Below are 57671 nucleotides of genomic sequence, written 5' to 3' on the forward strand. Positions count from 1 at the left end.
CACGAACTGCTGGGCGGCACCGGCGTACACGCGCCGATGCCGTCGATCGTGCCGGTCGACGATCTCGACGGCGGGCCGTCGTACCCGGTGTTGACCGGCGACTACACGGTCGGGGCGAAGTGGAAGTCGGTACCGGTCGAGGCGGGGCGGGCACTGGCCACCCCGAAGCCGGTCTTCCGCAAGCTCGATCCGTCGATCGTGGACGAGGAACTCGCCCGGCTGGGCCAGCCCGGCGGGTAGGGCCCGTCGGGAAACCGGCGACATCGGCCCGGGGCGTGCTGGCCGATCCGTTCTCAGAGCGCGTACGGGACGTCGAGCACCTGATCCTCGGTGACCTCGACGGCAGGTGCCCAGGACTCGTAGACACCGCGTTCGTAGCACTGGGCACCGAGCGCCGCGACGTTGTCCGGGTCGGGTTGGCAGAGCCGGACCCGCAGCCAGCCGCCCTCCTCGCGGAGCACCAGGCACCGGGTGTCGCGCCAGTGGACGTACCTGGCCCGGCGGGTGAGCGTCTCCACCGGATAGCGGGCCGCCCGGGTCATCGCCAGCACCCGGAACTCGCCGGGCGGGTCGGCGACCGCCTCGTGCTCCTGTCCCCGGTAACCGCCGATCAGCAGGGTGGACCGGATCGCGTCGCTGGTCGAGACGTACTCCTGGTCGGGCGATACGCCGGGCACCGTGGCGAGCAGGTGCCGCCAGCGCGGGCCGGCCATCCGCAGCCAGCCGCGCTGCTCCGGCTGGTACGTGTAGAGCACCACCTCGTCCCCGTCCGAGGTGTGCGCCAGCAGGGCGGCGTTCGCCGGCAGCGGCAGGTCGGCGAAGTCCCGGGTGACGAACTCCGGGATGAGGTGCCGCCCACTCGGGGTGAACCCGGTGCCGAGTACCGGCGGCCCGACCCGGTCGTGCGGCGGCATCGACATCAGCCCCTGGTACTCGGCGGCCAGCGGTGCCACGTAGTCGACCGGGTCGATCGCCCGCCAGCGCAGCAGGTACGCGACCTCGGGCACCGCCCGTCCCGCGTCGGAGTCGGTACGCAGCAGCATCTGGTCGGCCGGCATCCGCAGGTGGGCCACGTCGTACTCGCGGTAGCAGAAGCCGTACGGCAGCCAGCCACGGAGCAGGAACCCGGCGAACTGCTGGGCGGAGAGGGCCTTGACCATCTGGCTGCCCCGCCGCACGGTCGCCGACTCGCGTACCGAGACCAGCACCGGATCCTCGGCGGCGCCCGGGCTCTGGCTGAGGCCGTGGATGTCCGACCAGCCCCAGACCCGGTGCAGCGGCGCCGTCAGCGGCGTGTCCGGAGTACCGCGCCCGTTCGCCGGGTCGCCCGTACCGGCACCGCTGCTCACCGGCCGGACGTCGGGCAGTACGCCGACCTCGCTGGCGTGGGCGTACCGGTGGAACGGGTAGCGCGCGTCCGGGCGTCGGTCCCGCTCGAACCCCGGCGCGGAATCGGTGCTGAACAACTCGTACGCGGCGCCCCGGGCGAGTTCGTCGGCCGGGTGCACCGCACCGCCGTACCGGACCCGCAGCCCGGTCGGCGTCTCGGGGACCGCGCTGGCCGGCGGAGACACGCTCACCGCGCCGACGCTAAGACCGGTCAGCACCGGCCCGGTGAACATCGGGTTACCGACCGGGGTTGGCCGGGCCCCGCCGAGCGCGAACTGACGGTTCGGCTGGCCGCCCGGCGCCGGTTCGGCCCCCGCATCCGCCGGTTCGGCCGATCCGATCGCCCGCCCCGCAGGACGCCCTGGTCCAGACTCCCCGCCCCGCCGACTGACTCCGCCCCGCCGACTGACTCCGGCCCGCCGACCGACTCCGGCCCGCTGGCGGCGACCTCCGGCCCGCTGGCGGCGACCTCCGGCCCGCTGGCGGCGACCTCCGGCCCGAGCCGGTCCACCAGGCCCATCTGGTACGCCCGAGCCCGCTTCGCCGGACCGATATGTGATGCTGGCGGCGATGAGTGAGCCAACCGAGAGCCGCCGTCAGCGGGCCGCCCGCCGGGCGGGGGAGTTTCCGCCAGCGCCGGAGCGACTGCCCGCGCCGGTGGTCGACAGTCACACCCACCTGGACATCACCGTCGCCGAGGCCGGCACGCCGCCGGGGGACGGACGGTCGGAGGATCCGGTGGTGGCGGCGGTCGAGGTGGCCGCCGAGGTCGGAGTCGACCGGTTGGTGCAGGTCGGGGTCGACGTGGCCTCGTCGCGCTGGGGCGCCGAGCTGGCCCGGCGGCAGCCGGCGGTGGTGGCCACGGTGGCGCTGCACCCGAACGAGGCGCCCCGGCTGGCCGATCTCGACGAGGCGCTGCGGGAGATCGAGTCGCTCGCCGCCGAGGACCGGGTACGCGGCATCGGTGAGACCGGGATGGACTTCTTCCGGACCGGGGACGACGGTCGGGCGGCCCAGGAGGTCAGCTTCCGGGCCCACGTCGCGATCGCGAAGCGGTACGCCAAGCCGCTGGTCATCCACGACCGGGACGCGCACGCCGACGTGCTGCGGATCCTGGACTCCGAGGGCGCGCCGGAGACCGTGGTGCTGCACTGCTTCTCCGGCGACGCCGAGTTCGCCGCCGAGTGTGTCCGGCGCGGCTACGTGTTGAGCTTCGCCGGAACCGTCACCTTCGGCAACGCCGCCGGACTGCGCGAGGCGGCCCGGGTTACCCCGCTCGACCAGATCCTGGTGGAGACCGACGCGCCGTACCTGACTCCGATGCCGCACCGGGGCCGGCCGAACGCGTCGTACCTGATTCCGCTGACGGTCCGGTCGCTGGCCGAGACCACCGGCGCCGACCTCGGCGACCTCTGCGCGGCGATCTCGGCGAACGGGGAGCGGATCTTCGGCCCCTGGTGACCGCCCGCCTCCGGGGACCCGCCCCGTCCCAGGGCCGGGCGGCGCTGGAGCCGGTGAGGTGGGCCGTACGCTGTCTCAGCATGGCCGCAGACCTGCTCGGCCCGGCGGAGATCCGGGAACTCGCCGCCCGGCTGGGCGTCGCGCCGACCAAGCGGCTCGGCCAGAACTTCGTACACGATCCCAACACGGTGCGCCGGATCGCCGCCGCCGCCGGGCTGAGCACGGCGGACGTCGCCCTGGAGGTCGGCCCGGGGCTGGGCTCGCTCACCCTCGGCCTGCTGGCGGTCGCCGGGCATGTGCACGCCGTCGAGATCGATCCGGTGCTGGCCGGGGCCCTGCCGGAGACGGTCACCCGGCACGCCGGGGCGCCGGCTGCCGAGCGGTTGACCGTGCACCTGGCCGACGCGCTGCGGATCACCGCCGACGACCTGGGCGACCCGGCCCCGACCGCACTGGTCGCGAACCTGCCGTACAACGTCGCGGTGCCGGTGGTGCTGCACCTGCTCGCCGAGCTGCCGAGCCTGCGCCAGGGACTGGTGATGGTGCAGAAGGAGGTGGCCGACCGCCTCGTCGCCGGCCCCGGCTCCCGGACGTACGGCATCCCGTCGGTGAAACTCGCCTGGTACGCGGACGCGCGGAGCGCCGGTCGGGTACCACCGAACGTGTTCTGGCCGGTACCGAACGTCGACTCCGGTCTGGTCGCCTTCACCCGGCGGGAGCCGCCCCGGACCGACGTACCCCGCAAGCGGGTGTTCGCGGTGGTCGACGCGGCGTTCGCGCAGCGCCGCAAGACCCTGCGGGCCGCCCTGGCCGGCTGGGCCGGTGGCCCGGACCGGGCCGCCGAGGCGCTGGTCGCGGCCGGTGTCGATCCGGGTGCCCGGGGCGAGTCGCTGACCGTCGGGCAGTTCGCCGCGATCGCCGCGTCGGCCCCGGTGACCGCATCGACCGCCGAGTAGGCTGACCGCGTGTGTGGCAGGAGGTGTCCGAGGTGACGGCGCAGCCCGTCGATTCCGCGTCCCGGCGGCCGTGGTCACCCGACCCGCTCCGACAGCTGGTGCTGGCGAAGCCGTTCGAGGTCCGACTCCGCGTTCGGGACGTCGCTCCGTGACCGAGGCGTGGCGACCGGACGACGACGAGGACCGTCCGCGCCGGGGCCTGCCGGGCCCGGTGAAGGTCCGGGTGCCGGCGAAGGTGAACCTCCATCTCGGGGTCGGGCCGCTGCGTCCGGACGGCTTCCACGAGCTGAACACCGTCTACCAGGCGATCTCGATCCACGACGAGTTGACCGCCCGGCGCGGCGACACCCTGACCCTGACCATGGAGGGTGAGGGCACCGGCGAACTGGCGCTGGACGAGTCCAACCTGGTGATCCGGGCGGCGCGGGCGCTCGCCGAGCACACCGGGATGCCGGCGCACGCCCGGCTGCACCTGCGCAAGCAGATCCCGCTCGCCGGCGGCCTGGCCGGCGGCAGCGCCGACGCCGCCGCCGCGCTCGTCGCCTGCGACGCGCTCTGGGGGACCGAGCTGTCCCGGGACGAGCTTGCCGGGATCGCCGCCGGGCTCGGCTCCGACGTCCCCTTCCTGGTGTACGGCGGTACCGCGCTCGGCACCGGGCACGGCGAGACGATCAGCCCGATCCTGGCCCGTCCAGTCACCTGGCACTGGGTGGTGGCGATCGCCGACAGTGGTCTCTCCACCCCGGCCGCCTACCGGGAGCTGGACCGGCTCCGGGCCGAGTACGCGGCCCCACCGCCGCTGCGCAGCGCCGACGCCCTGCTCGCCGCGCTGCGTGGCCGGGACCCGGCGCGGCTCGGCCGGGCGCTCGGCAACGATCTGCAGGCCGCCGCGCTGACGTTGCGCCCGGCGTTGGCGGAGACGCTGAAGGCCGGCGAGGCGGCAGGTGCGCTCGCCGGCATCGTCTCCGGCTCCGGGCCGACCTGCGTCTTCCTGGCCACCGACGCGACCCAGGCGGAGGGGATCGCGACCGAGTTGCGGGCGTCCGGACTGTGTCGGACGGCACGTACCGCGTACGGGCCGGTCCCCGGCGCCAGGGTCTGCTGATCCCCTGACTACGGTGGCGAGCATGGCCAATATCGTCAACCTGGATCGGGTCTCCAAGGGGTACGGCGCGGCGGGGCAACTGCTCACCGACGTCTCGCTCGGCCTCGACGACTCAGACCGGATCGGGGTTGTCGGGCTGAACGGCGCCGGCAAGTCCACCCTGCTCCGGCTGCTCACCAAAATCGAGGATCCGGACAGCGGCCGGGTGACGCACCGGCGTGACCTGCGAGTCGCCTCGCTGCCGCAGACTCTGACCCTGGATCCCGAGGCGCGGGTCCGGGACGTGGTGCTGGGCACCGCCTGGCTCGACGAGGGGTTCGGCGCCGAACACGAGTGGGCCGGTGACGCGGGCGTACGGGCGATCCTCGACGGCCTCGGCATGCCGTACCTGGGGCTGGACCAGCCGGTCGGACCGATGTCCGGTGGCGAGCGCCGCCGGGTGGCCCTGGCCGCGTTGCTGGTCCGCACCGCCGACCTGCTGGTGCTGGACGAGCCGACCAACCACCTGGACGTGGCCGGGGTGGACTGGCTGGCCCGGCACCTGATCGGCAAGCGGGGCACGCTGGTGGTGGTCACTCACGACCGGTGGTTCCTGGACGCCGTCTGCACCAGCACCTGGGAGGTCGGCGACCAGGCGGTACGCGCCTACGAGGGCGGGTTCGCCGCCTGGACGCTGGCTCGGGCGGAACGGGAGCGGGTGGCCGCCACGACCGAGGCACGCCGGCAGAACCTGCTGCGCAAGGAGATCGCCTGGCTGCGCCGGGGACCGCCGGCCCGTACCTCCAAGCCGAGGTTCCGGATCGATGCGGCGAACGCGCTGATCGCCGACGTACCGCCGCCGCGGGACACCGTGTCGCTGCAACGGCTGGCCACCGCCCGACTGGGCCGGCAGGTGTACGACCTGGAGAACGTCACCCTGCGGGCCGGCACGAAACTGATCCTCGACGACCTGACCTGGCAGGTCGGCCCGGGTGACCGGATCGCCATCGTCGGGGCGAACGGCGCCGGCAAGACCACCCTGCTCCGGCTGCTCGCCGGCACCCGGGAGCCCGAGAAGGGGCGACTGCGGACCGGTTCGACGGTCAAGCCGGCGTACCTCTCCCAGGAGTTGGCGGAACTGCCTGGCCGGCTGCGGGTGTTGGAGGCGGTCGAGGAGGTGGCCCGCCGGGTCGTCTTCGGGGACCGCGAGATCAACGCGTCCCAGCTCGCCGAGATGTTCGGCTTCGACGACCGTCGGCTCTGGACGCCGGTCTCGGACCTGTCCGGCGGTGAACGGCGGCGGCTGCAACTGCTCCGGCTGCTCGCCGCCGAGCCGAACGTGCTGCTCTTCGACGAGCCCACGAACGACCTGGACACCGACACCCTGGCGGCGCTGGAGGACCTGCTCGACTCGTGGCCGGGAACGCTGGTCGTCGCCAGCCACGACCGCTACCTGGTCGAACGGGTCACCGACGTGGTGTACGGGATGTTCGGTGACGGGCGCCTGGTCCATCTTCCCGGCGGCATCGACGAGTATCTCGCCCGGGTACCCACCTCCGGTGGGCTCCGGACCGGTGGGTTCGGCACCGCCGGCCCGGAGCCCGGTACGGCGGCCGGTACGGCGCCGGAGCGGACCGAGAACGGTCTGTCCGGAGGGGAACTCCGGGCGGCCCGCAAGGAGCTGACCCGGCTGGAGCGGCAGGTCCGCAAGCTGGAGCAGCGCGAGTCGGCGCTGCACGGCGAGCTTGCCGAGCATGCCACCGACTACGGCCGGGTCGCCGAGCTGGACGGCCAGCTCCGGGCCGTCCGGGCCGAGCGGGAACAGACCGAGGAGGCGTGGTTGGCGCTGGCCGAAGAGGTGCCGGAGAGCTGACCCCGGCGTGGCGGCCCGGGGGTGTGCGGCGTCGTCCGGGTGGCATGCGGGAGAATCGGCTTCGACCCCCCACTGGAACGGCGTTGGAGACTTCGAGCATGGGCCACAATCCCGTCAACCACCCCGCGCGGCCGATCTACCGGGCGATCGGCGGCCTGACCGGCGTCTACCTGGTGCTCTTCGGCGTGCTCGGCATCGTCGAGACCAGCGGCGGCGAGTTCTTCGCCCAGGACGAGACCGCGGTGCTCGGTCAGGGCACCAATCTCGGCAACTCGGTGATCTCGGCCGTGCTCGGCGTGATCATCCTGGCTGTGGCCCTGATCGGCCGGAACGTCGACGCGGCAGTCAACAAGGTGCTCGGGTACGCCCTGATGGCGTTCGGCCTGGCCGGTCTCGCGGTGTTGCGTACCGACGCCAACTACCTCAACTTCACCATCGCCACGACGATCGTGCTCATGATCATCGGTCAGGTGCTGCTGGTGGCCGGGATGTACGGCAAGGTCGGCTCCGAAGACGACGCCAAGGCCTTCGAGAGCGCGCGTCTGGTGTCCTGAACTGCGGGTACGCCCTCGGCCGGTGATTGCCGGTTTGCCGGGCAGCCTCCTCCGTCCTGGGTGACAATCCGGTAGGAAAGTCATCCATTGGTACGGAGGAGGGCCCATGGCGCATATCCCGGTCAATCACCCGGCGCGGCCGGTCTACCGGGTCATCGCCGGGCTCATCGCGCTCTACATCCTGATCTTCGGCATCTTCGGCCTGTTCGAGACCGCCGACGACGACCTGTTCAGCCGGAACAGTCACTGGGTGCTGGGGCTGCGGACCAACCTGGCCTTCGCGCTGGTCTCCGTGGTCTTCGGGATCATCGTCCTCTTCGGGGCGATACACCGGGGCAACCTCGGGCACCTGATGAACCTGACCGCCGGGGTGGTCTTCCTGGTCGTCGGACTGGTGATGCTGTCCGTGTTGCAGACCGAGGCCAACATCCTCAACTTCTCGATCTCGACCGTCGTCGTGTCGATGCTGTTCGGCCTGCTGTTCCTGGCCACCGGCCTGTACGACAAGGTGGGTCCGCCGGAGCACGCCGAGGAGGAGGCCGAGTGGCGGCGTAGTTCGTCCGCCCGACCCGGCCGCTGAGCGCCCCGCCGAGGTCGCCGAACGCCGCACCAATGTTGTCGAGCGCCCCGCCGAGGTCGCCGAGCACGGCCCGCCGCCGGAGCCCTCAGCGGGCCCGGCGGGTGAGCAGGGTGGGCTTGGCCTCCAGGTGGGACAGGCCGTTCCAGGCCAGGTTGACCAGGTGCGCGGCCACGGTCTCCTTGCGCGGCTTGCGCACCTCCAGCCACCAGCGCCCGCTCAGCGCCACCATGCCGACCAGCGACTGCGAATAGAGTTCCGCGAGCTTCGGGTCGTACCCCCGGCTCTTGAACTCGGCCCCCAGGATGTGCTCCACCTGGTGCGCCACGTCGTTCATCACGCTGCTGAAGTTGCCGGTCGCGGAGAGCACCGGTGACTCCCGGACCAGTACCCGGAAGCCGTCGGTCTCCTCTTCGATGTAGTCGAGCAGGGCCAGTGCCGCCTGCTCCAACAGCTCGCGGGGATGCCCGGCGGTCAGTGCGGTGGCGACCCGGTCGAGCAGGGCCCGTACCTCCCGGTCGACGACGACCGCGTAGAGGCCCTCCTTGCCACCGAAGTGCTCGTAGACGACCGGCTTGGAGACCTTGGCGCGGGCCGCGACGTCCTCGATCGAGGCCGCGTCGAATCCGCGCTCGGCAAAGGCCTGCCGGCCGATGGCGATGAGTTGTTCGCGTCGCTGTGCGGCGGACATCCGTACCCGGGATCCGGGCTTGGGTATCGGCGGCGTGGCGGCCGGGACCTGTCGGCGGCCGGCGCCCCGACCGGTGGTACTCGCGCCGTCTGTCACCTCGTTATCCCGCTGTCCCGCCGTGCCGCCATGTCGACTCGTGCCGTTCCCGGTGGTGCCCCCGCTTCGCTCGGTCACCTGGCCATCCTGCCAGCCAGATACGCATGGCAGGATGCCCGGTCGCGTCGCGGATCACTGCGAGGGTGTTGTTTTGAGTAGTTTCGCGCTGATCCGCTCCGGCTTCGGCCACCGTACGTCGTAGGCCGCACCGACCTTCTCGAACACCCAGATCGTCCGGGCCGTGATGTCCACCTGACCCCGCAGCACCCCGTGCCGGGCACAGGTCGGGTCGGCGTGGTGCAGATTGTGCCAACTCTCCCCGAAGGACAGGATGGCCAGCGGCCAGAAGTTCGTCGCCTTGTCACCCTGGCGCACCTCGAACGGACGCTCACCGTAGACGTGACAGACCGAGTTGATCGACCAGGTGATGTGGTGCAGCAGCGACACCCGGACCAGGCCGGCCCAGAAGAACGCGGTCAGCGCGCCCTGCCAGGACCAGGTGACCAGGCCGCCGATCGCCGCCGGACCGAGCAGTGAGACCACTACCAGGACCGGGAAGAGCGCGGTCACCCGCCGGATGTCCTTGTCCGCCAACAGGTCCGGGGCGAACCGCTCGCGGTTGGACAGCTCCCGGTGGAACAGCCAGCCGACGTGCGCGTGGAACAGGCCCTTGGTCAGTCCCCACACGCTGTTGCCGAACCGCCATGGCGAGTGTGGGTCGCCCTCGAGGTCGGAGAAGGCGTGGTGACGACGGTGGTCGGCGACCCACTGGGTGATGTCACCCTGGATCGCCAGGGAGCCGGCGACCGCCAGGGTCACCCGCAGCCAGCGCTTCGCCTTGAACGACCCGTGCGTGAAGTAGCGGTGGAACCCGGCGGTGATGCCGACCCCGGCCACCACGTACCAGACGCTGGCGATCGCGATGTCTGTCCAGCTCAGCCAGCCACCCCAGGCCACCGGTACGGCGATGAGCAGGGCGAGGAAGGGGACGGTCACGAAGGCCCAGAGCGCGATCAGGATGCCCTTGGGCTGGACGCCGACGGTGAGCGGCTTGGGTCCACTCTTCGCGCCGGAGGCCGGTGGTTCGAGCAGGACGGAGGACATGGCACCTCACACGGAGCGTAGGGGAAGGATCGGTAACTTACGCCTACGTCACCGTAACCTACGCTGCCGTAGTCTGCCATGGACGCGAACCTGAAAGTCCGCTGGCAGGTATCGACCGATCCTGTCGTACATTCGGTTGAATTCGCTGGTCAGAGCCGGTCTGCTACGCCGTCGTGGCGCACTGTCCACGGATCGGCTGAGCCGCCTGCCGCGCGGGAGATCCAGCACCGCGTGGCGCCGGCAGGGGCCGGTGGTACGCGCCGCTGCGGGATGTTCCCCGACCGGACCGGATGAAACGGCCGAACCACGGAGACCGCCGGCGGATCGAGGGGGTGGGACCGGCCGAGGGCGAGGCGCTAGGCTAACCACGCACACCTTCGGCCGTGGTGTAATTGGCAACACCCAAGATTTTGGTTCTTGTGTTTCAGGTTCGAGTCCTGGCGGCCGAGCTCCCACGTCAGCCCCTTTCCGGGCTGTTCGTCCGGCCGGGAACGCGGGAACCTCCCCTCGTGGTGCGACTAGCATGAGGCCGCATACTGCCGGCCGTTCTGAGGGAGCTACCTCGTGTCCCAGCCCCGCCTCCGTACCGTCGTCGTCCTCGCCGCCGGTGAGGGCAAGCGGATGAAGTCGGCGATACCCAAGGTGCTGCACCCGATCCTCGGCCGTACCCTGCTGGGCCATGTCCTGGCGGCGGCCGCGCCGCTGGCGGCGGAGCGCACCCTGGTCGTGGTCGGCCACGGCGCGGACCGGGTGTCCGCCCACCTCGCCGAGGTCGCTGCCTCGGCCGAGCCGGTGCTCCAGGCCGAGCAGCACGGCACCGGACATGCGGTCCGGATCGCGCTGGACAGCGCGCCGGACGCGACCGGCACCGTGGTGGTACTCAACGGCGACGTGCCGCTGCTCCGGCCGGAGACGGTCACCGCGCTGGTGGCCGCGCACGAGGCGGCGGGCGCCGCGGCCACGGTGCTGGCGGCCGAGGTAGCCGACCCGGCCGGCCTCGGCCGGATCGTCCGCAGCGGCAACGGTGGGCTGGAGCAGATCGTCGAGGAGCGGGACGCGAACCCCGCCCAGCGCGCGATCCGGGAGATCAACGCCGGCATCTACGCCTTTGACGCGGCACTGCTCCGGGACGCGCTGAGCAAGCTCTCTACCGACAACGACCAGGGTGAGGAGTACCTCACCGACGTCTTCGGCCTGCTCGTGGCGACCGGCGAGACGGTTGCCGTGCACGTCGCCCCGGACGCGACCGAGACCCTCGGCTGCAACGACCGCGTCGAACTGGCCGCGCTGCGCCGGTTGCTCCGTGACCGGATCAACGAGGGCTGGATGCGGACCGGCGTCACCCTGCTCGACCCGGCGACGACCTGGATCGACGTCACGGTCACCCTGGACCGGGACGCGATCGTCGACCAGAACACCCAGTTGCGCGGGGCCACCACGGTCGGCTCGGGCGCGACGGTCGGACCGGACACCACCCTGATCGACACGACGGTCGCGGCCGACGCCACCGTACTGCGGGCGCACGCGGTCGGCGCCGCCATCGGCGCGGGGGCGAGCGTCGGGCCGTACGCGTACCTGCGGCCGGAGGCGGTGCTGCGGGACAGGGCGAAGATCGGCACCTTTGTCGAGGTCAAGAAGTCCGAGATCGGCGAGGGCGCGAAGGTGCCCCACCTCAGCTACGTGGGCGACGCCACCATCGGCGCCCAGGCCAACATCGGGGCGGCGACGATCTTCGTCAACTACGACGGCGTGAACAAGCACCACACCACGATCGGGGAGGCGGCCTTCATCGGCTGCGACACCAACCTGGTCGCACCGGTCGAGGTGGGCGCGGGCGCCTACGTCGCGGCCGGCAGCGCCATCACCGCGGACGTACCGCCGGGAGCGCTCGGCGTCACCCGGGCGGAGCAGCGCAACATCGAGGGCTGGGTGGCACGCCGCCGGCCCGGTACGAAGTCGGCGGCGGCTGCGGAGCGTGCCGGACGGACGGCTACCGGCGCAAGCGAAGGTGAGGCAATCCACGGGGCGCCCGATGCGGGTGGCCGTGGCCCGGCCTCGGGGGATACTGCAACCGAATAGTCTCTGGCCCAACACCGGGTGACCCACCGACAAACGGGAGCAGACGAGCCGATGGGCAGCATCGTCGCCGAAAATCGCAAGAGCCTGATGCTCTTCTCCGGAAGCGGATTTCCGGAGCTGGCAAAGGAAATCGGTGAGGTGCTCGGGGTGGCGCCGACACCGTCCGACTCGTACCAGTTCGCCAACGGAGAGATCTTCGTCCGCTTCAATGAATCGGTGCGTGGTTCGGACGCCTTCGTGGTGCAGTCCGTCACGCACGGTGTGAACAAGTGGGTCATGGAGACCCTTATCATGGTCGACGCGCTCAAGCGCGGCTCGGCCAAGCGGATCACCGTCGTCCTGCCGTTCTATCCGTACTCCCGGCAGGACAAGAAGCACCGGGGTCGGGAGCCGATCTCGGCCCGGCTGGTGGCCGACCTGCTCAAGACGGCGGGCGCCAACCGGATCCTCACCGTCGACCTGCACACCGCGCAGATCCAGGGCTTCTTCGACGGGCCGGTGGACCACCTGTTCGCGATGGACATCCTGGCCGAGTACGTCCAGCGCAAGTACGCCGGCCGGCCAATGACGGTGGTGGCGCCGGATTCCGGTCGGGTCCGGGTGGCGGAGCGCTGGACGGACCGGCTCGGCGGCTGTCCGCTGGCCTTCATCCACAAGACCCGGGACCCGTTGAAGCCGAACCAGGTGGTCGCGAACCGGGTCGTCGGAGACGTCGAGGGTCGGGTCTGCCTGATCGTCGACGACATGATCGACACGGGTGGCACCATCTGCAAGGCGGCCGAGATCCTGCACGAGTCGAAGGCCGCGGACGTCGTGGTCGCGTCGACCCACGCCCTGCTCTCCGACCCGGCCACCGAGCGGCTGAAGAACAGCCGGATCAGCGAGGTGGTGGTGACCAACACCCTGCCGCTGCCGCCGGAGAAGCAGCTCGACAAGCTCACCGTGCTGTCGATCGCGCCGCTGCTGGCCAGGGCGATCCGCGAGGTGTTCGACGACGGTTCCGTGACCACCCTGTTCGGCGGGCTGAGCTAGACCCCGCGAGCGTCGTACCGGGGCGTCCCACAGGCAGCCGTGCCGGGGGGCGCCCCGGTACGACCTCCGGACGTCGTCGCCCGCGTCCGGAAGATCGGCGGGCGGGGGCGTGAGCCGGTTCGTGGGGTCCCCGGCCGGCTGGCCGGGGACCGCCGAAACTCCGGATCGGGGCTCGGGTAGACTGGTGCGGTTGCCACGGCGAGGGTGCCCTGCGGGCCGCTGAGCAAGCGCCGCACGGACGCACCGTCATCGACGCGGTGCTCCGGGCTGTGTTCACGACGCAAGCGCCCCAGCGAGCCCCTCGCCCTAGCACCGCAACCGCCAGCCGACGTAGCGACGCAGTGACCGTATCAGGAGTCTTCCCGTGTCCGAGGTAAAGATCAGCGCCGAGCCCCGCACCGAGTTCGGCAAGGGTGGTGCCCGTCGTACCCGCCGGGCCGGTAAGGTGCCTGCCGTGCTGTATGGGCACGGCGAGAAGCCCAAGCACATCGCGCTGCCCGCGCGCGAGTTCGCCGCCGCCATTCGGCACGGTGGCGCCAACCAGTTGTTCGTGATCGAGGTCAGTGACGGCACCCAGGCGCTCGCGCTGCCGAAGGCCATCCAGCGTGATCCGATCAAGGACACCTTCGAGCACATCGACCTGCTGCTGGTCCGACGGGGCGAGAAGGTCACCGTCGACGTGCCGGTGCACCTCACCGGCGAGGCGGCCCGCGACACCCTGGTCATGCACGAGCAGAACACGCTCTCGGTGAGCGCGGACGCCACCCGGCTGCCGGAGAGCCTCGAGGTCTCGATCGAGGGCCTCGAGGTCGGCTCGCAGGTGACCGCGGCGGACGTACGGCTGCCGGAGGGCGTCGAGCTGGTCGCCGACCCGGAGCAGCTTCTCGCGCTCGTCACCCAGGCACCCTCGGCCGAGCAGATGGCCGCGGAGGGCGAGGGCGAGCCGACCGAGGCCGAGGAAGAGGAAGCCGGTGCCGAGGGCCCCGGCGCCGAGGCAGAGCAGGCGGAGGGCGAGGCCGTACCGGCCCAGGCTTCCAACGAGTCCTGACCGAATCTGTAGAACAGGCGCCCCCGGACCGATCGGGGGCGCCTGTTTTCGTAGGACTGACACCAGTGGCAGCAACAGGACCACCAGCGGTACAGGGAGAAGGGCGTGGCGGAAGAGCTTCAGCCGTGGCTGCTGGTCGGACTCGGCAACCCCGGCAAGGAGTACGCCAGGAACCGGCACAACGTCGGGTTCATGGTGGCCGAGTTGGTCGCCGAGCGGATCGGTGCCAAGTTCGGCCGGCATCGCCGTGCCCACGCCGAGGTCGCCGAGGGGCGGCTCGGCTTCGGTGGGCCGAAGCTGGTGCTGGCCAAGCCGCTGACGTACATGAACCTGTCGGGTGGGCCGGTGGCGGCGCTGGCGCAGTTCTACAAGGTGCCGGTCGGTCAGGTGATCGCCGTACACGACGAGTTGGACATTCCGTACGGGCAGCTCCGGATGAAGTGCGGTGGCGGCGAGGGCGGCCACAACGGGCTGCGGTCGATGTCCAAGTCGTTGGGCAGCAAGGACTACGTGCGGGTTCGGTTCGGCATCGGGCGGCCACCGGGGCGGCAGGACCCGGCCGACTACGTACTCTCCGATTTCTCGGCGGTGGAGCGCAAGGAGCTGGAGTTCCTGGTGGACCGGTCGGCCGACGTGGTGGAGGCGGTCGTCACCCGGGGCCTGGAGTGGGCGCAGAACGCGTACCACGGCGGCTGACGCCGGACGGCCTGCCGGTGTGGCGGATCGGTGGATTTGCCTGTTGGATGGCCCTCGCCCGGTAGTCTTCTCGCCGCGAATGAGGAGGCAATCCATGATCCTGGTCTATTCGACGGTCGGCGACGCCGGCTCCTCGGAGGTGTGCTGATGGCCGCGCCACCGGTGATCGACGGAGCCTTCGCCCGCTGGCTGGCCAGCCGCGCCGGCCAGGCCCTGCTGGAGCTGCGCGCGGAGCTGGGGCACGCGGATCCGGGTGCGCTGAAGGCGGCCGGGGACAAGGTGTCGCACGAGCTTCTCCGCTCCGAACTGGCCCGCTGGCGGCCGGCCGACGCGGTGCTGTCGGAGGAGGACGAGGGCTCCCGGCTGGCCTGGGCCGCCGGTGCCGAGCCGGAGGTGGCGCCACGGCTGCGTGCCGACCGGGTCTGGATCATCGATCCGCTGGACGGCACCCGGGAGTTCTCCGAGGAGGGCCGGACGGACTGGGCGGTGCACGTCGCGCTCTGGGCCCGGCGGTCGGGCGCCCCGCACGGGCTGGTCGGTGGGGCGATCGGGCTGCCCGCGCAGCACCGGGTGCTCGGCACGGACCAGCCGCCGGCGTACCCGCCGATGACGTTGCCGGCGGCGACCGGCGGTGCCGGGGCGCCGGACCCGGTGGGGCCGGGCCGGAAGATCCGGCTCGCGGCGAGCCGCAGCCGTCCGCCGGTCTTCCTCGCCGAACTGGCCGACGAACTCGGCGCCGAGTTGGTGCCGATGGGTTCGGCCGGCGCGAAGATCGCCGCGGTGATAACCGGCGAGGTCGACGGGTACGTGCACGCCGGCGGCCAGTACGAGTGGGACTCGGCCGCGCCGGTCGCTGTGGCGACGGCCACCGGACTTTTCGCTTCCCGAATCGACGGATCCGCGCTGAGATACAACCAGGCCGATCCTCGGCTGCCCGATCTCGTGGTGTGCCGTAAGGATCTTGCGCCCCGGTTGCTTGCAGCGTTGCAGCACCATCTCCGGGTACCCTAGCCAAGGTCTACTTGACTTAACCGGCCGGAAAGGTCTGAAATGCGCCAGCCTGCGGCGTACCGGGTGTCGCATCTGGACGCCCTCGAAGCCGAGAGCGTGTTCGTCATCCGCGAGGTGGTGGCCGAGTTGGAGCGGCCGGTGCTGCTCTTCTCCGGCGGCAAGGACTCGATCGTCATGCTCCGGCTGGCCGAGAAGGCGTTCGCACCGGCCAGGATCCCGTTTCCGGTGATGCACGTCGACACCGGCCACAACTTTCCCGAGGTGCTCGACTACCGCGACCAGCGGGTCACCGAGATGGGCCTGCACCTGGTCGTCGCCAGCGTTCCGGAGGCACTCGAATCCGGGCTGGTCCAGGAGTCGGCCGACGGGATGCGCAACCGGATCCAGACCCCGGTGCTGCTCGACGCGGTGGAGAAGTACCGGTTCGACGCGCTGTTCGGCGGCGCCCGCCGGGACGAGGAGAAGGCCCGGGCCAAGGAGCGGATGTTCAGCTTCCGGGACGACTTCGGGCAGTGGGATCCGAAGAACCAGCGCCCCGAACTCTGGTCGCTGTACAACGGCCGGCACCATCCCGGAGAGTCGATCCGGGTCTTCCCGCTCTCCAACTGGACCGAGCTCGACGTCTGGCACTACATCGCCCGGGAGAAGCTGTCGCTGCCGTCGATCTACTACGCGCACCAGCGCGAGGTGATCGAGCGCGACGGCATGCTGTACGCGGTCAACGAGTTCATTTCCCCGCGCGGCACCGAGACACCCTTCCCCGCCCAGGTCCGGTACCGCACCGTCGGCGACGCCTCCTGCACCGCCGCGGTCCGCTCCGAGGCGGACACGGTGGAGAAGGTGATCGAGGAGGTCGCCGCGACCCGGATCACCGAACGCGGCGCCACCCGGGGCGACGACCGGGTCAGCGAGGCGGCCATGGAAGACCGCAAACGGGAAGGCTACTTCTGATGACGGCCACCGCGATCCCCACCGAGACCCGGGGCATGGACCTGCTCCGGTTCGCCACCGCCGGCAGCGTCGACGACGGCAAGTCCACCCTGATCGGCCGGCTGCTCTACGACACCAAGTCGCTCTTCACCGACCAGCTCGAAGCGGTCGAGGCGGTCAGCCAGGCCCGGGGCGACGAGTACACCAACCTGGCGCTGCTCACCGACGGCCTGCGGGCCGAGCGGGAACAGGGCATCACCATCGACGTCGCCTACCGGTACTTCGCCACCCCCCGGCGGAAGTTCATCATCGCCGACACCCCCGGGCACACCCAGTACACCCGGAACATGGTCACCGGAGCGTCCACCGCCGACCTGGCGCTGATCCTCGTCGACGCCCGGAAGGGCCTGGTCGAGCAGTCCCGCCGGCACGCCTTCCTCTGCTCCCTGCTCCGGGTGCCGCACCTGGTGCTCTGCGTCAACAAGATGGACCTGGTCGACTGGTCCCAGGAGGTCTTCGAGCGGATCGCCGACGAGTTCACCGCGTTCGCCGCCAAGCTGGAGGCGCCGGACCTGACCGTGGTGCCGATCTCGGCGCTGCGCGGCGACAACATCGTCAGCCGCTCCGAGAACACCCCCTGGTACGAGGGCCCGTCGCTGCTGCACCACCTCGAACACGTACACATCGCCTCGGACCGGAACCTGGTCGACGTACGGTTCCCGGTGCAGTACGTGATCCGTCCCCAGTCGACCACGGTCACCGACTATCGGGGGTACGCCGGACAGGTCGCCTCCGGCGTACTCAAGCCGGGCGACGAGGTGATGGTGCTGCCCTCCGGGTTCACCAGCCGGATCGCCGGGATCGAGACCGCCGACGGCCCGGTCGAGCAGGCGTTCCCGCCGATGTCGGTGACCGTCCGGCTGGCCGACGAGATCGACATCTCCCGGGGTGACCTGATCTGCCGTCCGAGCAACGCCCCGGCGGTGGCCCAGGACATCGAGGCGATGATCTGCTGGATGGACGAGACCCGGCCGTTGCGGGTCGGCGGCAAGTACGCCATCAAGCACACCACCCGGTCCGCGCGGGCGGTCATCCGCAGTCTCCGGTACCGGCTCGACGTCAACTCGCTGCACCGCGACGAGTCGGCCGCCGAGCTGAACCTCAACGAGATCGGCCGGGTACGCCTGCGTACCACCGTGCCGTTGCTCGCCGACGAGTACCGCCGGAACCGTACGACCGGCGGGTTCATCATCATCGACGAGACGACGAATCGTACGGTCGGCGCCGGCATGATCGTCGAGACCGGCTGACGGCAGTACGCGCGTTGATGTCACAGCCACTGCCTAGGCTGACCGGGTGATCAAGCCAGCAGCGCAAGCGGATCTGTGGCGGCCACCGGCGCTCGACGACGCGGTCGTCACCGCGTACCTGGATCGGCTGGGTCTCGACTCGGCGGCCGAGCGGGCCGACCCGCCCTCGGTGGCGCAGCTGCACCGCCTGCACGCGGCGCATGTCGAGCGGGTGCCGTACGAGACCGTCTGGATCGCCCTGGGTGAAACGCGGGGGATGGACCCGGTCGAGGCGGCCGGTTACCTCGTGGCCGGGCGGGGTGGCTACTGCTACCAGCTCAACGGGGCCTTCTCGGCGTTGCTGAGCACGCTTGGCTACCGGGTCAGCTGGCATCGGGCCGGCGTGCAGGGCCAGGCCGACGACCCGGCGGGGGACAACGGCAACCATCTCGCGCTGACCACGGTCGTCGACGGCCGGGCCTGGTGGTTGGACACCGGCCTGGGCGACGGCCCGCTCGACCCGGTGCCGCTGGTGGCCGGCGCGTTCGGCCCCGACGACCGGTTCCGGTTACGACCGTCGGACGCCGTGCCGAACGGCTGGCGGTTCGACCACGAGCCCGGTGGCGCGTTCGTCGGGATGGATTTCCCCACCACGGCGACCGGGCCGGCCGCGCTGGTGGAGAAGAACATCGAGATCTCGACCTCGCCGACCTCCGGAATGGTTCGGGTGGTGACGGTGCAGCACCGGACCCCGGCCGGCGTCCGGATCATCCGTGGTCGGATGCTGACCGAGCGGCCGGTAGCCGGGTCCGCGACGGTCCAGGAGCTGTCCGGGTACGCGCACTGGCGGGACGTGCTGCGGGAGGTGTTCCGGCTACCGCTCGACGACGTACCGGACGGGCGGCTGCGGGCTGTGTGGCAACGGATCGAGGCGGACCACGCCGCATGGCAGCGAAACGACGCCTCCTGACCTCGAATTCCGGTTCCGGAGTCCCGTAGAGGCTCGGAGTGCTCAGGACAGGCGCCGGGCGCCCGGCCCGGGAACGGCGGTGAAGCTCGTCGGAGCCCGGAAACCCCGCTCGGCGTACGCCTTGGCCACCGCTGACGCCACCGGTTCGGCGGCGGCCCGGTCGACCAGGGCGAGTACGCAGCCGCCGAAGCCGCCGCCGGTCATCCGTGCTCCGTACGCCCCGGCGGCCAGCGCGGCCTCGACCGCGGTGTCCACCTCCGGCACGGTGATCTCGAAGTCGTCCCGCATCGACTGGTGGGAGGCGGTCAGCAGCGGCCCGATCTCGGGCAGCCGGCCGGCGCGGAGCAGTTCCACGGTTTCCCGTACCCGCTGGTTCTCGGTCACCACGTGCCGGACCCGGCGGCGTACCACGGGGTCGTCGAGCCGGGCCAGCGCGGTGTCGAGCTGGTCGGTGCCGACGTCCCGCAGCGCCGGCACCCCGAGGGCGGCGGCGGCCGATTCGCAGGCGGTACGGCGGGCGGCGTACTCGCCGCCGACGTGCCGGTGCGGCGCGTGGCTGTCGACGACGAGGAGGGCGAGCCCGGCGGCGCCGAGGTCGAACGGGACCTGCTCGACCTCCAGGGTGCGGCAGTCCAGGAACAGCGCGTGGTCGGGCCGGCAGCGGATGGACGCCGACTGGTCCATGATCCCGCACGGCATCCCGACGTAGCCGTTCTCGGCCCGCTGCGCCAGCGCGGGGCGGTCGGCCACCGGCACGTCCAGCTTGCCCAGGTCGAGCAGGGCGGTGAGCACCGCCGCCTCCAGTGCCGCCGACGAGGAGAGTCCGGCCCCCAGCGGTACGTCGGAGGCGATCGCCAGCCGGGCGACCGGTACGTCGAGTCCGGCCTCGTAGAGGGCCCAGACGACCCCGGCCACGTACGCCGCCCAGCCGCCGACCCGGCCAGGTTCGGCGGCCTGGGCCCGGCCGAACGAGACCTGCTCGCCGGCCTGTTCCGACCAGACCGTCCAGCGTCGACCGGAGTCGGGCGCGGCGGCGACGACGGTACGCCGGGGCAGCGCGAACGGCAGTACGAAGCCGTCGTTGTAGTCGGTGTGCTCGCCGATCAGGTTGACCCGGCCGGGTGCCGCCCACAGCCCGGCGGGCTGGCTGCCGTACGCCCTCGTGAAGCCCGCGGTGGCCCGTTCGGTGACCGGTTCGTCCGGTTGGCCGGTCACGCCTGGCCGTCCTGGAGCCGTGCCTGGTAGAAGGTCCAGGCGTCGGAGACGATCTCGGGCAGGCCGGGCTTGGCCGGGGTCCAGCCGAGTTCGGTGCGGGCCCGGTCGGCGGAGGCGACCAGTTCGGCCGGATCACCCTCGCGGCGGGGGGCCGTCTCCGTCGGCACCGGATGGCCGGTCACCTCGCGAACCGCCTCCACCACCTGGCGGTTGGTGAAGCCGTTGCCGTTGCCGAGGTTGAAGACCCGGTGTTCGCCGGGCCGGGCCGCCTCCAGCGCGAGCAGGTGGGCCCGGGCCAGGTCCTCGACGTGGATGTAGTCCCGCACGCAGGTGCCGTCGAGGGTCGGGTAGTCGTCGCCGAAGAGTTGCAGCTTCTCGCGCTGGCCGGCGGCGACCTGGAGGGCGATCGGAATCAGGTGGGTCTCCGGCTCGTGCCGTTCGCCGAGCGCGACCCCGTCCCGCAGGTACGCCCCGGCGACGTTGAAGTAGCGCAGCGAGACGGCGGCGAGTCCGTGCGCGGTGGCCATCGAGGCGAGCGCGAAGTCGACGGCGAGCTTGGTGGCGCCGTACGTGTTGGTCGGCAGCGTGTTGGCGGTCTCCGCGATCGGCAGGCTGGTCGGGTTGCCGTACACGGCCGCGGTGGAGGAGAAGACGAACCGGGGTACCCCGGCGGTCCGGGCCGCGTCGAGCAGGGCGAGGGAGCCGACCGTGTTGTTCGCCCAGTAGATCTCCGGTTTGACCATCGACTCGCCGGCCGCGATCAGCGCGGCGAGGTGCAGCACGCCGTCGAAACCGGCGTCCGGGGTGAGTACCTCGGCGGCGTCATGGATGGACGATCGGACGAAGGTGGCCTCCGGGGCGACCGCCTCGGGATATCCGGTGCGAAGGTCGTCGAGGACCACCACCTGGTGCCCGGCGTCGAGCAGCATCCGGGTGACCACGCTGCCGATGTAACCGGCACCCCCGGTGACGAGGAGTTTCACGCCTGTGCCCTTCCTGACTGGTGCGATGGGATCGGTACTGGTGTGATGAGCGGAATTCAGTTGACCAACGCCCGGAGCATTCCACCACGTTCGGTCAATTCTGCACAGAGCCGAACACGGCCGGGAGGATGAACCGGGTCCAGGGTGCCCACGTCGGGCGCCTCTGGTGTCTACCATTTCTGGCATGCGGGAGTCCGGCAGTACCGGGCCCCGGCGACGATCGCCGGGGCATCCTCGAAGAGATCCGGGCCCGCTCGCCCGGGCGCTGGCCCGAATCGTCGTACGTGCGGCGGACGGGGCGACCCGACTGGTCACCGCACTGCTGGGGGCGAGTCCGACGGCGGGCCGGGAGCAGATCAGCGAGGCCGAACTCCGCGACCTGGTCGCCGTGAACACCCGGCTCGACCCGGTGGAGCGGGGCATCATCGACGAGGTCCTGGAGGCCGGTGCCAGCCTGGTCCGCGAGGTGATGATGCCCCGGACCGAGGTGGTCTTCCTGGCGGCCGGGCTGACCCTGAGACAGGCGGCCCAACTGGTACGGGCGGAGACCCACACCCGGTACCCGGTGGTCGACGGCACCCACGACGACGTGATCGGCTTCGTGCACCTGCGCGACGTACTGCTCCGACCGGACGGCGACGCCTGCACCACGATCGGTGAACTCACCCGCGAGGTGAAGAAGGTGCCCGGCAGCAAGCGGGTACTCGCGGCGCTCACCGAGATGCGCCGCGAACGCCACCACCTCGCCGTCGTGGTCGACGAGTACGGCGGTACGGCCGGGATCGTCACCCTCGAGGACCTGATCGAGGAGCTGGTCGGCGAGATCCACGACGAGTACGACACCGACCCCGACCCGGTGCTGACCGGTGGCCCGATCGAGGTGGACGGCCGGCTCAACCTGGCCGACTTCGCCGAACGGGCCGGCTTCGCACTGCCCCCCGGCCCGTACGAGACGGTCGGCGGGTTCGTGATGGCGGCCCTGGGCCGGTTGCCGGTCCGGGGCGACGAGGTCGCGGTGCCCGGGATGGAGGATCCGACCGCCTCCGGGGCGGCTCGGGGCGGTGCCGGACCGGACGACCCACTTCCCCCGGGTGGCTGGCTGCTGCGGGTGCTGGCGGTGCAGGGGCGGCGGGTGGCCCGGGTCGGCATCTCGGTGGGCCGGCTGCCGGAGCAGCGTACGAGCGTGTCGGTCGGAGACACCGGCCGAGCGGACCGGGGTGCCGCCCGGGTGGCGGCGGAACCGGAGGGCGGACCGGCCGGCCAGGTCAGTTGATCTGGAGTTTGCGCCAGGTGGCACCGTCGGCGGAATAGGCCGCCCAGCCGGAGCCGAACAGGTCGTAGGCGACGTATCCGGCGAGGGTCCGGGTCAGCCGGCCGACCACCGGCAGGTTGCCCTCGGCCCGGCTGAAGGTCGCCCCCTGGTCGGCGCTGACGTGGAAGCGCCGATCGGTGCCGGCCACCAGCAGCCGCCCGTCGAGCAGGGGCACCAGCGCGCCGCTCACCCCCTGCGGTGCCGCCGGGCCACCGGACAGGGTGCGGGTGAAGCTCTGCCCGCCGTCGGAGGAGTGGAACAGCGCCCGCACCGTCCGGTCGGTGCCGAGCACGGCCGCGTACGCCTGACTGCCCAGGCTGGTCACCTCCACCGACCCGGCCGGTACGCCGGTTCCGGGTAGCTCGACCGTTCGCCAGTGCGTACCCCGGTCCCGGGTCATCGCCACGGCGGCGTTGCCGTCGCGGGTACCGCCGACCCACCAGGCGCCGTCGGCGGTGGTCGCCGGTGCCACCCAGCAGACGTCGAGGTCGGGGGCGGTCGCGGGAACGCCGGCCCGGGGCAGCGCCGGCTGCCAGACCTCGACGTCGAGCCCGCACCGGCCGCCGCCCGGTCCGGCCCGCAGCAGGTCGTCGGCGGTCGCCGGTACGCGTCCGGTGCCGCCGCCCGCCCCGACCGGCCGCCAGTTCCGTCCCTGGTCCGTCGAGACGTGGGTCCGCGGCCCCGAGGTGATCATCAATTGGCCGTCGGGAAAGCCGGTCAGTTCCGCGCCCTCCGAGCCGACGACGGCTCGGGGCAGTTCGCTGTACTGCCAGGTCAGGCCGCCGTCGTCGGTCCGGCCGACGTTGGTCGGACACGGGGCCACGGCCGGGCAGCCGGCCAGCAGGTAGCCGTGGTCCGGGTCGACGAACTCGACATCGGTGATCGTGCCCGGGACCTGTGTGACGGCCGACTCGGTGAGCCCGTTGATGGTGATCCCGGCGTCGGTGTAGACCGGGCCACCGCCAGGTGCCTCGGCCACCGGCGGCGGCAGCGGATCCCTGCCCTGGGCATTCCAGGGCTGGAGCAGGGTCGCCGCGACCGCGACACAGAGCAGGCCCGCGCTGCCGCTGCCGACCGCGCGTCGGCGCCGTCGCCGGACCGCCGCCCGCTCCCGGATCCGGGCCATCGGTGGCTGGTCGATGCTGTCCAGCAGGTCGGTCCGGCCGTGTGCCAGCCGTACGTCGAGACCGGCACCGGGCATCTCTCGATCACGCATGCTTCACCCCGCTGGAACCGCTGGCCCGGGCGGTCCGGGCCGGCGGTTCCGTTCTGGCGGCGGGCGCCGGGGCACCGCCGCCCTGGTAGTCGCCGAGTTCGGCGGCGAGTGCGGCGCGGCCCCGGGACAGCCGGGACTTCACCGTGCCACCCGGTACGCCGAGCAGTCCGGCGATCTCCTCGACCGGTAGGTCGGCGAAGTAGTGCAGCACGATCACCTCCCGATAGCCGACCGGCAGGCCGGCCAGTGCCTCCCGCAGATCCGTCCGTTCGGGCCCGGGAGCGGGCTCGACCAGCCGGGTGACCGGACGGTCCCGCAGCAGGATGGTGTTCAGCAGTTGGCGTCGTCGCCATCGGCGCCGGACCACGTTGACCGCGACCGTCCGCAGCCACGCCTCCGGGTTGTCCACGTCGGCGAGCCCCTGCGGCCGGGCGATCGCCCGGGCGAAGGCCTCCTGCACCACGTCCTGTGCCTCGGTCAGATCGGTGGTGAAGGCGTAGACCTGTGCGACCAGTCGCCGGTAACAGGCGTGGTACAGCTCGCCCATCGCCTCGTCCACCGTCGCCCGCCCACGGCCCGTCCCGCGTCCGCCCCGATTCCGTACCAAGTGCTGTCCCTCCGGCCAGGCCGTGCGGCGCGCGGATGCGGCGACGCCGACCGACTCCGGTTTCAGGGTACGAGTCGCCGCCGGGGCACCCGGTTCCACCGAGTTGGGGGCCGGGGGGATTTGGCACAGGGCCGTCGGGACACGCTCCCAGGGATGCTGTCAGAATTGCCGGCATGTCCGACGTTCCTGCCCGGCCTCGGGTGCTCTCCGGCATCCAGCCGACCGCCGACTCCTTCCACGTGGGCAACTACCTGGGCGCGGTACGCAACTGGGTGGCGATGCAGGAGACGCACGACACCTTCTACAGCGTCGTCGACCTGCACGCGATCACCGCCGGGCATGATCCGGTCGCGTTGCGGAACCAGACCCGGGTCGCGGCGGCACAGCTCTTCGCCGTCGGGTTGGACCCCGAGCGGTGCACCCTGTTCGTCCAGTCGCAGGTGCCCGAGCACGCACAGCTCGCCTGGGTGCTGAGCTGCATAACCGGGTTCGGCGAGGCGAGTCGGATGACCCAGTTCAAGGACAAGTCCGTGAAGCAGGGCGCCGACCGGTCCAGCGTCGGCCTCTTCACGTACCCGATCCTTCAGGCCGCCGACATCCTGCTCTACCAGGCCGACGCGGTACCGGTCGGCGAGGACCAGCGCCAGCACCTGGAGCTGACCCGCGACCTGGCGCAGCGCTTCAACACCCGGTTCGGCCGTACCTTCACCGTGCCGGCCCCGTACATCGTCCGGGACACCGCGAAGATCACCGACCTCCAGGACCCCACGGCGAAGATGTCCAAGTCGGCGTCGTCGCCGGCCGGGATCATCATGCTGCTGGACGACCCGGCCCGGTCGGCCAAGAAGATCAGGTCCGCGGTCACCGACACCGGCCGGGAGATTATCTTCGAGCCGGAGCAGAAGCCCGGGATCGCCAACCTGCTGACCATCTACGCCGCCGTCACCGGCCGGACCATCGAGGACCTGGTCGCGGCGTACGAGGGTAAGGGTTACGGCGACCTGAAGAAGGACCTGGCCGAGGTGGTGACGGAGTTCGTCCGGCCGATCCAGCAGCGGACCCAGGCCTACCTGGACGACCCGGCGCAGCTGGACAAGCTGCTGGCGCTCGGTGCCGAGAAGGCCCGTACGGTCGCCTCGGCCACCCTGCGCGAGGCGTACGACCGGGTCGGGTTCCTGCCGGGGGCGAGGAACGGTTAGTTCTGGTGAGGGCGGTGACGGTGCGGGGCAACCCGCCGGTCACCAGGGACGTGCTCGTCGGTCCGGGGTGCCGGCCGAGGGGTGAAGTGGAGCGGAGTGTGGTTGTCACGGACGGATCGCAGGATCCCGAGGCCCCGGTGACCCGGGTCGGGATCGCCGTGGACGTCCCGGAGCCGTGGTGCGAGTTCCTCACCCGCCGACGGGCGGAGGCGGGCGACCCGCAGGCCGCGTACGTTCCGGCGCATCTGACGTTGCTCGGGCCGACCGACATCTCGCTGGCGAGCCTGCCGGCGGTGGAGCGGCACCTGGCCGAGGTGGCCGCCGCGCACCGACCGTATCTGCTGCACCTGCGGGGTACCGGCACCTTCCGGCCGCTCACCGAGGTGGTCTTCGTGGTGGTCGCCGCCGGGATCAGCGAGTGCGAGCTGCTCGCCGGGGCGATCGGTACGGCGCCTGAACTGCGTCGGGAGAGCCGCTTCCCGTACCACCCGCACGTCACGGTGGCCCAGGACGTCGCGCCCGAGGCGCTGGACCGGGTCTACGAGGACCTCGCCGACTTCTCCGCGTTGTTCAAGGTGGAGAAGTTCACCCTGTTCTCGCACAACGGCGGGATGCACTGGCAGCCCCGACGGGACTTCGTGCTCGGCGGTTGACCCGCAAAACCGGCGCGCCGGGTTGACCGGCCCCCGAGCGGCGTGGCGATGGGCAAGGATGGCGGCGTGAACGCCTTTGAACGGGTGTTGTCCTGGATCGACCGGCGGCTGACGGCGCACCGTCGGCGATCGCCCTGGTTCGATCACTTCGCCCGGGCGGTGGGCCGCTACACCGATGTGCTCGGCGGGCGGCTGGCGGCGGCCATCGCGTACTACGGCTTCTTCGCGGTCTTCGCTCTCGGCCTGGTGGCGTACGCGGTCCTGGGTGCGCTGCTCGGGGACAGTGTCGAGAGCGGCCGGGTGATCGTCGGCTTCCTCCAGCGGAATCTGCCGTTCGTCGACCCCGAACAGATCCGGCAGAGCAGCAGCCGGCCCGGCATCATCGGGCTGGTCCTGCTCGCGGTCACCGGTATCGGCTGGGTGGAGTCGATCCGCTCGTCGCAGCGGTTGATCCACGGGCTGGCCCAGCATCCGGGCTACATCGTGCTCCGGCAACTGGTCGACCTGGTGATCCTGCTGGTCATCTTCATCCTGCTCGGGCTCTCGGTCGGCGCGGTGGACGCGTTGGAGTCGTTGCTCAGTTGGCTGCTGGGTGCGCGGTCGATCGCGTTGACGATCTGTAGCTGGGCGCTGGCGTTCCTGATCAACGTGCTGCTGGGGTCGGCGCTGCTGCTCGCCGTACCGCGCCTGCGGATGAGCTTCCGGCGGTGGCTTCCGCCGGTGCTGTTCGTCGCGGTGGGCATCACCCTGATCAACTCGGTGGGCCGCTACTACGTGGTGCGCTGGGAGCGCAATCCGGCGTACACGGTGGTGGCCGGCGCGGTCGGGTTGCTGATCTACCTCTATCTCCTGAACCAGCTTCTCCTGTTCGGGGCCGCGATCGCGGCGACCAGCCGGAGCGGGCGGGTCCGGGACCTGGCGGGGGCGGTACCGGTCGCCGACCCGGCCCGCCCCGAACCGCCATCGACGGACCGCCCGCCGCCGCGCAGCGAATCATGGTCGTTGGGCGAACCGCCCGAGCGCGCCGAGTCGTCGTCGGACCGGACCGAGTCGCCTCCAGATCGGGCGGAGTCGTCGTCGGACCGGACTGAGTCGTCGTCGGACCGGACTGAGTCGTCGGACCGCGCCGAGTCGTCGTCGGAGCGGACTGAGTCGTCGTCAGATCGGCCGCCGGAGCCGCCGTCGCGAGGCTGACGGCGGGCCGGGTCGGCGGGGCGTCGCCGCTCGCATCCGTCAGGTGGGGCTGCGGGGGCCCGCCTGCGTGTTCTTGCGACCAGGCGGCGGCGCCGCAGCGGAGTGTGACCGACCAGCGATGAAACGACCAGTCCTGCGATTCGGGCAAAAGGCACTAATCGTTAGACGATCGCCGTCATGATGAGTCGCGTGGGCGCACTCGTGACGTTGGAGCTTCCGGACGACTCGCCGATCCTCGCGCTGCCCTGGATCATCACCTTCGGCCCGCTCGACGACGACGAGGAGTGGGAGCCGGTGGTCTGTGGCCCCTACGAGCGGCCACACGCGCTGGCGCTGGCCGAGTCGGTGGTGGCCGACGAGGAACTGATGGCCGTGGTGGAGCCCCTGCTGCCCCGGGTCTCCGCCGACGAGATCCGCGCCGAGATCGCCGCCGCGCAGATCGCGGCCGAGGACGAGGCGGTGGAGTTGGACGAGGCCACCGTCTACGGCGACTACGAGGACGTCGGCGACGAGGAACTGATCGGGGAGAGCAGTCGCCGGGCGGCACAGCCGCAGCAGCCGCCGGATCCGGCCGAGGTACGGGCCGGCCTGGCCCGGATCGCCGCGATGCTCACCCGGCCCGGCCAGTAGCCGACGCGGTCGAAGGCGGCATCCCGCGAGGTGAGCGCGCGTTGGGCGGGTGGATGACCCAGGGGGTTCGGTCAGGTGCGGCGCCCTGACAGTCCTGGAGCGCGCAGCAGGCACTGAGCACATTCCGGACAAGGGCGCGATGCGCGACACCTACCAGCGGCTGCGTGGCCTCGACGACGGCCTACCGCCAATCGGAACGACGAACATCCTGTCGCCTGTCCGCTGGCGGTGACCGCGGCGGAACCCGCACCCGCTGACTTCTCCGCACACACCGGTGCCCCGGAAGCGGACTCCCGGGGCACCGGCACCACCATCCCCTCCACCACAAAGGGGTTGTCGGCCCCAGTCGCCCGTCGGCGCGGAGCGCGACGGACGACCAGGTCAGTTCTGAGTTACCCGGTTACCGGCCGGATGAACCACCCTGCCGCGTCATTCGGCAGCGTCACCTCGCCGTTCCGTTCGGTCAGCGGCTCGCTGGCCAGGATCGGCGTGCCGTACCCGGCCACCGAGACCGGGGCGCCGCTGAGGTTGGCCACGCAGATCAGCCGGTGTCCACCGGCCGGTTCGGTCCGACCGAAGGCGAGTACGCCGGGCTCGCTGTCCAGCCAGGTCATCCCGGTCCCCCCGGCGGAGGCGGATCGATCCGTCGGCAGCGCGGTGTGCGCGCGACGCAGCCGCAGGGCCGACCGGTACAGCTCCAGGGTCGAGTCCGGGACGCCGGTCTGGGCGGCCACCGAGCGGGCCCGCCAGGTCGGCGGGGCCGGCAGCCAGGACGGTCCGCCATCGGCCGGACCGAAGCCGTACGGGGACACCTCGCCATTCCACGGCAGCGGCACCCGGGCGCCGTCCCGACTCTGTCCGGTACGCAGGAAGGCGGGGTCCTGTCGCAGCTCGTCGGGAAGGTCGAGCACCTCCGGCAGGCCCAGTTCCTCGCCCTGGTAGAGGTAGACGCAGCCGGGCAGGGCGAGCATCAGCAGGGCGGCGGCCCGAGCCCGGCGCAGCCCGAGTGCGCCGTCGCCGTACCGGGTGACGTGCCGTTGCTTGTCGTGGTTGGACAGCACCCAGGTGGTCGGTGCGCCGACGATCGTCGACTCGGCCAGCGCGGTGTCGATCACCTTGCGGAACGAGTCGGCCGACCAGGTCGCGTCGAGGAAGTCGAAGTTGAACGCCTGGTGCAGCTCGTCCGGCCCGATGTACCGGGCCAGTCGGGCCGGAGTCTCGGCCCAGGCCTCGGCGACCGCCATCCGGCCCCCGGGGTAGCTGTCCAGGATCGGCCGCCAGGCGCGGTAGATCTCGTGCACCTCGTCCTGGTCGAAGTAGGGCAGCCGCCCCCGGCCGAGCAGTTCGACCTGGCGCTGGCCGTCGGCGGAGGTACGCCCGACGTCCGGCAGCCCCTCCTCCTTGATCATCCCGTGCGCCACGTCGATCCGGAAACCGTCGACACCACGATCGAGCCAGAACCGCAGGATGTCCTCGAACTCGGCCCGGACCTCGGGGTGCCGCCAGTTCAGGTCGGGTTGGGCCGGGTCGAACAGGTGCAGGTACCACTGGCCGTCGGGTACCCGGGTCCAGGCCGGACCGCCGAAGATCGACTCCCAGTCGTTCGGCGGCAGGGCGCCGTCCGGGCCCCGGCCGTCGTGGAACAGGTAGCGCGCCCGGTACGCCGAACCCGGCGGGCTGGCCAGCGCCGCTCTGAACCAGGGATGCGCGCTGGAGGTGTGGTTCGGCACGATGTCGACGATGATCCGCAGGTCCAGGGCGTGCGCGTCGGCGATCATCGCGTCGAAGTCGGCGAGGGTGCCGAAGATCGGGTCGACGTCCCGGTAGTCGGCGACGTCGTAGCCACCATCGATCATCGGGGACCGGTAGAACGGGGTCAGCCAGAGCGCGTCCACGCCGAGGTCGCGCAGGTAGGGCAGTCGACTCCGGACGCCGGCCAGGTCGCCGATGCCGTCACCGTCGGCGTCGGCGAAGCTGCGGACGTAGACCTGGTAGACGACCGCGGACTGCCACCAGTCCTCGACGGGCCGGGGCGGTTCGGGGTGCACGGTCATTGCGGCGCTTTCCGTTCTTGTCGGGGGCGCGAGCGGGGCCTTGTTCCGGGTTCAGAGCAGGATGCCGGGCACGGGCTGCAAGAGTCAAGCAATTCTTGCGCAAGAACTTCCGGGGCGATCCCGCGCCGATCCGGCTCAGACCGGTAGCGCCAGCTCCGACGAGGACCGGGGATCGGCGCCGGACCGGTCGGCGGCCCCGGGTACGACCGCGGTGGATCCCCGGACCACCAGCTCGGGCCGGAAGATGTACTCGGAGTGCGGTGCGGCGTGCCCGTGGATCTCGTCGACCAGCGAGCGTACGGCGGCGACCGCCATGGCCAGCACCGGCTGCCGCATCGTGGTCAGCGGCGGGTCGGTAAACGCCATCAGCGGCGAGTCGTCGTAGCCGACCACGGAGAGGTCACCGGGTACGGAGAGTCCCCGTTGCCGGGCCGCCCGGATCGCCCCCAGCGCCATCAGGTCCGAGCCGCAGACCAGCCCGGTCACGCCCCGGTCGAGCAGCCGGGCGGCGGCGACCTCGCCACCCTCCACCCCGAACAGCGACAACTCGGCCAGCTCGTCGAGTTCCGCGTCAGGCAGCCCGACGAGTCGTTTCATCGCGGCCTTGTAGCCGGCAACCTTCCGCTGTACGGGAACGAACCGGCCGGGCCCGGTGATCAGGCCGATCCGGCGGTGCCCGAGCGCGACCAGGTGGGCTACCGCGAGTTCGCCGGCCTCCCGGTCGTCGCAGGAGACGAAGGGGGCCGGTATGCCCGGCACGTAGCCGTTGACCAGCACGATGGGCAGCGGCCGGCCGAGCAGGGTGCGGTAGCGCGCAGAGTCGGCGGAGGTGTCGGCGTGCAGGCCGGAGACGAAGACGATCCCGGAGACCTGCCGGTCCAGCAGCATCTCGACGTACTCGTCCTCGGTGACCCCGCCGGGGGTCTGGGTGCAGAGCACGGAGGTGTAGCCGGCCTGGGCCAGCCCCGACTCGATCACCTGGGCGAACGCCGGGAAGATCGGGTTCTCCAGTTCCGGCACCACCAGCCCGACCAGGCCGGCACTGCGCTTGCGAAGCCGGGCGGGCCGCTCGTAACCGAGTACGTCGAGCGCGGTCAGCACGGCCTGTCGGGTCTCGGGGGCCACGCCGGGGCGGTCGTTGAGCACCCGCGACACCGTGGCCTCGCTTACTTCGGCCTGCTGGGCGATGTCGGCTAGTCGTGCACGCATGCGCCGCACTTTAACTTATTCAGCAAGTTCTTGCGGAGCCTGCTGCAAGGTCTTCCATTGGCTGCAACGTCTTGCTAACGTCCCGGCAACACGCGACACCGGTAACACCGCGATACCGAGCAGCCCCAGACCGGTAGCACCGCGACACCGAGCAGCACGACACCGAGCAGCACGACACCGGCGCCACCACACCGGTAGCGCCGCGACACCGAGCACACAGGACAACGCGACACCACGCGACAGCGGCGGCGCGCTACCCCCGGCGCCGGTTGACAGACGTAGCACTTTCCCGCCGGTCGGGTAGCCCGCCCCCGGGGCCGACCATGACGACAGGAGTTCCGATGCGCATCCGTACCGCGGGTGTGGTCGCCGCGATGGGACTGGCGCTCGCCGGCGCCGGCTGCGGCAGCGATTCGCCCAGTGCCGAGCCGAGCGCCTCCGCCGGAGCCGGCGGCAGCCTGATGATCTGGGCCGACGACAAGCGTACGGCCGCCCTCAAGCCACTCGTCGCCAAGTTCGGTCAGGAACTGGGCGTCACCATCGAGGTCCAGGCGGTCTCCGAGGAGCTGATGCCGAAGTTCGTCACCGCCTCGCAGGCGGGCAACCCGCCGGACATCATGATCGGCGCGCACGACTGGATCGGGAACCTGGTCCAGAACGGCACGATCGACCCGATCCAGTTGACCGAGGCGCAGCGCGGGGCGTTCGCCGAGATCGCGATCCGGGGCGTCACGTTCAACGGCCAGGTGCAGGGCGTGCCGTACGCGGTCGAGAACCTCGCGCTGTTCCGGAACACCGAACTCGCGCCGAAGGCACCGGGAACGCTGGAGGAGCTGGTCGCCACCGGCAAGCAGATCAAGCAGTCCGGCAAGGCCACCGAGATCCTCTCGATGCCGGTCGGGCAGACCGGCGACGCGTACCACATGTATCCGCTGTACACCTCGGGCGGCGGCTACCTGTTCGGCACCAAGCCGGACGGTGGCTACGACCCGAAGGACGTCGGCGTCGGCAACCCCGCCTCGATCGCCGCCTTCGAGAAGATCCGGAAGCTCGGCGAGAAGGGTGACGGCGCGCTGAAGCGCTCGATCGGGCACGAGAACGCGCTGTCGCTGTTCACCGGCAAGAAGGCGCCGTTCATGATCAGTGGACCGTGGTCGATCGGCGACGTGAAGAAGGCGGGGATCTCGTACGAGATCGAGCCGATCCCCGGCTTCGCGGGCGGTCAGCCGGCCCAGCCGTTCGTCGGGGTCCAGGCGTTCTACGTGGCGTCCAAGGGCAAGAACAAGGCCATCGCCCAGGAGTTCGTGGCCAACTACGTGACCAAGCCGGAACTGGCCAAGGTGCTCTACGACGCCGAGCCCCGCCCACCGGCGCTGACCGCCGCGTTCGACCAGGTCAAGGGGACCGATCCGGACGTCGTGAAGATCATGGACGCCGGTAAGGGCGGCGCGATCATGCCCGCCATCCCGGAGATGGCCAACGTGTGGGATCCGTTCGGCAAGGCGTCCGCCGCGATCGTCGGGGGAGCCGTCGTACCGTCCACGGTCACCGCGGCGGGCAAGTCCATCAAAGACAAGATCAAGTAGTCCGGCGGAGGGTCTGGTCGTGGCCGAGAAGACGGCCACCCTCCCGGAGGATCGTGCTGGCCGGGAAGTCTCCCAGGAGACTCCCCGGCCACCGCGTTCGGTCGGGCTGGGTGGGCAAATCGGAAAGACAACGGCGCTCGCGGTCACCATCGCGCTGGCCGTGTGGGCGGCGTTCCCGCTGATCGAGCGCCGGTTGTGGGTCGGCCTCGCCATCGAGGTCGGCGTGGTCGCGGTGGTCTGCTACGTCTACCTGTCGCCCCGCCGGGTGCCGATGAAGTACCTGCTCCCCGGCACCCTGCTGCTGATCGCCTTCCAGGTGGTCCCGGTGCTGTACACCGTCGGCACCGCGGTCACCAATTTCGGCGACGGGCACCGGGGCAGCAAGGACGAGGCGATCATCGCGATCCAGACCTCGTCGGTGAGCCGGGTGCCGGGCTCGACCGAGTACGCGCTCTCGGTCGCGACCCGGGGCGTACCCGCCAGCGACCCGCTGCTGTTCCTGCTCGTCGATCCGGCCGGTGCCGCCTTCGTCGGCGACTCCGCCGGGCTGCGGCCACTGTCCGGGGCGACCGTCGCAGGTGGGCGGATCACCGCGGCCGAGGGCTACAACCTGCTGGGCATCGGCCAGTCCGCCGCCCGGGGTGCGGAGATCACCGCCTTCACGGTGCCCACCGATCGCGGCGCGATCCGGGCCCAGGGCATCTCCGGCGCGTACGAGGGCCAGGCCGGCCAGCTCTACGACGCCGGCTGCGACTGCGTCCGGGAAGCCGCCACCGGCAGGCAGTGGCGGGCCGACGACGCCGAGGGCGCCTTCGTGAACGAGGCGGGGGAGCGGCTGGTTCAGGGCTGGCGGGTCAACGTCGGCCTCGCCAACTTCACCCGGGTGGTCACCGACCCGACCATCGCCGGCCCGTTCGCCGGCATCCTGGTCTGGAACCTCGCCTTCGCGGCCGCCTCGGCCCTCGGCACGTTCGCGCTCGGGCTGCTCTGCGCGCTGGCGCTGCACTCGCCCAGGCTCCGGGGCCGCCGGATCTACCAGGTCCTGCTCATCCTGCCGTACGCGATGCCGTCGTTCGCGATGCTGCTGATCTGGCGGGACATCTTCAACACCGACTTCGGCCTGCTCAACCGGATGCTCGACCTGAACGTCGACTGGTTCGGCGGCACCTGGTCGGCCCGGGTCGCGGTGATCCTGGTCCAGCTGTGGCTCGGCTACCCGTACATGTTCCTGGTCGCCACCGGGGCACTGCAGGCGATCCCGAAGGAGGTGGGCGAGGCCGCCGAGATGGACGGCGCCGGGCCGTGGCAGCGGTTCCGCCGCGTCACCCTGCCGCTGCTGCTGGTCGCGCTCTCCCCGCTGCTGATCTCGTCGTTCGCGTTCAACTTCAACAACTTCACCGCCGTCTACCTGACCACCGAGGGAGCGCCGTTCCCGGCCGACAACTCCAGTGCCGGCGGAACGGACCTGCTGATCACGTACATGTTCCGGCTGGCCTTCGACGCCCAGGGTGCCCAGTACGGCTTCGCCGCCGCGATCTCGGTAGTCATCTTCACCATCGTCGCGATCATCTCGGCGGTCACCTTCCGCCGGACCCGGGCCCAGGAAGAGGTGTACTCTTGACGTCTTCCACAGCCCTAATGGGCGGGGATTCCCTCGGTCGCCCTTGGGTTTTCCTGCTTCGGCACCGACTGCCTCGTCCGGGCGTCCGCCCGTTGAGGTCTTACACCGGCTCCACAGGCCGTGACGGAGAGCCCCTCCGCCAGAATGTTGCGGGCCGCGTTGACGTCGCGGTCGTGGACGGTGCCGCATCGGCAGGTCCACGTCCGCACGTCCAGCGGCATCCGCTGCGCGAGAACACCACACGTCGAGCACAGCTTCGACGACGGGAACCAACGGTCCACAACTATCAGGTTCCGGCCGTACCAGTCGGCTTTGTATTCGACCATGGTGCGGAACTGCCGCCAGGCCGCATCACTGATCGCACGGGCCAGAGTGTGATTTTTGACCATGTTACGCACGGTCAGGTCCTCGATCACGATCGTTTGGTTGTCACGAACGAGTCGAGTGGTCAGTTTGTGCAGGTGGTCCCGACGCCGGTCGGTGATCCGCGCGTGGATCCGGGCCACCCTCAACCGGGCCCTGGCCCGATTCACCGACCCCTTCTCCTTACGTGCGAGCTGGCGCTGGGCGCGGGCCAGCGCGGACCGGTCGGCGCGTTCGTGGCGCGGGTTGGTGACCTTCTCACCGGTACTCAACGTCAGCAGGCTGTCCAGTCCGGCGTCCACCCCAACAGCCGTGTTGACGGCCGGGACCGGTTCGATCACATCGTCGCAGAGCAGGGACACGAACCAGCGTCCGGCCGCGTCCTGGCACACCGTCACCGTGGACGGCGACGCACCCTCAGGCAACGGCCGCGACCACACGATGTCCAACGGCTCTACCATCTTCGCCAGAGTCAGCCGGCCGTCGCGGCAGCGGAACCCGCTGGTGGTGTACTCCGCCGACTTCCGCGACTTCTTCCTGGACTTGAAGCTCGGGTACCGGGCCCGGTTGGCGAAGAAGTTGACGAACGCGCCCTGCAGGTGCCGCAGGGCCTGCTGCAACGGCACCGACGACACCTCGTTGAGGAACGCCAGTTCCTCGGTCCTCTTCCACCCGGTGAGCATCGCACTGGTCGCGTTGTAGGTGATCCGTTCCCGCCGCAGGACCCACGCCTCGGTACGGGCCTGCAGCGCCAGGTTGTAGACCCTCCGGACGCACCCGAACGTACGCGACAGCTCCGCTGCCTGCGCCTCGGTCGGGTAGAAGCGGTACCTGAACGCCCGCTTCACGGTCCTGGACACGGTCCACACGTTAGCGAACCAGCTGGTGAGCCCTGCGGTGGCGCGCGGGTAGACGCCTATCCGCCTTGGCGGCGGATCGGCTATCCCTGCCCTGCTCCGCAGGAGTCCCGTTTCCTCTCCGGCCTGAAGGTCGGAGTATCCACGGAAGGAATCCGATGACCTGGGTAAAGAGTGTCGGCTGGCGACACCTGGTCGGAGTCGGTGCCGTCCTCTTCTCCCTCTTCCCGATCGTCTTCGTGGTCTCGGCGGCGCTGAACCCGCTCGGCACCCTCTCCTCCAGCGAACTGCTGCCGACCGGGTTCACCGCCCGGAACTTCCTCGACCTGTTCGCCGAGCACGCCTTCGCCCGCTGGTACGGCAACTCGCTGCTGATCGCCGGCCTGGCGTCCGGCGCGGCGGTGTTCATCTCCATGCTGGCCGCGTACGCGTTCAGCCGGATGCGGTTCCGGGGCCGCCGGGTGGGACTGCTGTCCCTGCTGATGATCCAGATGTTTCCGCAGTTCCTGGCGATCGTGACGATCTACCTGATGTTCACCACGATCACCGAGTACTGGCCGGCGATCGGGTTCAACACCGCCTGGGGCCTGATCATCCTCTACCTCGGCGGTGCGCTCGGGGTGAACACCTGGCTGATGAAGGGCTTCTTCGACACTGTGCCGAAGGAACTCGACGAGTCGGCCACGATGGACGGCGCGTCACACGCGCAGGCGTTCTTCCGGATCATCCTGCCCCTGGTCATGCCGATCATCGCCGTCACCGGGCTGCTCGTCTTCATCGCCACCATCAACGAGTTCCTCCTGGCCAACATCTTCCTGACCGACACCAACGCCAAGACCCTGCCGGTCGGGCTCTACGGGCTGCTCGGCGGCGAGTCCCGGAACGTCAACTTCGGGGTCTTCTGCGCCGGTTCGCTGCTCACCGCGATCCCGACGGTGCTGGTCTTCCAGTTCCTCCAGCGGTACATCGTGAGCGGGCTGACCGCCGGCTCGGTGAAGGGGTGAGCATGCTCGGCCTGCCGCACCACGACGGCTCGGCCCGGTACGTCCCGAACCAGGCCCCCGGGCTGGGCGAGACGGTGCCGGTGTTCGTCCGGACCTCCGCGTCGGTCCGGACCGTCCGGATCCGGTCGGTCGCCGACGGTGAACCTCGGTACGGCACGGCCGTCCTCGACCGGGAGGCCGGCGGCGTCCGGTGGTGGCGGGCCGAGGTCGAGGTCCGCAACCCGGTGACGAACTACCGCTTCCTGGTCGACTCCGGGCCGACCGGCGGCGGGCAGCGGTGGCTTCACGCGCGCGGCGTCGTCGGGTACGACGTACCGGACAACACCGACTTCAGGCTGGTGGCGTACGACCCGCCGCCGGAGTGGGTCCGGGACGCCGTGGTCTACCAGATCTTCCCGGACCGGTTCGCCCGCTCGGCCGGCGCCGCCGAGCGGGACCCGCCGGACTGGGCCATCCCGTGCGACTGGGACCGGACCCCGGTGATCGGCCGTGGACCCGAGACGCCGTACCAGTTCTACGGTGGCGACCTGGACGGGATCACCGAGCGGCTGGACCACCTGGACCGGCTCGGGGTGAACACCGTCTACCTGACCCCGATCTTCCCGGCCCGCTCCAACCACCGGTACGACGCCGCCGGGTTCGACCGGGTCGATCCGCTGCTCGGCGGCGACGCCGCGCTGGCCCGGCTCGCCGACGCCGTACACGGCCGGGGGTGGCGGCTGCTCGGCGACGTCACCAGCAACCACACCGGCGACAGCCACCGGTGGTTCGTCGACGCGATCTCCGACGTCGGCTCCCCGGAGCGCGAGATGTACTACTTCGACGACGGCGGCGACTACGAATCGTGGCTGGGCGTGAAGTCGCTGCCGAAGCTGAACTGGGGCAGTGCCGAGCTGCGGCGACGGTTCCACACCGGTCCGGACTCGGTGCTGGCCCGGTGGCTGCGCCCGCCGTACGGGCTGGACGGCTGGCGGGTGGACGTGGCCAACATGACCGGTCGGCGCGGGCGGGACGCGTACACCACCGAGGTGGCGGTCGCGCTGCGCCGGGCGGTGACCGAGGCCCGGCCGGACGGGTTGATCGTCGCCGAGCACTGCCACGACTTCACCGGTGACCTGGACGCCGACGGCTGGCAGGGCACGATGAACTACGCCGGCTTCCTCCGTCCGGTGTGGAGTTGGCTGCGCTGTGCCGAGGTGGACCTGCCGGACTTCCTCGGCGTACCGGACGGGGTGCCGAGGCGGGACGGGCCGGAGGTGCTGGCCACGATGCGGGCGTTCGGATCGCTGGTCTCCTGGCGGGCGCTGGCCGCGTCGTGGCTGCTGCTCGGCTCGCACGACTCGGCCCGGATCCGGACCGTGGTCGGCGACGCCGCCCGGCAGGAGGTCGCGGTCGGGCTGCTCTGCACCCTGCCCGGTACGCCGATGATCTTCGCCGGTGACGAGCTCGGACTGACCGGGCGCAACGGCGAGGACTCGCGTACCCCGATGCCCTGGCGGCGGCCGGAGACCTGGGACCGGGGCACGTTCGACCGGTACCGGGCACTGGTCGCGCTGCGCCGGAGCGAGCCTGAACTGCGGCACGGCGGCCTGCGCTGGGCGTACGCCGACGCGGACAGCCTGGTCTTCCTGCGTGAGGGGCCGGCCGGGTCGCTGCTGGTGCTGGCCCGCCGCGCGTCCGCCGAACCGGTACGCCTGGTCGGGGCGGCGTCCGGGGCGGGCGGTGTCGAGGGCGTCAACCTGTACGGCGGAGCGCCCGACCTGCACCCGGATCCGAGCGGTGCGCTGACCCTGCCCGGTGACGGGCCCACCTTCCAGGTCTGGCGGATGTCCTGACCCTGAGCAGGGCGGGGTCGCCGCCGATCAGGGCACCTGGGGGTCGATCACCTCACGCATCCGGTTGATCTCGACGGCCTGTTCGAAGGCGATGTTCCGGGCCAGCTCCCGGATCTGCGGATCCACCCCGGCGGTGAGTACGGCCTGGGCCATCTGGATGGCGCCCTGGTGGTGTGCGCTCATCATCTCGATGAACATCCGGTCGAACGCCGTCCCGGTCGCCGAGGTGAGCGCGGCGATCGCCGCCGGGCTCTGCATGCCGTGCATCGTGTGGTGCTCGTGGCCGGACTCCACGTCGGGGGGCAGACTCCGGTCCCGCAGCCAGCTCCGCAGCACCTCGACCTCGGGCTGCTGGCTGGCCCTGATCCGGTCGGCGACCGAGATGACCCCGGTGCCGCCGGCCCGGGTCGGTACCAGGGCGGCCATCTGCAGGGCCTGCTCGTGGTGCGGGACCATCATCTGGACGAAGAGGACGTCGGCGCTGTTGTGCCGGGGACCGGACTGGGGGGTGAGCTGGTTCGGCGCGACCACGTCGGCCGACTCGCCGGGTCGGCCGGGGCGGATCACCGGCACGGTCGACCCGACCGGGCTGGGCGGGGTGCTGGGCGTGGTCGTACTTCCGGTGGTGGGATCCGGTCCGGGCCGGGCGGTCGGGGTCTCGTCGGTCGGGCCCACGACGAGGGCGATCCCGATGGCCAGCACCACCGCCGTCGCCTCCACGAGCGTCACGAGCACGATCGCGGGCCGACGATCGCCCTGTTTTCCGTTCCTGGCGAACACCACAGCGTGACTCCCGTCCGCCGCCGGCCGGTCGCGGCGTAGCCGGGGCTTTCCACCCGGGACCGGTGTGTCCGGCCACGGGGTCGGCCGATGGTAGCCCGCCCGGACGGAGCCGTGGAAGCTTCGGCGGTGTGGCGGACCGGCCGAGGTCAGAGGGGATAGCTCGGCGCGACGACAAGATCGCCCCGGGTGTCGACCAGCGCGGCGCCGGGTCGACTCAGGACGCCCGGGCCACGGTCAACCGTCGGCGCGGCCCTGGGTGGCGATCAGTGCCCGTACGCCACTCAGGTACGTCTTCCGGTCCGGGCCGGCGGCCAGCAGGCGTTGCAGGGCGAAGCCCGGGATCATGCCGAACAGGACGGCGCCCACCGCCTCGGGATCGGCGTCCGGGGGCAGCTCCCCGGCCTGCTGCGCCCGCCGGGCGAGGGCGACGAATCGGGCTCGGGTCCCGCCGTACATCCGCGCGACGAAGTCGGCCAGCTCGGGATCGCGGAGCGACTCGGCCCAGACCTGGATGGCGAGCGGGAAGAGGCCGTCCGGGGCGACCTGGGCCTCGACGAACGCGAGTGCCCGGTCCACCGCGTCGACCAGTGGTGGCGGCGGCTCCTCCTCGGCGATGGCCGCGAAGAGTTCGTCCGCGTCGTCGAGGACCGATCCGGCGATCGAGCTGACCAGCTCCTGCTTGCTCCGGAAGTAGCGGTAGACCGCGCCGACCGACAGGCCGGCCTCGCTGATCACATCCTGCATCGAGGTGGCGTGGAAACCGTTGCGCAGGAAGCAGCGCCGGGCGGCGTCGAGGATCTGCTGCCGTCGGGCGGCGAGGTGTTCGTCGGAGACACGTGGCACGCCGCACATTGTAAAACGAACGCTCGTTCTTGACGCCGCCGGCGATGGCGGGGAACCTGTTCTAAAGAGAACGAACATTCGTTTTAGATCGCCACGAGGGAGTCGGAAGATGAGTCGACCGTCGGTCCCACCGGAGCCGCCCCGCTCCGGGCACCGCCGCCCGCCGTACGCCGTCGCCGTACTGGTCGCTGCCGGGGTGGTACTGCTGCAATCGCTCCTCGTACCGCTGTTCGCCGGTCCGGCGGCGAACCTGGAACCGCGCGACCTGCCCGTCGTCGTCGCCGGGCCGGCCCCGGCCACCGACGCGCTGATCGGGAAACTGACCGCGGCCGCCCCCGGGGCCTTCGAGGTGATCCGGTTGCCGGACGGTACGGCGGCAGACCAGGCGCTGCGCGACCGCGAGGCGTACGCCGCGTTCGTGATCGGCCCGGACGGGCCGGCGCTGCACACCGCGAGCGGGGCCAGTCCGACGGTGACGGCGCTGCTCACCCAGTCCGCCGGGCAGCTCTCCGGCGGTCAGCCGCTTCGGGTGGTCGACGTGGTCCCCGCCGACCCGGACGATCCCCGGGGCGGCGGCTTCGCGGCCGGATTCCTGCCGCTCGCGTTGACCAGCATGGTGGCCGGGGTACTGCTGGCGCTCCTGGTCGCCAACCGGACCGCCCGGCTGGCCGGCCTGGTCAGCTTCGGACTGCTGGCCGGACTCGCCGGGCCGGTGGTGCTTCAGGGCTGGCTCGGTGTGCTCCCCGGCGACCACCTGGCCAACGGGGCCGCCATCGGGCTGGTCGGACTGGCCATCGCGGCCACCCTGAGCGGGCTCGGTACGGCGCTGGGCCGAGCCGGCCTGGCCCTCGGCGCGGTCCTGGTCTTCCTGGTCGGCAACCCGCTGTCCGCGGTCACCGCGGCGCCGGAGTTGCTGCCCCAGCCGTGGGGCGTGGTCGGCCAGTGGCTACCGGTGGGCGCCGGTGGCAGCCTGCTCCGCTCGACGGCGTTCTTCGACGGCGCCGGCGCGGCGACACCGCTGCTGATCCTCGTCGGCTACGCCGTCGTCGGCCTGGTCCTGGTGGCCGTCGGCCGGGCCCGGCCGATCGGCCTCGGCCCCGCGCCGGCGGTCGGCACCACCGGAAGCGACGCGGGGAACGCCGACCTGGCGGCCAGCCGTAGTTGACCACGCTCGCCGGGTCACGGCGGCGGCATCGTCGGCCGCCGTGGTCCGGCCGGTCGGCGGCCGGGCCGGGGGCGACGGCGCGGCTGCCGATGGGGCAGGATGTCGGCCGTGGAACCTCTGCGGCTGATACTCCTCTACGCGCATCTGATCGGGTTCGCACTGCTGCTGGGCGGCGCGCTCACCCAGTACGTCACCGGCCGGTTGCGGATCAACCCCCTGATGCTCTGGGGCGCCATCATCCAGGTGCTGACCGGGATCGGGCTCTCCGCGCCGCTGCGCGACGGCGACGAGCCGGCCCCCGCCAAGCTCGCCACCAAGCTCGTCATCGGCCTGATGATCTTCGTGATGGTCTTCTTCTCCCGGAAGCGGGAGTCGGTCAACCGTGGGCACTTCATCGGGATCATCGTGCTGACCCTGGCCAACGCCGCGATCGCGGTCTTCTGGCGCTGACCCCCTCCGTCGGCCACCCGTACCGGGCCCGCCGCCGGTAACCGGGGCTCGGCCGCCGCCCCGGCTGGTCCCGAGCACCCGGAACGGTGAAAACGGGGCGCTTCGTGATTCGACGGCGGGCATCGGGCGGGTTAACAAGTGATGTCCCACACCCCCAAGTTACGTAAGGGTAACGGGCGTTCAACAGTCAGGCACGATTGTCGGCCGGTGGACAGGCGCGGGCGTACGCTCCCGTCCGTAACGTGGGACGCCGGCGGCAAACGCGCAGGCCGGCTTTGGGCTGCCACCGCGGTGGCGGTGTGCAATGGGAAGGGAGACCGTCTTGCGCTCTGTGCGTGGGATGCGGATCGTTTCGGTATTCGCGGTGGGCGGGCTCGCGCTGGGCGCCGCCGCCGCGTGTGGCGAGGCTCCGAGCGACAGCAACGCGGGCGGCACCGCGGCGGAGAAGTACACCGCGTGCATGGTGACCGACGTCGGCGGCATCGACGACAAGTCGTTCAACACCTCGGCCTGGGCCGGGCTGGAAGCGGCCAAGGCCGCCGACAGCAAGATCGATATCAAGTACGTGGCCTCCAAGGCCGAGGCCGACTACGAGCCGAACCTGACCCAGTACGTCAACCAGGACTGCGACTTCATCCTCGCCGTCGGCGGCCTGATGGGCGAGGCCACCTCCAAGATCGCCAAGGCGAACCCGGACCAGCAGTTCGGCATCGTCGACGCGAAGCTGCCGGAGAGCAACGTCTTCCCGATGCAGTTCAACACCGCGCAGGCGGGCTTCCTCGCCGGCTACCTGGCGGCCGGGATGTCCAAGTCCGGCACGGTCGGCACCTACGGCGGAATGAAGATCGGTCCGGTGACCATCTTCATGGACGGCTTCGTCGACGGCGTGGCGCAGTTCAACAAGGTGAAGAGCAAGACCGTCAAGGTCATCGGCTGGGACAAGGCCACCCAGAACGGCTCGTTCACCAACGACTTCGTCAAGCAGGACGAGGGCAAGAAGGTCAGTGACGCCCTCGTCGCGCAGGGCGCGGACATCGTCATGCCGGTGGCCGGTGGCGCCGGCCTGGGTACCACGGCGGCGGCGCAGGCCTCCGGTGGCAAGTACTCCGTCATCTGGGTCGACGTCGACGGATGCCAGAGCACGCCGAACTGCCCGGCGCTGCTCACCACCGTGGTCAAGAACATCTCGGACGCGGTCAAGGACGCGGTGGTGACGGCGGCCAACGGCGAGAAGCTCGCCCACGACCCCGGCTACCTCGGCACCCTGGCCAACAACGGCGTGTCGCTGGCGCCGTACCACGATTTCGACAGCAAGGTGCCGGCGGAGCTGAAGGCCGAGATCGAGAAGCTCAAGACCGACATCAACTCCGGCGCGGTCACCGTCACCTCGGCGGCACAGCCGGTCTGACGCCGGATCGGCCGTCCCGCAGAGGCGTTCGGGACGGCCGGCCGGGCCGACGGAGAACGTCGACGATCCGGCCGTCCCGACCCTCGGGGGCAAGGTTCGCCCGCGAGGATCGGGACGGCCGGTTTTCGCGCCACCCAGGCCGGGCCGAACAGCCCGCCGTGACCACCGGACCGACCCTGTCGACCCGGTCTGGCAGCAGCTACGCTGCACCATCGCCCGCACTCCCAGGAGGTTGCGCTGAGACTCGAACTGCGCGGCATCACCAAGCGGTTCGGTGACCTGGTCGCCAACGACCACATCGACCTGACGGTGGAGCCCGGAGAGATTCACGCGCTGCTCGGTGAGAACGGCGCGGGCAAATCGACCCTGATGAACGTGCTGTACGGCCTGTTGCAGCCGGACGAGGGCGAGATCCTGGTCGACGGGGCGCCGCTGCGGGCCAAGGGCCCCGGTGACGCCATCGGCGCCGGCATCGGCATGGTGCACCAGCACTTCATGCTCGTACCGGTCTTCACCGTGGCGGAGAACGTCATGCTCGGCGCCGAGCACGTCCGGGGCGGTATCGCCGGCTTCCTGGACCGGCGTCGGGCCCGGCGCCAGGTGACCGAGGTGTCCAGCCGCTACAACCTGCGGGTCAACCCCGACGCGGTGGTCGAGGACCTGCCGGTCGGCGTGCAGCAGCGGGTCGAGATCGTCAAGGCGCTGACCCGGGACGTGGAACTGCTCATCCTGGACGAGCCGACCGCCGTGCTGACCCCGCAGGAGACCGAGGAACTGCTCGCGGTCATGCGGTCGCTGAAGGAGTCCGGCAAGTCGATCGTGTTCATCACGCACAAGCTCAAGGAAGTCAAGGCGATCGCGGACCGGATCACGGTGATCCGCCGGGGCCGGACCGTCGGTACCGCCAGCCCGGACGCCAGCGAGGACGAGTTGGCCGCGCTGATGGTCGGGCGCACGGTGAACCTGCTGGTGGAGAAGGGTCCCGCCACACCGGGCGAGCCCGTACTGGAGGTCGAGGGACTCGTCGTCGACGACGAGCGGTCCGTACGCGCGGTCGACGGGGTCGACCTGACCGTCCGGGCCGGCGAGATCCTCGGCATCGCCGGGGTGCAGGGCAACGGTCAGACCGAACTCATCGAGGCGCTGATGGGTCTGCGTCCGGTGCTGAGCGGCTCGGTCACCCTGTCGGGGCAGCGCGTCGACGGCTGGCCGACCAAGCGGGTGCTGCGGGCCGGCGTCGGGTACGTCCCGGAGGACCGCAGCGTCGACGGGCTGGTCAAGGAGTTCAGCGTCGCGGAGAACCTGGTGCTGGACATCTACGACCGGCCGCCGTTCGGGGCGGGCCTGGTGCTCAAGCCGGACGCGATCACCGCCTCGGCCCGGGAGCGGATTCCCGAGTTCGACGTACGCACACCGTCCGCCGAGGCTGCCGTCGGCACGCTGTCCGGCGGCAACCAGCAGAAGGTGATCATTGCTCGGGAGATGTCCCGGCCGCTGAAGCTCTTCGTGGCCGCGCAGCCCACCCGGGGGGTGGACGTCGGCTCGATCGAGTTCATCCACCGTCGGATCATCCACGAGCGGGACATCGGCACCGCCGTACTCCTGGTCTCCAGTGAGCTGGACGAGGTCATCGGGCTGGCCGACCGGATCGCCGTGATGTACCGCGGCCGGATCCTGGGAGTGGTCGGGCCGGACACCCCGCGCGAGGAGATCGGCCTGCTGATGGCCGGCATCACCGGACCGGAGCCGGCAGCGACCGCCGGGTCCGCCGACGGCAGCACCGCGCCCGCCGCCGCCCCGGAGGACGGGAAGGCGACGTCGGCCTCCGACGCCCCTGGTAGCGAGGAAACCCCGTGAGCGAGCCCAACGAGCGAAGCGACCAGCTCGGCAGCGAGCCCAAGGAGCGCGCCGACCAGGCCGGCAGCGCTCCTGATGCGCGCGGCGACCGGGCCGGCGTCGAGGGCCGGCCGTCCGGCAGCCCGGACGTCTCCGGCAGCCCGGACAAGCAGACCGGCGACACGGACCCGGCGACCGGAACCAGCGGGCCGACGACCGACGCCGTGAAGGACACCCCCGGCGGTACGGCACCAGGTGCCGGTGCCGACGCGCTCACCGGCCGGGACTCGGGCGGGCCTCTCCTGCTCCGGCTCTTCGTCCGCAACCTGTGGGCGGCCAACACCGTCGTGGTCACCGTGCTTGCCATCGTGCTGGCCACGGTGATCGGCGCCGTACTGATCATCGTCTCCGATCCGGACGTGCTCGCCACCTACGGCTACATCACCGCCCAGCCCGCGGACGCGCTCAACTCCAGTTGGACCGTGGTCAGCGACGCGTACGCGAACCTGTTCAAGGGCGCGGTCTTCGACCCGGCGGCGGTGAGCGGCTGGATCAACGGCACGAACGGCTGGCAACCGGTCTTCGCGCCGATCTCCGAGACGCTGACGTACGCCGCGCCGCTGGTCTTCACCGGCCTCGCGGTCTCGCTGGCCTTCCGGGGCGGGCTGTTCAACATCGGTGCGCAGGGCCAGGCCACCCTCGGGGTGGTCCTGGCCGCGCTGGCCGGCTTCCTGCTGCCGTTGCCGCCGGTGGTGCACCTGATCGTGGCCGTACTCGCCGGGGCGATCGGCGGGGCGATCTGGGGATTCGTGCCCGGGTTCCTGAAGGCCCGTACCGGCGCGCACGAGGTGATCACCACGATCATGCTCAACTACGTCGCGATCTCCTTCCTGGCCTGGATCATCGTGCAGGACGGCGTACACGCGTCGGGCCGGACGGACGCGATCAGCCGGTCGGTCGACGGATCCGCGCAGCTTCCCCGGCTGCTCGGCGGCGACCTGCGGGTGCACCTCGGCATCGTGCTCGCGATCGGAGCCACCTGGGGAGTCGCCTGGCTGCTCAACCGGTCCACCTTCGGCTTCGAACTCCGGGCGGTCGGGGCCAACCCGGACGCGGCCCGGACCGCCGGCATCAGCGTCGGACGGACGTACGTCCTGGTGATGGTGATCGCGGGCGCGCTCTCCGGACTCGGCGGCGCGAACATGGTGCTCGGCACCACGGCCACCGCCCTCACCCCGCTGGTGATCGCCCAGATCGGCTTCGACGGCATCCTGGTGGCGCTGCTCGGCCGGGTGAAACCGTGGGGAGTCGCGCTGGCCGCCCTGCTCTTCGGTGCCCTACAGGCCGGTGGAAACCGGATGCAGTCGTACGCCAGCATCTCGTTGGAACTGGTCACGGTGTTGCAGGCGCTGATCGTCATCTTCATCGCCGCACCGGCACTGGTGAAGGCGATCTTCGGGCTCCGGGCGGCCCGGGCGGCCCGGCTCCAGACGAGCATGGCGAAGGGCTGGTGACGGTGAGCGCGAGGAGTGAGCTTGCGAGCCCCGCAGTCGTGAACGGATGGTGGCGCAGGTGAGCGCGAGGAGTGAGCTTGCGAGCCCCGCAGTCGCGAACGGAGAGCTGGCCTGATGTCCACCATGGCTGTCGAGGACGTCGCCGTCGCCGTACGGCAGGGTTTCTGGACCCGGGACCGCAAGGTCGGGGCCGGCGCGTTGCTGCTCGGGCTGGTCGCGGCGGTGCTCTTCGGGGCGCTCGCCACCGGTACGGACGCGCGGTTCACGCTCAGCGAGGACGCGGGCGGCGCGGCACTCGCCATCAACGGCACCCTCGGCGCGGTGATCTTCGGGCTGGTCGCGGCGGCGGCCGGTGCGGGCCTGCTGGCCGGTACGTCGAAGCGGTGGTTCGTGCCGCTGCTCGGTGTCGCGGTGGTCGGGGTGGTGCTCTCCTTCCTCTGCTGGCAGGTGTCGGCGGCACCGGCCGGGCAGAACTTCATGCCGCTGGTCAACATCGTCCGGGGCACCTTCATCCTCGCCCTGCCGCTGATCTTCGGCGCCCTCGCCGGGGTGCTCTGCGAGCGGTCCGGCGTGGTGAACGTGGCGATCGAGGGCCAGTTGCTGATGGGTGCCTTCGCGGGTGCCCTGGTCGGCACGCTGGCCGGGAGCGCCTGGATCGGGCTGATCGCGGCGGCGCTGGGTGGGGCGCTGATCTCGCTGCTGCTCGCGATCTTCACGATCCGCTACCTGGTCGACCAGGTCGTGATGGGGATCGTGCTCAACCTGCTCGCGCTCGGCCTGACCGGGTTCCTCTACGAGCGGCTGATGCAGCCCAACGCGGCGAGGTACAACCAGCCGCCCCGGTTCGAGGCGTGGCCGATCCCGTTCCTCTCCGACATCCCGGTGCTCGGCCCGGCGCTGTTCCGGGGCAACATCTTCCTCTACCTGGCGCTGTTCCTGGTGCTGGTGATCCACGTCGGGCTGTTCCGTACCCGGTGGGGACTGCGGACCCGCTCGGTCGGGGAGCACCCGACCGCCGCCGACACCCTCGGGGTCAAGGTCCTCGCGCTGCGGTACCGGAACGTGCTGCTCGCCGGGATGGTGGCCGGGGTGGGCGGCGCGTCCTACACCCTGGCGCTCTACACCTTCAGCAAGAACATGATCGGTGGCAAGGGCTTCATCGCGCTCGCCGCGCTGATCTTCGGGCGGTGGAGTCCTACCGGCGCGTTGCTGGCGGCGCTCTTCTTCGGGTTCGCCGACCAGCTCGGCACCTACCTCAGCGCGATCAACAGCAGCATCCCGAGCGAGTTCCTGGCGATGCTGCCGTACCTCGCCACGCTGCTGGCCGTGGCCGGCCTGGTCGGCAAGGTACGCGCGCCGGCAGCCGACGGTAAGCCCTACATCAAGGGCTGACCAGCGGCGGGGCAGGATGGGGGGCGTGACGATGGATATTGACTGGGCGGCTCTGCGGGCCGCCGCGATCGACGCGATGCGGCGCGCGTACGCGCCGTACTCGAACTTTCCGGTCGGGGCGGCGGCACTGGTCGACGACGGCCGGATGGTGGTCGGCTGCAACGTGGAGAACGCGTCGTACGGCGTGACGCTCTGCGCGGAGTGCGGACTGGTCTCCGCGCTGCACGCCTCCGGTGGCGGGAAGCTAATCGCGATGTCGTGCGTAGGCGCGACGGGTGAGCCGTTGATGCCGTGCGGGCGGTGCCGGCAGCTGCTCTGGGAGCACGGCGGACCGGAGTGCCTGATCGAGGCGGAACCCGTCCCGCTGCGGATGGCCGAGCTGCTGCCGCACGCGTTCGGACCGGCCGACCTGGAAGCGATCGCCGGTACGACGAAGCTGCCGGCGGTACCCGAGGAACTGGCCGTCTGGCGGGGGCGGGGGACGGTGTTCCTGCACCCTGACGTCGCCGGTGGCCAGCAGGTGTGGACCGGGTACTGGGAGAGGTCCGCGGGGGACTCCGACGGCGCGCCGACCGGCGTACTGGAGGAGGCGCCGAGCTGGGCCGATCCGGCTGATGCGGTGACCTGGGGACAGGCTCGTACGCCCCGGGTGGTGGTGGTTGACGCGGCCGGGTCGATCTTCTGGGCTGGTGAGGGTGAGCCGCCGTTGGAGATTCCGCTTCGGTGGGGTGACTGAGGGTTCGCGACCTGGCGTGCGTCGGGGTTTGGGCTGGCGTGCGTGGTGGTTTGGGCTGGCGTGCCCGTGCGCGCCGTGCGGGGTTGCCGGGGCCTGCCGTGCCCGGCTCCGGGCGGTCAGGCTTGATCCCTGCGCCGGGCACGGCAGGCCCCGGCCCGGTGGTGCCGGCCGTGGGTCGGTGCGGTGTTCTGGTGGTACGACCTTCAGGAAGAGGAAGTCTGTGAGTGGGTTCGCCGCGATCGACGTGATCCGGACCAAGCGGGACGGCGGGGTGCTCTCCGACGAGCAGATCGACTGGGTGGTCGACGGGTACACCCGGGGCCGGGTCGCCGACGAGCAGATGTCGGCGCTGGCGATGGCGATCCTGCTGCGCGGGATGAACCCGGGGGAGATCGCCCGGTGGACGGCCGCGATGATCGCCAGCGGGGACCGGCTGGACCTTGCCGGGGTACGTCGGCCGACCGTCGACAAGCACTCCACGGGTGGCGTCGGTGACAAGATCACGCTTCCGTTGACTCCGTTGGTGGCGGCGTGTGGTGCCGCCGTACCGCAGCTCTCCGGGCGGGGGTTGGGGCACACCGGCGGCACGCTGGACAAGCTGGAGTCGATTCCGGGCTGGCGGGCCGCGCTCTCGGGCGACGAGTTCATCGCGCAGTTGGGGGAGGTCGGTGCGGTGATCTGTGCGGCGGGGGAGCGGCTGGCCCCGGCCGACCGCAAGCTGTACGCGCTGCGGGACGTCACCGGCACGGTGGAGGCGATTCCGCTGATCGCCAGCTCGATCATGAGCAAGAAGATCGCCGAGGGGACCGGGGCGCTGGTGCTCGACGTGAAGGTCGGCTCGGGCGCGTTCATGAAGTCGGAGGCGGATGCCCGGGAGCTGGCTCGGACCATGGTGGAGCTGGGCGGTGCGCACGGGGTACGGACGGTGGCCCTGCTCACGGACATGTCCACGCCGCTCGGCCTGACCGTGGGCAACGCGGTCGAGGTCGCCGAGTCGGTCGAGGTGCTGGCCGGCGGCGGTCCCGCCGACGTGGTGGAGCTGACCCTCGCGTTGGCCCGGGAGATGCTCACCGCGGCCGGGCTGCCGGACGCCGATCCCGAACGGGCGCTCCGGGACGGCCGGGCCATGGACGTCTGGCGGGCCATGGTCAGTGCCCAGGGCGGTGACCCGGACGCCCCGATGCCGGTCGCCCCGGAGGTGGAGGTCGTCCGGGCCGAACGGGACGGCTTCGTCTCGGCCATCGACGCGTACGCCATCGGTGTGGCGGCGTGGCGGCTCGGCGCGGGCCGGGCCCGCAAGGAGGACCCGGTCAGCGCCCCGGCCGGGGTGGTACTGCACCGGAAGCCGGGGGATCAGGTCCGGGCCGGCGACCCGCTCTACGAGCTCCGTGCCGAGGACCCGGCGCGGATTCCGGCGGCCCGGTCGGGTGCCGCCGACGCGGTGTCGATCTCGGCGGACCGCCCCGCCGTGCCGGCGCTGGTGATCGACCGGATCGGATAGCCGGGGCCGCCGGTGCTGGGGTTGGCCGGCAACCACGCCGGGCGCCATGGTGTACGCGTCCGTAACCGGCTATCCTCCGTCGCCGGGGGGAGAAACCACGGGTGCGCAGTGGAGTCGGCTTTGGCCGGGTCGGCATCCGGGGGCGTGGGCGCCTGGTGCGTCCGAGGCGACTGCGACGCGACGGGAAACAAGGCTGTGACCGTACCCGCTCCCGATCCCCAGGCGGTTCGTTCCCTCAACCTGGACGAACTGGGCCGGTTGGGGCTGCCGGTGCCGCCGGACCAGTTTCCGCTGGTCTGGGAGCCGGGCGACACCGTCGAGTTGCGCCCGACCGCCGAGATCGAGGCCCGTGCCGCCGTACTGCACCTGGTGCTGGCGCGGTGTTTCGGTATGCCGCCCGAGGTGGGGATGAGCTGGCTGCTCGGCTCACACCTGGTGGAGATGGTCACCCCGCCGGAGTGGCAGTTCGTGATGGGCAGCCGGGGCGACCACCGGTCCTTCGTACTGCACCACGACGCGGTGTTCGCGCTGGCTTGGGTGCTCGGGTTGAGCCGGCACCTCGATCCGACGTCACCGAGCGACGACCGGCTGATGGAGCAGTTGCCGCACCTGCCGGCCGGGGAGACCTTTGCCGCCTGGCGCTCCCGTACCCTCGCCGCGCCCCGGGACGCGGCGGAGGTCGCCGCCGTTCTCGACTTCTACTACTGCCTGGACTGGGGCTACCTGGAGGCCGAACGCGAGGGACTGCGGCTGCCGGGGCTGATCGACAGCAACGCGATCGGTCAGCGGCGCTGGGCCCTGGAGTGGGCGGTGGTCTTCCGGGGGCCGTTCCACGACGCGCCCGCCGGGTGGGAGGAGATCGATCTGTCCACCTGAGACGGGGTGGGCGGTTCTAGCGGGGGTGGTGGGCGGTTACCCGGACCGCGGCGGTCACCGGGACCGGCTCGGGAAGGGCGTCGATCCGTTCGTCCAGTTGGGCCGAAGCGGTGTGCCAGGCACTGGGGCCCATCCCGACCAGGGTGCGGACCTCGTCGCGGGTGAGCCGGAGCGTCCGGCGGTGGACTTCGGCCTGCCCCGTGCTGAAGTGCTCGGCCAGGCTGCGGGCGACCCGGGCCTCCTTCTCCGGGTCCACCCGGAGCAGATCCAGCCGTTCGACCAGTTCGCCGAGGTGTTCGGCGTCCGGCGTGACCACCAGCAGCGCGCCGTCCGGCCGCAGTACCCGGTGGAACTCCGCACCGTTGCGCGGGGCGAAGACGTTGAGCAGCAGGCCGGCGGCGCCGTCGACCAGCGGCAGCCCCTGCCAGGTGTCGCAGAGCGCGGCGCCGGCCCGGGGGTGGGCCCGGGCCGCCCGGCGCAGCGCCGGCTTGGACACGTCCAGCGCCAGGCCGGTGGCGCCGGGCAGGGCGTCGAGCACCGCACCGAGATGCCGGCCGGTGCCGGCTCCGGCGTCCACGACCAGTTCCGGGTACGTCGCCGACGCGTCGCCGGCCGACGCGGTTGCGAGCCGGGCGAGCGCGGTCGAGATGAGGTCGTAGTGGCCGGCGCCGAGGAACTCGTCCCGGGCGGCCACCATCGCCGGGGTGTCGCCGGAATGCGGGACGCGACCCGTCGTCAGGTTGACGTAGCCCTGCCGGGCCAGGTCGAAGTTGTGGCCGACGGGGCACCGCAGTGCGGAGGTCGCCGGGGTCCCGTTCGTGCTCGGCTGCCCGGTCGGTACCTGCGCCAGTGGGCGGGTACAGACCGGGCAGCGGAGACGACGCAGGATGTCGGCGAGCACCTGGCCACGATAGTGGCCGGCAGGAGTGGCGCGGCCGTGTCTCCCGGGTGGTGGGGCTCAGCCGCGTTCCAGCGGTGCACGGGGGAGCCACCGGTCGAGCCAGCGGGGCAGCCACCACGCCCGGGGGCCGAGCACCCGCATCGCCGCCGGCAGGATGAGGCAGCGGATGACGAGCGCGTCGAGCAGGATCGCCACCGCGAGTCCCAGGCCGAACTGCTGGAGCATCCGGTCCGGGCTGAGCAGGAAGGCGCCGAAGACCACGATCATGATGGCCGCCGCGGCGGTCACCACCCGGCCGGTGCTGGCCAGCCCCTCCCGGACGGCCGTCTCGGCGTCCCGGTCGCGTTCCCACTCCTCGTGCATCCGGGCGAGCAGGAACACCTCGTAGTCCATCGAGAGCCCGAACACGATGGCGAAGATCATCACCGGTACGTACGCCTCGATCGGGCCGGGTTGGACGCCCAGGGTGCCGTGCTGGAAGACCGCGGTGATCACGCCCATCGACGCCGCGACGCTGAGCAGGTTCAGTACCGCGGCCTTGACCGGGATGAGCAGCGAACGGAACACCACCATCAGGAGCAGTGCGGAGAGCCCGACCACGATCGCGATGAACAGCGGCAGCCGACCGGCGACGGCGTCGGCGAAGTCCTCGGCCGCCGCCGTGGAGCCACCGACCAGGAAGGTCGCGTCGGTGTCCCGGGCCACCGGCGGCAGTACCTCCTGCCGGAGCCGGGTGACCAGTTCGGCGGTCTCGGCGGCCTGCGGTTTGCTGTCCGGGAACACGATCATCGTGGACAGGTCCGCCGACACCGGGACGGGTGGTACGGCGCTGGCCACCCCCGGGGTACCGGCCAGGATGCGGTGCGCGGCCTCGGCCGCCGGCTGGCCGCCCTCCACGACCACCACCAGCGGACCGTTGAACCCCGGGCCGAACCCCTCGGCGAGCAGGTCGTACGCCCGGCGGCCGGTGTTCGACCCGGCGTCGTTGCCGGCGTCGGCGAAGCCCAGCCGCAGGTCCAGCGCGGGAGCGGCCAGGGCGAGCAGTGCGGCGACCGGAATCAGCAGGGCCGGCCAGCGGTGCCGCTGCACCAGCGTGGCCCAGCGACGCCAGGCGGTCCCCTCGGCGGTCCGGCCCGGCCGCTCGGCCCGGCGTCGTACGGCCCGTTCGACGCGGTGACCGAGCATTCCGAGCAGGGCGGGCAGCAGGGTCAGCGAGGCGAGCATGGTGGCCAGCACGGTGAGCGCGATCGCGACGGCGACGCCCTGTAGCGAGCCGAGGCCCAGGGTGACCAGCCCGAGCAGCGCGATGATCACAGTGCAGCCGGCGAAGAGGACGGTCCGGCCGGCGGTGTCCATCGCCCGGCGGGTCGCCGCCTCGGGCTCGGCGCCGGCGATCAGCTCGGCCCGGAACCGGGAGAAGACCAGCAGCGCGTAGTCGATGCCGACACCCAACCCGACCAGGATCATCAACGGCAGGGTGAAGTCGGCGACCGTTGCCACGTGCGAGGCGATGGTGATCATTCCGATCGCGGCGCCGACCGCGAAGAGCGCGATCACCAGCGGCAGGCTCGCGGCGAGCAGCGACCGGAACAGCAGCACCAGGATGATCAGAGCGGCGAGCATCCCGAGGCCCTCCGCGGGCCCGCCCCCGGCCTCCTGGACCTCGCGGACCGGGTCACCGCCCACCTCGACCCGCAGGTCGCCCTCCTGACCCGCGAGGGCGGTGTCGACGAGTTTCCGGACGGACTCGGCCGGTACCTCTTCGGTGATCCCGTCCAGGGTGACCGTGGCGTAGCCGATGCGCCCGTCGGCCGAGACCGCACCGTCGTCGTACGGGCTCCGGACGTCGGCCACGTGCGGCAGCCCACGTACCCGGTCCAGTAGTCCGTCCACCCGGGCCCGGGTCGGCGCTGCGGCCAGTCCGGCGGGATCGGCGAGTACGACCTGCACGGTCTCGCCGGCCCGGGCCGGAGCCCGTTCCCGGAGCGTGTCCAGGGCCCGTTGCGACTCCGTACCCGGCAGCGAGAAGTCGTTGCGGTACGCGTCCCCGACGCCCTGCGCCGCGACCGTGACGGCGCCGAGCACCACGACCCAGAGCAGCAGTGCCCAACGCCGGTGCCGGTACGACCAACTGGCGAGCCGTTCGAACCCGCTCGGCCGCGTCGTGGTGCGGGGTGGGTGCAACTCCACCATGGCTGTTCGCCCTCCAAGGCCGTTCCCGGGTCGTGACCAGCCCGTCCGGCGGCCCACAACCGTGTCCGGGCCGAGGCTAGGAAGACCGGACGCTCCGCCGGAACACCCGACGGGGCGATCCGGGCGTACCCCCGGCGGGGTAGTCGGGCTGCTCCCGTGGGGTGATCCGGCCGGGTCGCCGTACCGGATAACGTCCGTGGTGTGCGGCGGCGGGATGTGGCGATCGACGTGGGCGTGGCCGGTCTGGTGTTCGGGCTCACCCTCGCGATCCTGCACGACGGCGGGCTGGGCGCCGCGACCCCGGAGGACCGCAGGCTGGACCTGTTCGGGGTGCTCCTGGCCGCCGTGGCCACCCTGCCGATCGCGGTACGCCGCCGGTGGCCGCTGACCGTCTACCTGGTCAGCGCGGCGGCCAGCCTGACGCTGCTGGCCTTCGGCTACACGCTCGACCTGGCGATCGGTACGGCGGTCGCCGCGTACTCGGTCGCGGTGGCGCACGGCGGGGACCGCCGCCCGGTCCGGCGCTGGGTCGCGCTCCTTGCGGTGGCGGCGTTCGTGCCCTCGATGACGCTGCTGTACGCGGTCGTCGGGGTCCGGCTGGCCGGGATCGGCACCGAGATGGTCACCACCGGCGCCATCTTCGTGTCGCTGTGGCTGGTCGGGGACCGGATCCGGCTGCGTCAGGAACGGATCGGCGCCCTGGAGGAGCAGGCCCGGCGGGCCGAGCGCGAGATGCTGCGGGAGCGCACCCTGGCCGCCGTGCAGGAACGGGCCCGGATCGCCCGGGACCTGCACGACTCGGCCGGCCACGCGGTCAACGTGATCCTGGTGCAGGCCGGTGCCGCCCGGCTGCTGCACCAACGGGACCCGGAGCGTTCCCGGCAGGCGATCGGCACCGTCGAGGAGGTGGCCCGGGGCCTGATCGGCGAAATCGACCGGCTGGTCCGGGCGCTGCGCGACGACGGGACCGCCGAGCTGGGCGTACCCGCCGATCCGGCGGCGCTCGACGAACTGCTCGCCCGGCACGAGGAGAGCGGGCTGCGGATCGTTGCCACCGAACGGGGCGTACGCCGGACGCTGCCGCCGAGTGTCGCCTGGTCGGCGTACCGGATCCTGCAGGAGGCGCTGACCAACGCGGCCCGGCACGGTCGGGGAAGTGCCGACGTCGGGCTGCTCTTCGGCCCGGAGGAAATGGAGATCACCGTGTCGAACCCGGTCGCCCGGGACGGCGGGAGCGGTACGACGACCGCCGCCGCCGGTGGGCACGGCATCGTGGGTATGCGCGAGCGGGCCACCCTGCTCGGCGGCAGCCTGGACGCCGTAGCCGGCCGGGACACGTTCCGGCTGCACGCCCGGCTTCCGTACCATTCGCTGATGCGGGTGGGCGATCCGGTGGAACGGCGGGCCGAGGCTCCGGTGACCGGCCGGCCCCCGCCGGCCGGGTCGGAGCCGGTGTCGTGACGGCGCCGCTGCGGGTGCTGATCGTCGACGACGACGACCTGATGCGGGCCGGCCTGCGGGCCGTGCTCTCCAGCGACGACACGATCCAGGTGGTGGACGAGGCCGCGGACGGCGCCCAGGCCGTGGCGCGGGTCCGGGAGGCCAGGCCGGACGTGGTGCTGATGGACGTCCGGATGCCGCGCGTGGACGGGATCGCCGCGACCAGGGAGATCACCGCCAGCACCTCGCAGGCCCGGATCCTGATCCTCACCACCTTCGAGGACGAGGACTACATCTTCGGCGCACTCCACGCCGGCGCCTCCGGCTTCCTGCTCAAACGCACCCGGCCCGAGCAGCTGATCGCCGCCATCCACGCGGTGGCCGAGGGCGACTCGCTGCTCTCGCCCTCGGTCACCCGTACGGTGATCGAGCGGATGGCGCGTTCTCCGCAGCCCGATCCGGCCGATGGGCGCCGGCTGCGCTCGCTGACCCCGCGCGAGCGGGAGGTGCTGGACCTCGTCGCCCGTGGGCTGGCCAACGCCGAGATCGCGACGACGCTGGTGGTCGAGGAGTCGACCGTGAAGACCCACCTGAAGCGGATCATGGCGAAGCTCGAACTGCGGGACCGGGTACAGGCCGTGATCCTGGCGTACGAGACGGGCCTGGTCCGGCCGGGCGAGCCACCCGTTCCGGGGGTGCCGCGGCCCTGACGTGGCGCCGGCCTCGTTCCGCCCGGGTCAGCGGGATGGGCGGTGACCGGGCCACTAATGTCAGTTCATGGCGGCAATCGACTACGAAGACATCGTCAGGGTTCCGAAGGCGCTACTGCACGACCACCTCGACGGCGGGCTGCGCCCGGCGACGATCGTCGAGCTGGCCGACGCGGTGGGGCATCCCCTGCCGACCACCGATCCGGCCGAACTCGGTCGCTGGTTCGTGGCGGCGGCCGACTCCGGATCGCTGGAACGCTACCTGGAGACGTTCGCGCACACCGTCGCCGTGATGCAGACGGTCGAGGGACTGCGCCGGGTCGCCGCCGAGTGCGCACTCGACCTGGCCGAGGACGGCGTGGTGTACGCCGAGATCCGGTTCGCGCCGGAGCAGCACCTGGAGCGGGGTCTGCGCCTCGACGAGGTGGTCGAGGCGGTGCTGGCCGGCTTCGCCGAGGGGGCGGCCCAGGCGGCTTCGGCCGGACGACCGATCCGGATCGGTACGCTGCTCACCGCGATGCGGCACGCCGCCCGTTCGCAGGAGATCGCCGAACTCGCGGTACGGCACCGGGACACCGGCGTGGTGGGGTTCGACATCGCGGGTGCGGAGGCGGGCTTCCCGCCCACCCGGCACCTGGACGCGTTCGAGTACCTGCAACGGGAGAACTTCCACTTCACCATCCACGCCGGCGAGGCGTTCGGCCTGCCCTCGATCTGGCAGGCGATCCAGTGGTGCGGTGCGGACCGGCTCGGACACGGCGTACGGATCGTCGACGACATCACCCCGGGGGCCCGGCCGGTGCTCGGCCGGCTCGCCGCGTACGTCCGGGACAAGCGCATCCCGCTCGAACTCTGCCCGTCGTCCAACGTGCAGACCGGCGCGGCCCCGTCGATCGGGGAGCATCCGATCGGGCTGCTGCGCGATCTGCGGTTCCGGGTCACCGTCAACACCGACAACCGGCTGATGAGCGGTACCTCGATGTCCCGGGAGATGGCGCTGCTGGTCGAGGCGTTCGGCTACGGCTACGCCGAGTTGCAGTGGTTCACCATCAACGCGATGAAGAGCGCCTTCATCCCGTTCGACGAGCGGCTGGCCATCATCAACGAAGTGATCAAGCCGGCGTACGGGAAGCTTCTGTCCTGATGCTCCGGTCTCCGTCCTGACTTCCCGGACTCCCACGGGAATCTCTTCGGTCGGGAAAACTGTCGGGCCGGCCAGTCCGGCTGTCCGGCCGGCCATTCGGCGGTCCGCACGGATCGCGTAATCCGGCACTTCGACCTTGCCGTACCGGACCGGTCGGGCAATGGTCTTCTCCGCCGTGGGAGTGCCAGGCTCGCGGTTGTCACCGGAGCCGATCGCGCCCGCCCGGCGCGGGGGCGTAGGGTTTCACCGTTCCGGTAACGTTCGATGCGTTGCGGCGCGGGATCCCCGGTTCGGGGCCGAGCACCGACCTTCCGAATTCGGACGGTGGGTACGCAGGAAGAGTGCGGACAGGATGCGTGACTACTCTGGGTAACTCCAGAAAGACAGACCGCTGTCAAATC

At 71.4% G+C, this 57671-nt stretch carries 49 protein-coding genes, 1 tRNA gene and 1 pseudogene (1 of these 51 cut by a window edge); 37 read left to right on the forward strand and 14 right to left on the reverse strand.

Translation table 11 applies throughout. The annotated features are described in order from the left end of the window. Positions 1-240, forward strand: partial view of a methionine--tRNA ligase gene (gene metG / locus H4W31_RS12640; protein ID WP_192766838.1) — the end only. 1572 nt of this gene lie to the left of the window's left edge; 240 of the gene's 1812 nt are visible here — the last part of the coding sequence; its start codon lies beyond the left edge, outside the window; it ends in the stop codon at positions 238-240. A gap of 53 nt (positions 241-293) precedes the next feature. Here the strand turns inward: metG and H4W31_RS12645 are convergent, their stop codons facing one another. Then, the gene (locus tag H4W31_RS12645; RefSeq protein WP_192766839.1) at positions 294-1580 is read right to left on the reverse strand and encodes a hypothetical protein; all 1287 of its coding nucleotides are present in this window, start codon (positions 1578-1580) and stop codon (positions 294-296) included. Positions 1581-1947: 367 nt separating this feature from the next. Here H4W31_RS12645 and H4W31_RS12650 point away from each other — a divergent pair, with 367 nt between their 5' ends. The 6 genes from H4W31_RS12650 (at position 1948) to H4W31_RS12675 (ending at position 7897) form a co-directional block, all read left to right on the forward strand. Continuing rightward, positions 1948-2850 carry a TatD family hydrolase gene (locus H4W31_RS12650; RefSeq protein WP_192766840.1) on the forward strand — a complete coding sequence of 301 codons (903 nt, stop codon included), beginning with the start codon at positions 1948-1950 and terminating at the stop codon, positions 2848-2850. A gap of 80 nt (positions 2851-2930) precedes the next feature. Further along, a complete protein-coding gene (rsmA, locus tag H4W31_RS12655) occupies positions 2931-3806 on the forward strand; it encodes a 16S rRNA (adenine(1518)-N(6)/adenine(1519)-N(6))-dimethyltransferase RsmA (protein ID WP_192766841.1) in 876 nt (291 codons plus the stop codon). 148 nt (positions 3807-3954) lie between these two features. Further along, positions 3955-4911, forward strand: a complete 957-nt coding sequence (locus tag H4W31_RS12660) for a 4-(cytidine 5'-diphospho)-2-C-methyl-D-erythritol kinase (protein WP_192766842.1) — start codon at positions 3955-3957, stop codon at positions 4909-4911. Positions 4912-4933: 22 nt separating this feature from the next. Further along, positions 4934-6763 (forward strand): ABC-F family ATP-binding cassette domain-containing protein, encoded by a 1830-nt coding sequence (locus H4W31_RS12665; protein WP_192766843.1) that lies wholly within the window; start codon positions 4934-4936, stop codon positions 6761-6763. A 98-nt stretch (positions 6764-6861) separates the two neighbouring features. Then, a complete protein-coding gene (locus H4W31_RS12670) occupies positions 6862-7317 on the forward strand; it encodes a DUF4383 domain-containing protein (protein ID WP_192766844.1) in 456 nt (151 codons plus the stop codon). 106 nt (positions 7318-7423) lie between these two features. Then, on the forward strand, positions 7424-7897 hold the full coding sequence (locus tag H4W31_RS12675; protein WP_192766845.1) for a DUF4383 domain-containing protein: 474 nt from the start codon (positions 7424-7426) through the stop codon (positions 7895-7897). Positions 7898-7982: 85 nt separating this feature from the next. Here the strand turns inward: H4W31_RS12675 and H4W31_RS12680 are convergent, their stop codons facing one another. Beyond that, complete coding sequence (locus H4W31_RS12680; protein ID WP_225946503.1) at positions 7983-8585, reverse strand: TetR/AcrR family transcriptional regulator; 603 nt, start codon at positions 8583-8585, stop codon at positions 7983-7985. 228 nt (positions 8586-8813) lie between these two features. Beyond that, on the reverse strand, positions 8814-9785 hold the full coding sequence (locus H4W31_RS12685) for an acyl-CoA desaturase (protein WP_192766846.1): 972 nt from the start codon (positions 9783-9785) through the stop codon (positions 8814-8816). 377 nt (positions 9786-10162) lie between these two features. On the opposite strand from H4W31_RS12685, the gene H4W31_RS12690 reads away from it, so the two are divergent. The 9 genes from H4W31_RS12690 (at position 10163) to H4W31_RS12730 (ending at position 18840) form a co-directional block, all read left to right on the forward strand. After that, positions 10163-10234 (forward strand) — tRNA-Gln (locus H4W31_RS12690). 115 nt (positions 10235-10349) lie between these two features. After that, positions 10350-11864, forward strand: a complete 1515-nt coding sequence (glmU, locus tag H4W31_RS12695) for a bifunctional UDP-N-acetylglucosamine diphosphorylase/glucosamine-1-phosphate N-acetyltransferase GlmU (RefSeq protein ID WP_192766847.1) — start codon at positions 10350-10352, stop codon at positions 11862-11864. A gap of 51 nt (positions 11865-11915) precedes the next feature. After that, positions 11916-12896: a ribose-phosphate diphosphokinase gene (locus H4W31_RS12700; RefSeq protein ID WP_192766848.1), complete on the forward strand. Its 981-nt coding sequence runs from the start codon at positions 11916-11918 to the stop codon at positions 12894-12896. Between the two features lie 364 nt (positions 12897-13260). After that, positions 13261-13944: a 50S ribosomal protein L25/general stress protein Ctc gene (locus H4W31_RS12705; protein WP_192766849.1), complete on the forward strand. Its 684-nt coding sequence runs from the start codon at positions 13261-13263 to the stop codon at positions 13942-13944. A gap of 105 nt (positions 13945-14049) precedes the next feature. Beyond that, positions 14050-14640 carry an aminoacyl-tRNA hydrolase gene (gene pth / locus H4W31_RS12710; RefSeq protein ID WP_192766850.1) on the forward strand — a complete coding sequence of 197 codons (591 nt, stop codon included), beginning with the start codon at positions 14050-14052 and terminating at the stop codon, positions 14638-14640. 147 nt (positions 14641-14787) lie between these two features. Beyond that, on the forward strand, positions 14788-15651 hold the full coding sequence (locus tag H4W31_RS12715) for an inositol monophosphatase family protein (RefSeq protein ID WP_192766851.1): 864 nt from the start codon (positions 14788-14790) through the stop codon (positions 15649-15651). Between the two features lie 39 nt (positions 15652-15690). After that, entirely contained in the window at positions 15691-16602 is a 912-nt protein-coding gene (cysD, locus tag H4W31_RS12720) for a sulfate adenylyltransferase subunit CysD (RefSeq protein ID WP_192766852.1), read from the forward strand. Then, the gene (gene cysN, locus H4W31_RS12725) at positions 16602-17891 is read left to right on the forward strand and encodes a sulfate adenylyltransferase subunit CysN (protein WP_192766853.1); all 1290 of its coding nucleotides are present in this window, start codon (positions 16602-16604) and stop codon (positions 17889-17891) included. Before cysD ends, cysN begins: the two co-directional genes overlap by 1 nt. 46 nt (positions 17892-17937) lie before the next feature. Then, entirely contained in the window at positions 17938-18840 is a 903-nt protein-coding gene (locus H4W31_RS12730) for an arylamine N-acetyltransferase family protein (protein ID WP_192766854.1), read from the forward strand. Positions 18841-18882: 42 nt separating this feature from the next. On the opposite strand, the gene galK is transcribed toward H4W31_RS12730, so the two are convergent. Next, positions 18883-20055 carry a galactokinase gene (gene galK, locus H4W31_RS12735; RefSeq protein WP_192766855.1) on the reverse strand — a complete coding sequence of 391 codons (1173 nt, stop codon included), beginning with the start codon at positions 20053-20055 and terminating at the stop codon, positions 18883-18885. After that, on the reverse strand, positions 20052-21038 hold the full coding sequence (gene galE, locus H4W31_RS12740; protein ID WP_192766856.1) for a UDP-glucose 4-epimerase GalE: 987 nt from the start codon (positions 21036-21038) through the stop codon (positions 20052-20054). The genes galK and galE overlap by 4 nt, the downstream gene beginning before the upstream one ends. A gap of 184 nt (positions 21039-21222) precedes the next feature. Here galE and H4W31_RS12745 point away from each other — a divergent pair, with 184 nt between their 5' ends. Next, a complete protein-coding gene (locus H4W31_RS12745; RefSeq protein ID WP_192766857.1) occupies positions 21223-22311 on the forward strand; it encodes a hemolysin family protein in 1089 nt (362 codons plus the stop codon). Here the strand turns inward: H4W31_RS12745 and H4W31_RS12750 are convergent. After that, the gene (locus tag H4W31_RS12750; protein WP_192766858.1) at positions 22304-23566 is read right to left on the reverse strand and encodes a sialidase family protein; all 1263 of its coding nucleotides are present in this window, start codon (positions 23564-23566) and stop codon (positions 22304-22306) included. The genes H4W31_RS12745 and H4W31_RS12750 overlap by 8 nt on opposite strands. Further along, positions 23559-24113, reverse strand: coding sequence for an RNA polymerase sigma factor (locus H4W31_RS12755; RefSeq protein ID WP_192766859.1), 555 nt, complete (start codon positions 24111-24113; stop codon positions 23559-23561). The genes H4W31_RS12750 and H4W31_RS12755 overlap by 8 nt, the downstream gene beginning before the upstream one ends. 233 nt (positions 24114-24346) lie before the next feature. Between H4W31_RS12755 and trpS the strand changes: the two genes are divergently transcribed. From trpS to H4W31_RS12775, 4 genes and pseudogenes are all read left to right on the forward strand, one after another. After that, entirely contained in the window at positions 24347-25372 is a 1026-nt protein-coding gene (trpS, locus tag H4W31_RS12760; protein WP_192766860.1) for a tryptophan--tRNA ligase, read from the forward strand. A 98-nt stretch (positions 25373-25470) separates the two neighbouring features. After that, the gene (locus H4W31_RS12765; protein ID WP_318783159.1) at positions 25471-26025 is read left to right on the forward strand and encodes a 2'-5' RNA ligase family protein; all 555 of its coding nucleotides are present in this window, start codon (positions 25471-25473) and stop codon (positions 26023-26025) included. A 66-nt stretch (positions 26026-26091) separates the two neighbouring features. After that, positions 26092-26994: pseudogene (locus tag H4W31_RS12770) on the forward strand (YihY/virulence factor BrkB family protein); the annotation flags it as partial. A gap of 414 nt (positions 26995-27408) precedes the next feature. Beyond that, positions 27409-27849: a hypothetical protein gene (locus tag H4W31_RS12775; protein WP_192772054.1), complete on the forward strand. Its 441-nt coding sequence runs from the start codon at positions 27409-27411 to the stop codon at positions 27847-27849. Between the two features lie 392 nt (positions 27850-28241). Here H4W31_RS12775 and H4W31_RS12780 read toward each other — a convergent pair whose 3' ends face one another. Both H4W31_RS12780 and H4W31_RS12785 read right to left on the reverse strand, forming a co-directional pair. Then, the gene (locus tag H4W31_RS12780; protein ID WP_192766861.1) at positions 28242-29903 is read right to left on the reverse strand and encodes a glycoside hydrolase family 13 protein; all 1662 of its coding nucleotides are present in this window, start codon (positions 29901-29903) and stop codon (positions 28242-28244) included. 135 nt (positions 29904-30038) lie between these two features. Further along, positions 30039-31112 (reverse strand): LacI family DNA-binding transcriptional regulator, encoded by a 1074-nt coding sequence (locus H4W31_RS12785; RefSeq protein ID WP_192766862.1) that lies wholly within the window; start codon positions 31110-31112, stop codon positions 30039-30041. 341 nt (positions 31113-31453) lie between these two features. Here H4W31_RS12785 and H4W31_RS12790 point away from each other — a divergent pair, with 341 nt between their 5' ends. Then, on the forward strand, positions 31454-32698 hold the full coding sequence (locus tag H4W31_RS12790; protein ID WP_192766863.1) for a sugar ABC transporter substrate-binding protein: 1245 nt from the start codon (positions 31454-31456) through the stop codon (positions 32696-32698). 19 nt (positions 32699-32717) lie between these two features. Beyond that, a complete protein-coding gene (locus H4W31_RS12795) occupies positions 32718-34319 on the forward strand; it encodes an ABC transporter permease subunit (protein ID WP_192766864.1) in 1602 nt (533 codons plus the stop codon). Between the two features lie 14 nt (positions 34320-34333). Here H4W31_RS12795 and H4W31_RS12800 read toward each other — a convergent pair whose 3' ends face one another. Beyond that, positions 34334-35542 carry an RNA-guided endonuclease InsQ/TnpB family protein gene (locus tag H4W31_RS12800; RefSeq protein ID WP_318783162.1) on the reverse strand — a complete coding sequence of 403 codons (1209 nt, stop codon included), beginning with the start codon at positions 35540-35542 and terminating at the stop codon, positions 34334-34336. Between the two features lie 155 nt (positions 35543-35697). Here H4W31_RS12800 and H4W31_RS12805 point away from each other — a divergent pair, with 155 nt between their 5' ends. Beyond that, a complete protein-coding gene (locus tag H4W31_RS12805; RefSeq protein ID WP_192766866.1) occupies positions 35698-36543 on the forward strand; it encodes a sugar ABC transporter permease in 846 nt (281 codons plus the stop codon). 2 nt (positions 36544-36545) lie between these two features. Next, positions 36546-38378 (forward strand): glycoside hydrolase family 13 protein, encoded by a 1833-nt coding sequence (locus tag H4W31_RS12810; protein ID WP_192772055.1) that lies wholly within the window; start codon positions 36546-36548, stop codon positions 38376-38378. Positions 38379-38405: 27 nt separating this feature from the next. Here the strand turns inward: H4W31_RS12810 and H4W31_RS12815 are convergent, their stop codons facing one another. Beyond that, the gene (locus tag H4W31_RS12815) at positions 38406-39161 is read right to left on the reverse strand and encodes a DUF305 domain-containing protein (protein ID WP_192766867.1); all 756 of its coding nucleotides are present in this window, start codon (positions 39159-39161) and stop codon (positions 38406-38408) included. 234 nt (positions 39162-39395) lie between these two features. Next, positions 39396-40004, reverse strand: a complete 609-nt coding sequence (locus tag H4W31_RS12820; RefSeq protein ID WP_192766868.1) for a TetR/AcrR family transcriptional regulator — start codon at positions 40002-40004, stop codon at positions 39396-39398. Between the two features lie 109 nt (positions 40005-40113). Between H4W31_RS12820 and H4W31_RS12825 the strand changes: the two genes are divergently transcribed. From H4W31_RS12825 to H4W31_RS12865, 9 genes are all read left to right on the forward strand, one after another. Continuing rightward, positions 40114-41169 carry a hypothetical protein gene (locus H4W31_RS12825; protein ID WP_192766869.1) on the forward strand — a complete coding sequence of 352 codons (1056 nt, stop codon included), beginning with the start codon at positions 40114-40116 and terminating at the stop codon, positions 41167-41169. A gap of 108 nt (positions 41170-41277) precedes the next feature. Continuing rightward, positions 41278-41619: a hypothetical protein gene (locus tag H4W31_RS12830; protein ID WP_192766870.1), complete on the forward strand. Its 342-nt coding sequence runs from the start codon at positions 41278-41280 to the stop codon at positions 41617-41619. Positions 41620-41959: 340 nt separating this feature from the next. Next, positions 41960-43027: a BMP family lipoprotein gene (locus tag H4W31_RS12835; RefSeq protein ID WP_192772056.1), complete on the forward strand. Its 1068-nt coding sequence runs from the start codon at positions 41960-41962 to the stop codon at positions 43025-43027. 297 nt (positions 43028-43324) lie between these two features. Further along, a complete protein-coding gene (locus H4W31_RS12840; protein WP_318783735.1) occupies positions 43325-44884 on the forward strand; it encodes an ABC transporter ATP-binding protein in 1560 nt (519 codons plus the stop codon). 281 nt (positions 44885-45165) lie between these two features. Continuing rightward, positions 45166-46377, forward strand: coding sequence for an ABC transporter permease (locus tag H4W31_RS12845; RefSeq protein ID WP_225946512.1), 1212 nt, complete (start codon positions 45166-45168; stop codon positions 46375-46377). A 114-nt stretch (positions 46378-46491) separates the two neighbouring features. Beyond that, the gene (locus H4W31_RS12850; RefSeq protein WP_192766871.1) at positions 46492-47769 is read left to right on the forward strand and encodes an ABC transporter permease; all 1278 of its coding nucleotides are present in this window, start codon (positions 46492-46494) and stop codon (positions 47767-47769) included. Between the two features lie 31 nt (positions 47770-47800). Beyond that, positions 47801-48505, forward strand: a complete 705-nt coding sequence (locus H4W31_RS12855; RefSeq protein ID WP_192772059.1) for a cytidine deaminase — start codon at positions 47801-47803, stop codon at positions 48503-48505. Between the two features lie 220 nt (positions 48506-48725). Beyond that, positions 48726-50006, forward strand: coding sequence for a thymidine phosphorylase (locus tag H4W31_RS12860; RefSeq protein ID WP_192766872.1), 1281 nt, complete (start codon positions 48726-48728; stop codon positions 50004-50006). 195 nt (positions 50007-50201) lie between these two features. Then, the gene (locus H4W31_RS12865; protein ID WP_192766873.1) at positions 50202-50882 is read left to right on the forward strand and encodes a DUF4272 domain-containing protein; all 681 of its coding nucleotides are present in this window, start codon (positions 50202-50204) and stop codon (positions 50880-50882) included. Between the two features lie 16 nt (positions 50883-50898). Here the strand turns inward: H4W31_RS12865 and H4W31_RS12870 are convergent, their stop codons facing one another. Together H4W31_RS12870 and H4W31_RS12875 are read right to left on the reverse strand one after the other, a co-directional pair. Beyond that, positions 50899-51783, reverse strand: coding sequence for a putative RNA methyltransferase (locus H4W31_RS12870; RefSeq protein WP_192766874.1), 885 nt, complete (start codon positions 51781-51783; stop codon positions 50899-50901). 57 nt (positions 51784-51840) lie between these two features. Then, on the reverse strand, positions 51841-53976 hold the full coding sequence (locus tag H4W31_RS12875; protein ID WP_192766875.1) for an MMPL family transporter: 2136 nt from the start codon (positions 53974-53976) through the stop codon (positions 51841-51843). Positions 53977-54177: 201 nt separating this feature from the next. Here H4W31_RS12875 and H4W31_RS44210 point away from each other — a divergent pair, with 201 nt between their 5' ends. From H4W31_RS44210 to H4W31_RS12890, 3 genes are all read left to right on the forward strand, one after another. Then, the gene (locus tag H4W31_RS44210) at positions 54178-55437 is read left to right on the forward strand and encodes a sensor histidine kinase (protein ID WP_192766876.1); all 1260 of its coding nucleotides are present in this window, start codon (positions 54178-54180) and stop codon (positions 55435-55437) included. Continuing rightward, the gene (locus H4W31_RS12885; RefSeq protein WP_192766877.1) at positions 55434-56126 is read left to right on the forward strand and encodes a response regulator; all 693 of its coding nucleotides are present in this window, start codon (positions 55434-55436) and stop codon (positions 56124-56126) included. The genes H4W31_RS44210 and H4W31_RS12885 overlap by 4 nt, the downstream gene beginning before the upstream one ends. A 67-nt stretch (positions 56127-56193) precedes the next feature. Next, entirely contained in the window at positions 56194-57270 is a 1077-nt protein-coding gene (locus H4W31_RS12890; RefSeq protein WP_192766878.1) for an adenosine deaminase, read from the forward strand. The last annotated feature ends 401 nt before the right edge of the window (positions 57271-57671 follow it).

The sequence above is a fragment of the Plantactinospora soyae genome, assembly GCF_014874095.1.
Classification (GTDB): Bacteria; Actinomycetota; Actinomycetes; order Mycobacteriales; family Micromonosporaceae; genus Plantactinospora; species Plantactinospora soyae.

Excerpts from the sequence above, each read along its gene's own strand:
- H4W31_RS12675 (WP_192766845.1), top strand. The coding sequence starts at position 7,424 with ATGGCGCATATCCCGGTCAATCACCCGGCGCGGCCGGTCTACCGGGTC.
- H4W31_RS12745 (WP_192766857.1), top strand. The coding sequence starts at position 21,223 with ATGCGGGAGTCCGGCAGTACCGGGCCCCGGCGACGATCGCCGGGGCAT.
- trpS (WP_192766860.1), top strand. The coding sequence starts at position 24,347 with ATGTCCGACGTTCCTGCCCGGCCTCGGGTGCTCTCCGGCATCCAGCCG.
- H4W31_RS12715 (WP_192766851.1), top strand. The coding sequence starts at position 14,788 with ATGGCCGCGCCACCGGTGATCGACGGAGCCTTCGCCCGCTGGCTGGCC.
- H4W31_RS12850 (WP_192766871.1), top strand. The coding sequence starts at position 46,492 with ATGTCCACCATGGCTGTCGAGGACGTCGCCGTCGCCGTACGGCAGGGT.
- H4W31_RS12665 (WP_192766843.1), top strand. The coding sequence starts at position 4,934 with ATGGCCAATATCGTCAACCTGGATCGGGTCTCCAAGGGGTACGGCGCG.
- H4W31_RS12700 (WP_192766848.1), top strand. The coding sequence starts at position 11,916 with ATGGGCAGCATCGTCGCCGAAAATCGCAAGAGCCTGATGCTCTTCTCC.
- H4W31_RS12755 (WP_192766859.1), bottom strand. The coding sequence starts at position 24,113 with ATGGGCGAGCTGTACCACGCCTGTTACCGGCGACTGGTCGCACAGGTC.
- H4W31_RS12805 (WP_192766866.1), top strand. The coding sequence starts at position 35,698 with ATGACCTGGGTAAAGAGTGTCGGCTGGCGACACCTGGTCGGAGTCGGT.
- H4W31_RS12650 (WP_192766840.1), top strand. The coding sequence starts at position 1,948 with ATGCTGGCGGCGATGAGTGAGCCAACCGAGAGCCGCCGTCAGCGGGCC.
- rsmA (WP_192766841.1), top strand. The coding sequence starts at position 2,931 with ATGGCCGCAGACCTGCTCGGCCCGGCGGAGATCCGGGAACTCGCCGCC.
- H4W31_RS12670 (WP_192766844.1), top strand. The coding sequence starts at position 6,862 with ATGGGCCACAATCCCGTCAACCACCCCGCGCGGCCGATCTACCGGGCG.
- H4W31_RS12680 (WP_225946503.1), bottom strand. The coding sequence starts at position 8,585 with ATGTCCGCCGCACAGCGACGCGAACAACTCATCGCCATCGGCCGGCAG.
- H4W31_RS12685 (WP_192766846.1), bottom strand. The coding sequence starts at position 9,785 with ATGTCCTCCGTCCTGCTCGAACCACCGGCCTCCGGCGCGAAGAGTGGA.
- H4W31_RS12750 (WP_192766858.1), bottom strand. The coding sequence starts at position 23,566 with ATGCGTGATCGAGAGATGCCCGGTGCCGGTCTCGACGTACGGCTGGCA.
- H4W31_RS12835 (WP_192772056.1), top strand. The coding sequence starts at position 41,960 with ATGCGGATCGTTTCGGTATTCGCGGTGGGCGGGCTCGCGCTGGGCGCC.
- H4W31_RS12875 (WP_192766875.1), bottom strand. The coding sequence starts at position 53,976 with ATGGTGGAGTTGCACCCACCCCGCACCACGACGCGGCCGAGCGGGTTC.
- cysN (WP_192766853.1), top strand. The coding sequence starts at position 16,602 with ATGACGGCCACCGCGATCCCCACCGAGACCCGGGGCATGGACCTGCTC.
- H4W31_RS12890 (WP_192766878.1), top strand. The coding sequence starts at position 56,194 with ATGGCGGCAATCGACTACGAAGACATCGTCAGGGTTCCGAAGGCGCTA.
- H4W31_RS12790 (WP_192766863.1), top strand. The coding sequence starts at position 31,454 with ATGCGCATCCGTACCGCGGGTGTGGTCGCCGCGATGGGACTGGCGCTC.
- H4W31_RS12785 (WP_192766862.1), bottom strand. The coding sequence starts at position 31,112 with ATGCGTGCACGACTAGCCGACATCGCCCAGCAGGCCGAAGTAAGCGAG.
- cysD (WP_192766852.1), top strand. The coding sequence starts at position 15,691 with ATGCGCCAGCCTGCGGCGTACCGGGTGTCGCATCTGGACGCCCTCGAA.
- H4W31_RS12780 (WP_192766861.1), bottom strand. The coding sequence starts at position 29,903 with ATGACCGTGCACCCCGAACCGCCCCGGCCCGTCGAGGACTGGTGGCAG.
- H4W31_RS12855 (WP_192772059.1), top strand. The coding sequence starts at position 47,801 with ATGGATATTGACTGGGCGGCTCTGCGGGCCGCCGCGATCGACGCGATG.
- H4W31_RS12810 (WP_192772055.1), top strand. The coding sequence starts at position 36,546 with ATGCTCGGCCTGCCGCACCACGACGGCTCGGCCCGGTACGTCCCGAAC.
- H4W31_RS12825 (WP_192766869.1), top strand. The coding sequence starts at position 40,114 with ATGAGTCGACCGTCGGTCCCACCGGAGCCGCCCCGCTCCGGGCACCGC.